The organism is Streptomyces sp. NPDC087422, assembly GCF_044744145.1.
Classification (GTDB): Bacteria; Actinomycetota; Actinomycetes; order Streptomycetales; family Streptomycetaceae; genus Actinacidiphila.
This window is the reverse complement of sequence record NZ_JBIUXT010000016.1, coordinates 57,672-114,343: the sequence shown is the minus strand read 5'-3', so window position 1 is coordinate 114,343 and position 56,672 is coordinate 57,672. Positions and strand designations below refer to the sequence as shown.

The window sequence follows — 56,672 nt, the reverse complement described above, 5'->3', positions numbered from 1 at the left end:
CGCGCACCGGCCGTATCCGACGGTCGAGGCGCTGCTCGCCGCGGCCGACGAGGCGGCGTACGACCTGACGTCGGGCGATCTTGCCGAGGCGCTGGCGGGCGAGGCCACCACCGCGCTGCCCGACCGCGGCGGCCTGACCGTGCACACCGCGCTGCGGGCCGCGAACGCGGCGTACGAGGCGAAGTTCGGCCACGCCTTCGTGATCGCGCTGACCGACCTGGACGACCCCGACGACCCGGCCGCCGCCCTCGACCTGACGCTGGCGAGCCTGCGCCAGCGCCTGGGGCACGACGAGGACGAGGAGTCGGTGGCGACGGCCGAGCAGCTGCGCCGGATCTGCCGCGCGCGGCTGCTGCGACTCGCGGACACCGGTGGGCATCTGGCCGAGTCCGGCCCGCGAAAGACCCCCGCCGGTTCACCCGACCGTGCGGGATCGATCACACCTGGCCTACCCCGCGGTCCGGAGCCGACATCGCGTCGCTACGATGGCCGGGGCCGGTGGACCGTACCCGGCCGGGCGTGACCGACACCGAAGCCGGCACCCCTCGCCCCGCTCCCGGAGGGTTTTTTCCGTGCCGGCTGGAACGCTGTACCGCGGCCGGGAAGGCATGTGGTCCTGGGTGGCTCATCGAGTCACCGGTGTCCTCATCTTCTTCTTCCTGTTCGTCCATGTCCTCGACACCGCCCTCGTGCGGGTCTCCCCCGAGGATTACGACAAGGTCGTCGCGACCTACAAGACCCCCATCGTCAGCCTGCTGGAGTACGGCCTCGTGGCCGCGATCCTCTTCCACGCGCTGAACGGCCTGCGGATCATCGCGGTCGACTACTGGACCAAGGGCCCGCGTTACCAGAAGCAGATGCTGTGGACGGTGCTCGGCCTGTGGGCTCTCCTGATGGTCGGCGCGATCTACCCCGTCCTCGGCCACGCCGCACGAGTCCTGTTCGGGAGCTGACCGCACATGTCCACCGAAATCACTCCCGCGGACGCGGTCGAGCTGACCGGCTCCAGCGTCACGTACAGCCCGGACAACCCGGCCCCGGTCATCGAGCCGCCGCGCGCCCGCACCAAGCGGACCCCGCGCAGCTCCCGCACCAACTTCGAGCTGTACGGCTGGCTGTTCATGCGGCTGTCCGGTGTGGTGCTGGTCGTCCTGGTCCTCGGCCACCTGCTGATCCAGCTCGTGCTCGACGGCGGTGTCACCAAGGTCGGCTTCGCGTTCGTCGCGGGCCGCTGGGCCTCGCCGTTCTGGCAGGGCTGGGACCTGGTGATGCTCTGGCTGGCCATGCTGCACGGCGGCAACGGCCTGCGGACCGTCATCAACGACTACGCCGAGCGGCCGAACACCCGCATCTGGCTGAAGACGCTGCTGTTCACCGCGACGGCGTTCACCATCGTGCTCGGTTCGCTGGTGATCTTCACCTTCGACCCGAACATCCGCTAACGCGGCCGACACGGCCATCACCGCCAAGCCGCGAAGCCGCTGACGCCAAGCGCTGAGCCAGGGCTGGAACAGGGAAGCGACCCCCATGCAGATCCACAAGTACGACACCGTCATCGTCGGCGCGGGCGGCGCCGGCATGCGCGCGGCCATCGAGGCCACCAAGCGCAGCCGCACCGCCGTTCTGACCAAGCTGTACCCGACCCGCTCCCACACCGGCGCCGCCCAGGGCGGCATGGCCGCCGCCCTCGCGAACGTCGAGGAGGACAACTGGGAGTGGCACACCTTCGACACGATCAAGGGCGGTGACTACCTGGTCGACCAGGACGCCGCCGAGATCCTGGCGAAGGAGGCCATCGACGCGGTCCTCGATCTGGAGAAGATGGGCCTGCCGTTCAACCGGACGCCCGAGGGCCGGATCGACCAGCGCCGCTTCGGCGGCCACACCCGCAACCACGGCGAGGCCGCGGTGCGCCGCGCCTGCTACGCCGCGGACCGCACCGGCCACATGATCCTCCAGACGCTGTACCAGAACTGCGTCAAGGAGGGCGTGGAGTTCTTCAACGAGTTCTACGTCCTGGACCAGCTCCTGGTCGAGGTCGACGGCGTCAAGCGCTCCGCGGGCGTGGTCGCGTACGAACTGGCCACCGGCGAGATCCACGTCTTCCAGGCGAAGGCCGTGATCTACGCGTCGGGCGGCACCGGCAAGTTCTTCAAGGTGACGTCGAACGCGCACACCCTGACCGGTGACGGCCAGGCCGCGGTGTACCGGCGCGGGCTGCCGCTGGAGGACATGGAGTTCTTCCAGTTCCACCCGACGGGCATCTGGCGGATGGGCATCCTGCTGACGGAGGGCGCCCGCGGTGAGGGCGGCATCCTCCGCAACAAGGACGGCGAGCGCTTCATGGAGAAGTACGCGCCGGTCATGAAGGACCTCGCCTCGCGTGACGTCGTCTCCCGCGCGATCTACACCGAGATCCGTGAGGGCCGCGGCTGCGGTCCCGAGGGCGACCACGTCTACCTCGACCTCACGCACCTGCCGCCGGAGCAGCTCGACGCGAAGCTGCCGGACATCACCGAGTTCGCGCGGACGTACCTGGGCATCGAGCCGTACACCGACCCGATCCCGATCCAGCCGACCGCGCACTACGCGATGGGCGGTATCCCGACCAACGTGCAGGGCGAGGTGCTGAGCGACAACAGCACCGTCGTGCCGGGCCTCTACGCGGCCGGTGAGGTCGCGTGCGTGTCGGTGCATGGCGCGAACCGGCTGGGCACCAACTCGCTGCTGGACATCAACGTCTTCGGCCGCCGTTCCGGCATCGCCGCCGCCGAGTACGCGCACGCGCACGACTACGTGCCGCTGCCCGACGACCCGGCGTCGCTGGTCGAGGCGCAGGTGGAGCGGCTGCGCGCGTCCACCGGCACCGAGCGGGTCTCGGTGATCCGCACGGAGTTGCAGGAGTGCATGGACGCCAACGTGATGGTGTTCCGCACCGAGCAGACCATCAAGACGGCCGTCGAGAAGATCGGCGAGCTGCGCGAGCGCTATCTGAACGTGGCGATCCAGGACAAGGGCAAGCGGTTCAACACCGACCTGCTGGAGGCCGTCGAGCTGGGCAATCTGCTCGACCTGGCCGAGGTCATGGCGGTCTCCGCGCTCGCCCGCAAGGAGTCGCGCGGCGGTCACTACCGCGAGGACTACCCGAACCGCGACGACGTCAACTTCATGCGGCACACGATGGCTTACCGCGAGGTGGACGCGACCGGCGTCGAGTCGATCCGCCTCGACTACAAGCCGGTCGTGCAGACCCGCTACCAGCCGATGGAGCGTAAGTACTGATGAGCACCCCGACGCTCGACAAGCACTCGGCGGCCCTCGACGCCGCCGAGGTGACCGACGCACACCTGATCACGATCACGCTGCGGATCCGCCGGTTCAACCCGGAGGTCGCGGCGGACGCGGAGTGGGTCGACTACCAGTTGGCCATCGACCCGAAGGAGCGCGTCCTGGACGCGCTGCACAAGGTCAAGTGGGAGATCGACGGCTCGCTGACCTTCCGCCGCTCGTGCGCGCACGGCATCTGCGGGTCCGACGCCATGCGGATCAACGGCAAGAACCGGCTGGCGTGCAAGACGCTGATCAAGGACATCAACCCGGACAAGCCGATCACGGTCGAGGCGATCAAGGGCCTGACCGTGCTGAAGGACCTCGTGGTCGACATGGACCCGTTCTTCCAGGCGTACCGCGATGTGATGCCCTTCCTGATCACCAAGGGCAACGAGCCGACGCGTGAGCGCCTTCAGTCCGCCGAGGACCGTGAGCGCTTCGACGACACCACCAAGTGCATCCTGTGCGCCGCGTGCACGTCGTCCTGCCCGGTCTTCTGGAACGACGGCCAGTACTTCGGCCCCGCGGCCATCGTCAACGCGCACCGTTTCATCTTCGACTCCCGCGACGAGGCGGGTGAGCAGCGCCTGGAGATCCTGAACGACAAGGACGGCGTCTGGCGCTGCCGCACCACCTTCAACTGCACCGACGCGTGCCCGCGCGGCATCGAGGTGACGAAGGCGATCCAGGAAGTCAAGCGCGCCCTGATCACCCGCCGCTTCTGACCCCTGCGCCCCCAAGGGCCCGCCCCGACCGGTCGTCTCCGGCCACGGGCGGGCCCTTTCGCGTGCCCGTACGCGGGTCCCTTCGCGGTCCCCTTCGCGCGCGCTAGCCCGCGGTCCCGGCCGCGTCGTGCTCGGTGAAGATCTCGCGGGCTGCCGTGACGCCGTTGAGGGCGGCGGGGAAACCGGCGTAGCCGGCCATTTGGGTGAGCGTTTCGACGACTTCGGTGCGGGTGCCGCCGAGGCGCAGGAAGGCGCGGATGTGGATGCGGAGTTGGGGGGCGGCGGTGCCGAGGGCGGTGCAGATGGCGATGGTGAGGAGTTCGCGGGTGACGAGGTCGAGGCCGGTGCGGCAGTAGATGTCGCCGAAGACGTGCTCGACGATGTAGCGGCCGAGGTCGGGGGCGATGTCGTCGAGGGTGGCCACGACGCGGACGCCGTCGGAGCCGTCGACGGTGCGCAGGGCGTCCAGGCCGCGTTCGTAACGGCCGCCGTCGACCGGTTCCTTGACGACCGGGTCGTCGTCGGCCGGGTGGTCCGCGAAGACCTCGCGGGCGGCGCCGAGAGCGTTGAGCGCGGCGGGGAAACCGGCGTAGACGGTGGTGTGGATGAAGGTCTCGACGATCTCGCGCCGGGTGCAGCCGACATTGAGCGCACCTGCGATGTGGAAGCGGAGCTGCGGGGCGGCGTTGCCGAGGGCGGCGAGCGCGGCGACGGTGGCGAGCTGCCGCTGCCGCGGGGTGAGGCCGGGGCGTGACCATATGTCGCCGTAGCCGAACTCGATGGTCATCCGGGCCAGGTCGGGGGCGATCTCCGCGACCGAGTCGAGCAGGGCCGGGCGCTCGTCGCCGGTGACCGTGCGGAGGGCGGCCAGGCCGCGCGCGTACCGGTCGTCGGCGGGAGCGGATTCGGCGCGGTCGGTGGGGTCGGAGCCGTCTGCGGGGGTCATGACGACGACGCTAGGGGTTGGAGTCGACTCCAGCGCAAGTCCCACGCCAGCTCAGCCCGTGCAGTCGCGTCTGCCGTCCCCGTTCCCCTCGGCCGCCAGCATCACCCGCCGCAGCAGGTCGGAGAGCGTGCGCCGTTCTGCCGGGGTCAGCACGCCCAGCAGCCGGCGCTCCTCCTGGCCCTGGAACTCCAGCGCCCCGAGCCACGCCTGCCGCCCCGCCTCGGTGAGTTCGACGTCGACCCGGCGGCGGTCGGCGGCCGACGGCGTACGGCGTACGTACCCGCGCCGCTCCAGGCCGTCGAGGCGGCCGGTGATGGAGGCGGGGGCCATCTTGAGGTCGGCGGCGAGTTCGGAGGGAACGGTACGGCCGCCGCGCCCGGCGAGCGTGTGCAGCGTCTCGTACTCGTGCTTGTGCAGGCCGTGGTCGACGAGCGAGCGCTGTTTGACCCTGCGGATGTGGTCGGTGAACAGCATGGCGCGGGTGGCGGCGCCCTCGACGTCGGGGTCGAGGTCGGGCAGCACGGGCTGCCAGCGGGCGACGTGGCCGTCGGTCCAGTCGTGCGGGGTGGGCATGGGCCGATCCTATGCCTACCCACCGGAGATACGTCGGTGCCGAAATATTCGTTGACGAAATGTTCGACGCCGAAATACCTTGTTCGCCGTGACCACCCCGCCCCCGCACGAAGACCGGCACGACGACCCCCGCGACGACCGGCACGACGCCTCCCGCGACGGCTCCCGCCAGGACCCCGTCGCCCCGCCCACCAAGCCCCGGCACCCGCTCCGGCACCGCTCGTTCCGCCTGCTCTTCTTCGGCCGGACGCTCTCCGCCCTCGGCGACGCCGTCGTCCCGGCCGCGCTCGCCATCGCCATCAGCCGCGCGACCGGCTCGGCGTCCGCGCTCGCGGTCGTGCTGGGCTGCGCGATGGTGCCGCGCCTCCTGCTGCTGCCGGTCGGCGGCGTGATCGCCGACCGGTTCGACGCGCGCAAGGTCGCGCTCACCACCGACCTCGTCCGCTGCGCCGCGCAGATCTTCGTCGGCCTCGAACTCGTCGGCGGCGACCCGAGCATCCTGGTCCTCGCGGTCGCCGAGACCGTCGGCGGGGCCGCCTCCGCCTTCGCCATCCCGACCTCCGCGCCGCTGGTCGCGGGCACCGTCGAGGAGGACGGCCTGCTCGGCGCCAACTCCCTGATGGCGTCCGCCGCGAGCGCGACCCGGCTCGGCGGCCCCGCGCTCGCCGGACTGCTGATCTTCACCGCGGGGCCCGGCTGGGCGTTCCTGCTGGACGCCGCGTCCTTCGCGGCGAGTGCGGCGCTGCTCACCCTCGTCCGGGTGCGCCGCACCCCCATCCCGCGCCGCTCGATGCGCGCCGACCTCGTCCAGGGCTGGACCGAGGTCCGCGCCCGCGACTGGTACTGGACGAGCCTGATCGCCCACGCGGTGTGGAACGGGGCCGCCGCCGTCCTGGCCACCCTCGGCCCGCTGATCGCGCACCACCGGCGCGGCGGCGACGGCATGTGGGTGCTGATGCTCGAAGCGGGCTCCGTCGGCCTGCTGACCGGCTCGCTGCTCGCCTCCCGCGCCCGGCTGCGCCGCCCCGTGCTCACCGGCAATCTGGCCCTGACCAGCTACGCGCTGCCGCTGGTCCTGCTCGCCGCCGACGCCCCCGCCGTGCCCTTGATCGTCTCCTACGGCCTCGCGCTCGGCGCGCTCGGCTTCTTCAACCCGGTCTGGGAGTCCTACGTGTTCAGCTCGGTGCCCGCCGGGGTGCTGGCCCGCGTGACCTCGTACGACTGGCTGCTCTCGCTCGCCGCGATGCCGGTCGGATACGCGCTCGCGCCGCTCGCCTGCGACGCCTTCGGACCCGCCGTGCCGCTGTACGTGGCGGCGGCGCTGGTCGCCGCCCTGTGCCTGGGGACGGCGGCCGTCCCCGGTGTGCGGCACGCGACGACGGTGACCGACGCCCCCAGGGAGCGGGCACCGGTCACCGTCTGATCACCCCGTGGGGGGAGCTGTCGGGAACCCGCGGACTACGCGGTACGGCGGCGGTTGCGCGCGGTGAACAGCACCGCGCCGCCGAACGCGACGGCGCCGACCGCGATCCCGCCGATCAGCCGGGTCGCGCCCGCGCCGGTGGCGGGCAGCGAGGCGTTGCCCGCGCCGCCGGACACCGCGCCGGAGGACCCGGCCGATCCGGTGGTCCCGTTGGAGCCGGAAGAACCGGAAGAACCGGCGGTGGCCGAGGCGTTCGAGGCCGACGTCTTGACCACGAGCGCGACCGTGTTGTTCGCCGCGTTGTGGTCGAAGGGCAGCTCGATCCGGTTCGGCCCGGTCGTCAGCAGCGCCGCCTCGCCCCGGTGCACGCCGGTGGACGTGACGCGCAGGGTGAGCGGGAAGTCGTACGACTTCCCGCTGTAGAGGGTGACCGGGCGCTCGACGTCGGACTCCGTGTCCGACGCGCAGCGCAGGTACCGCTTCGCGGTGTCGCGCGGCGCGCACGTCACGGGCCACTCCACGAGTGCGGTGCCGTCGGGCACGCGGACGTCGAAGCGGGTGACCGGCGTGAAGTACTCGAGCGGGTCGATCGAGGCGGGTCCGTGGTTGTCCACGTGCACGGTGAGCTTGACCTGCGCGCCGTTCGCACCGGTGACCTCGGGCGCGGAGATCCCGAAGTCCGCGGTGTTGGTGACCGTGAAGTCCGCGCCGCCGTACGAGGTGTCGTTACGGCCGTCCGCCCCCGGGGTCCCGCCGGGAACCGGCACCAGGTGCAGGGCGGGCCCGGTGCCCGGCTCGCCCGCGGGGTGCGCGGTGGCCTCCTTCGGGGTGAACGCCGTGACGTCCACGCTCTCCGCGTAGGCGTCCGCGTTCGCCTTCACCGAGACGGTGTCGCGCACGCCGTAGCTGGCGCCGGCGGCGAGCGGCTGGTCGATGGCGCAGCGCGCCACCGTACGGTCCACGCCCTGCCGCGGGTCGCGGGAGGTGTCGTACACGCAGTTGGAGAAGCGCTCGACCGGGGTGAGGCCGTGCGACCACCGCAGCTCCAGTTGGACCGAGGCGACGTCGGCGTTGCCCTCGTTGGTGACGGTGACCGGCACGTCGCCGTTCGCTCCGGGGGCGAGGGTCGTGGCCGCCGCCCGGCCGACGACGAGGGACGGGCCGTCGGCCAGCGTCACCGTCGGCTTGAACGTCTGCGTCTTGCCGTTGGTGTTGCGGTGGCTGACGCTGAACGACCCCTTGGCCCCGGCGGCCACGCCCGGCAGCGGCCGGATCTTCACCGCGACGTCGGGCAGGTCGAGCCGCCCGACCGGCGCGCCGGGCACGGTGCAGACGGCGTCGGCGCCGGTCACCGTACAGCCTTGCGGCCAGACGACCTCGGCGACGTTCTTCATGCCCGCCGCGGAGAAGGTCAGTCGCTGGGCGGGCACGGCCACGTTCGGGTCGTGGTGGAACATCGTGACCGCCATCGAGCGGGTGACCGGTTCGGCCCCGGCCGCCGTGGGCGCGAAGGTCACGTCGTAGGCGCGCAGGCCCAGGTCGATCGAATCGGCCGGCGCGGTGTCCGTCGGCGGCCCGTCGGCTCCGAAGGCCACGGCTCCGCCGCCGAGCGTCAACACCCCGGCCGCCCCAAGGGCCAGCGCCGTGGGGCGCAGCCGTCCGGTGAATGCGCGACCTCGCATGGTGTCTCCCCGTCACTTCGAGTGGTGGTTCGTTGTGGGGAGTTGGACGGCCGATGTCGCACAGGGGTTGTACGGGTTTCCGTTTGTTATAGATTTGGTCAAGTAGCGGCGGGGACAGTGGACTTCACACCGGTTACCACCGTCTCCTGGCCCCTCGCCGGGTCCTCGCCGACCGCCGGGTCCTCGCCGACCGCCGTCCCCGCGCCCACCGTCGGCAGCGTCACGCAGACCGTGAGGCCGCGGCCGGGTGCCGTCTCCAGCGCGACCGTGCCGTGGTGCGCCTGGACGACGGCCTGCACGATGGCCATGCCGAGGCCCGCGCCGCCGCTGTCGCGGGCGCGTCCGGCGTCGGCGCGGAAGAACCGGTCGAAGACGCGGGCCGCGTCCCGCTCGCTCATACCGGGACCCGAATCGGTGATCCGCAAGAGCAGTTTCTCGCCACGCGCGGCGACTTCGACGCTGGCCGGGGATCGGGCCGGGGTGTGCACCCGCACATTGCTCAGCAGATTGCCCACGACCTGCCGCAACGCGGCCTCGTCGCCGAGGACTTCGGGCAGCGGTCCGCCGTCGGCCCGGCAGTCGGGCACCATCAGCGTCAGCGGCCGTTCCGGCTGCTGCGCGGCCAGGTCGGCGGCGGCGTCGCGGACCAGCCGGGACAGGTCGACGGCGCCGTGCGGCAGCGCGGGCCGGTCGTCGAGCCTGGCCAGCGCGAGGAGTTCGTCGACCAGGCGGCTCATCCGCAGCGCCTCGGAGCTGACCCGGCTCAGCGCCCGCTCCTTCTCGTCGGCGTCGAGCATGCCCTTCTCGTAGAGCTGGAGGTAGCCGCGCACCGACGCCAGCGGGGTGCGCAGCTCGTGCGAGGCGTCGGCCAGAAATCGCCGCAACTGTGTGGTGGCGCGCTCGCTTTCGGTCACGGCGGTCTCGATCTGCTGGAGCATCGCGTTGAGCGCGCCACTGAGCTGTTCGACCTCGCTGGAGCCGTGCCGCGCGGTGCCGATCCGCCGCCCGAGGTCGCCCCCGGCGATGGCGGACGCGGTCTCCACCATGTCCTCCAGGGGGCTCAGCCGCCGTCTGGCCGCGGTCAGCGAGCCGGTGGCGAGCAGCGCGAGCAGCACCACGCCGACGACCGATTCGACGATCAGCAGATTGCCGATCGCGTGCTTGACGCCGCTGAGCCGTATGCCCTTGACCACGATGGTGCCGTCGGAGAGCCGGATCGCGACCACCCGGTACTCCATCGAGCCGGTCTTCACGGTCTTCGCGCCGCCGCTGCGGACCAGCCCGGCCGGGTCGGGGATCGCCTCGGCGAGCCGCCGCTGCTCGGAGCTGACCGGAATGGTGCCGTCCTGGCAGACGGCGGCGGGCTCGCCGCGCCGGTCGAGCATGACGAACAGATCCTGCTGGAACGCCACCGCGATCGCCGAACTCCCCTGCCCGCCGCCCCCGTTCTGCCCGCCCTGCCCGCTCTGCAGGAGGTCGGCGAGCTGGCAGAGCCGCCGCACCATGTCCGCGTCGATCGAGGTCTTGGCGAGCGAGGACTGCGAGCCCTTCAGCGAGTCGTCGATCTCGCCGACCAGCACCATGTACGTGGCGGCGATGCTCGCGCAGGCCGCGAGCAGCAGGCCGACCGCGAGGAAGGTCACGTTGGCGATCGTGAAGCGCCCGCGCAGCGAGTGCGGGCGGGGCCACAGGCCGCACTTGTTCACCTTCACACCGCTCCCCCGGCCGTGGCGGCGCCCGGTTCCGCCGCGCGCAGCCCGTATCCGATCCCCCGCCGGGTCTCGATCAGCGGCGGCCCGAGCCGGTCGAGCTTGCGCCGCAGATACGAGATGTACGTCTCGACGACCGTGGACGAGACGGCCGTGTCGTACTGCCAGACGTGCTGGAGCAGTTGCTCCTTGGTGACGATCCGCCCGGCGTTGCGCAGCAGGTGCCGCAGCAGGTTGTACTCGGTGGGCGTCAGCTCGACGGGCTGCCCGCACCTGCGGACGGTGTACGTGGCCTCGTCCATCTCCAGGTCGCCGTGGCGCAGGACGCGCCCGTCGGCGCCCTCGCGGCGCCGGGTGCGGCGCAGCACCGCGTGCACGCGGGCCACCACCTCGTCGACGCCGAACGGCTTGGTGATGTAGTCGTCGCCGCCGAGCGCGAGCCCGGCGACCACGTCGCGCGGGGCGTCCCGCGCGGTGACGAAGATGACGGCGAGGTCGTCGGCGTCGGTCTCGGCGGCGCGTTCCTGGCGCAGCGCGCGGCAGACCTCCCAGCCGCTGCCGTCCGGCAGCATCACGTCGAGCAGTACGAGGTCGGGCCGGTGTTCGCGCGCGGCGGCCAGCGCCTCGCGCCCGGTCGCGGCACTGTGCACCGTGAAGCCGTTGTATTTCAGGGTGATGCGCAGGATGTCCGCGATCCCCGGTTCGTCCTCCACGATGAGCACGGTGGCGTCCATGCCCACCAGTATCCGCACTCCCCCCGGGGCCCCGTCCCGGCCGGAACTTTGGAGTTCCTTGAGAGAAGCGGGATCGGCTTGGCGGTCGGCGCGACAGCCACGGAGGCTGAAGAGGCTCGTTGGTCAGTCCACGGGTCCGTCGGTCAGCGCGCGGGTCCCGTTGGTCAACTCGTCGGTCGTGGAACGCTCGTTGATGGGGGATGTGGTCGTGGCCGTTGTGGCTCGATGGTGTTTTCGGCACAAATGGCTGGTGATGTCGTTCTGGCTGGCGGCGCTGCTGTGCGTCGGCGCGGTGGGCAACGCGCTCGGCAGCGGCTACTCCAACGCGTTCTCGCTCAAGGGCACCGAGTCCACCAAGGTCCTGGACCTGATGGACCAGGTGGTGCCCGAGCGGTCCGGCGAGGCCGACACGGTGGTGTGGCACGTCGACTCCGGTACGGTGCGCGACGCTTCGGTACGGGCGCGGCTCGACCCGGCGCTGGCGGACATCGCCCGGCAGAAGGACGTCGGGCAGGTCGTCAGCCCGTACGACCCGGCGGGCGCGGCGCAGATCAGCAAGGACGGCCGTACGGCGTACGCGACGGTGACGTACACCAAGCTCGGCGGTGACCTCTCCGACGACCAGGCGCAGAAGCTGATCGACACCGCGCACCACGCGGCGGCCAAGGGCCTGAGGGTCGAGGTCGGCGGCAACAAGCCCGCGCAGGCGGAGCAGCCGCTGCCGGGCCTCGCCGAGGGCGTCGGCATCGCGGCGGCGGCCGTGGTGCTGTTCCTGGCACTGGGCTCGCTGTTCGGGATGCTGCTGCCGATCGTGACGGCGCTGTTCGGCATCGGCATCTCGTCGTCGGCGATCATCATCCTCAGCCACGGCATGGACGTGGCGGACTTCTCGCCGCAGCTCGCGACGCTGGTGGGTCTGGGCGTCGGCATCGACTACGCGCTGTTCATCGTGACCAGGCACCGCAAGGGAATCCTGCGCGGGAAGAGCCCCGAGGACGCGGCGGTCACCGCGCTCAACACCTCGGGCCGGGCCGTGCTGTTCGCGGGCGGCACGGTCTGCATCGCGCTGCTGGGCATGTTCACGCTGCGGCTGACCTTCCTCGACGGTGTGGCCGTCGCGGCGGCGCTGACCGTCGTCATCACGGTCGCCGCCGCGATGACGCTGCTGCCCGCGCTGCTCGGCCTGCTGGGCATGCGGGTGCTCAGCCGCGGGCAGCGCCGCGCGCTGGCGGCCGAGGGACCGCAGCCGGAGGTCGCGACGGGCGCGGCGGCGCGCTGGTCGTCGTTCCTCCAGCGGCACCCGCGGGTGCTCGCGGTGGCGGCGGTGGCCGTGATGGCCACCTTGGCGATCCCGGCGCTCGGCCTGCGCCTGGGCTCCTCCGACCAGGGCAACAACCCGACGACGACCACCACCCGCAAGGCGTACGACATGCTCGCGGACGGCTTCGGCCCCGGTTTCAACGGGCCGTTGACGATCCTCGCCGAGGTGCCGACCGGCGCGGACAGGACCGCGCTGAACGGCCTGGTCACGACGTTGAAGGACACCGACGGCATCGCGTACGCCGCCGCCCTGCCGATGAAGCCGGGCGACAAGGTGGCGTTCATCCAGGCGGTGCCGACCACCTCGCCGCAGGACAAGGCGACCTCCGACCTGATCGACCACCTGCGCGACGACGTCGTCCCGGCCGCCGAGCGGGGCAGCACGATGCGGGCGTACGTCGGCGGCCAGACGGCGATCTTCGAGGACTTCGCGACGGTCCTGTTCAACAAGCTGCCGCTGTTCATCGGCGTGATCATCGTGCTGGGCTTCCTGCTCCTGCTGGTCGCCTTCCGCAGCCTGGTGGTGCCGCTGACGGCCGCCGCGATGAACCTGATCGCGGCGGCGGCCTCCTTCGGGGTGCTGGTGGCCTGCTTCCAGTGGGGCTGGGGCGGTTCGCTGGCCGGGCGCGAGGGGCCGATCGACGCCTTCCTGCCGGTCATCATGCTCTCGCTGCTCTTCGGCCTGTCGATGGACTACCAGGTCTTCCTGGTCAGCCGGATGCACGAGGAGTGGGTGCACACCAAGGACAACGCGCGGGCGGTACGGGTCGGGCTCGCCGAGACCAGCCGGGTGATCAACTCGGCGGCGGTCATCATGATCTGCGTCTTCGGCGCCTTCGTGCTCAGCGGCGAGCGGGTGCTGGCGATGTTCGGCATCGGCCTGGCGGGCGCGGTCGCGCTGGACGCGTTCATCCTGCGGACGGTGCTGGTGCCGTCGCTGATGCACATGTTCGGCACCTCCAACTGGTGGCTGCCCGCGTGGCTGGACAAGCGGCTGCCGCACCTGGCGGTGGAGCCGGCCGAGGACGACGGCCCCGCGGCAGGCGCGCCGACGGGCACGCTGATGGCCGCCGGGGCCGGTGCGGACATCGTCTCCGGGCCCGCCGTACGCGGCCGGGTCACGGGCGCCGCCGGGCTGCCGGTGCCGCGCTCGGAGCTGACGCTGATCGCGGCGGACGGCCGCCAGGTGGGCCGCGCGGCGGCGGACGACGAGGGCGCCTTCGCTCTGCCGACACCGCGCGCGGGCTCGTACGTCCTGGTCGCCAACGCGCCGGGACACCACCCGCAGACGGCGAGCGTGCTGGCCTCCGACCGACCGGTGGAGTGTGATCTGCGCCTCACGGGGACGGGTGCGCTGACCGGTACGGTGCGGCGCGCGGACGGCCAGCCGGTCGAGGACGCGCGGGTCGTGCTGCACGACGCGGACGGCCACGAGGTGGCGGAGACGCGGACCGGCAAGGACGGGTCGTACGCCTTCGGCAATCTCTACTCCGGCCGGTACACGCTGCTGACCATGGGCTATCCGCCGTTCCCCGCCACCGTCCGGGTTCCGGACGACGGCGGCGAGGGGGACGGTGACGTCGATCTGGAGCTGAGTTATTCGCAGGACTGACCGCGGCCGGGCGCCGCCGCTCCCCCGGCGGCGCCTGTCGTCAGGGCCCGGTTCCGAACCTTCGGAGCCGGGCCCTTCCGTATGCCCGGAGCACCGACCTTGAACATGTTCAAAACCGGGTCTAGAGTCGTCGCGTCAGTAGGTTTGAACACGTTCAAACAAGGGGTGGACCCGCTATGGACCTGACCGTCCTCGCGTATGTGATCTATCTGGCCGTCAGCATCGGCCTGACCGTCTGGGTGGCCCGTACCCTCAGCAGCAACGGCCGGATCTTCCTCGCCGACGTGCTGCACGGCGACGAGAAGCTCGCCGACGCCGTCAACCACCTCTTGGTGGTCGGCTTCTATCTGGTGAACCTCGGCTTCGTCGCCCTCTACCTGAAGTCGGCCGACGCCGTCGACAACGCGCGCGGCCTGTTCGAGGCGCTGTCGGTCAAGCTCGGCGTCGTGCTGCTGGTGCTCGGCGTAATGCACCTCGGCAACGTCTACGTGCTCAACAAGATCCGGCGGCGCGGGCTGATGGAGCGCGAGCAGTACCCGCCGGTGGAAAGCGACGGCTGGACGAAGCCGAACGGCCCGACCCCGGCCGGGGTGTGACATGACGCGCCTCACGCAGAGCGCGGTGACCGCGCGGCCCGACCGGCCGACGGCGCGGCCCGTGGCGCGGACGCCCCGCCCGCCCGTACGGCGGCTCACCGTGCTGTACGACCCCGCCTGCCGGCTGTGCGCCTTCGTACGGGACTGGCTCGTCCGGCAGCGGCAGCTCGTCAGACTCGACATGGTGCCGGTCGGCTCCCCCGAGGCCATGCACCGCTTCCCCGGCCTCGACCACGCGGCGACCGGGCGCGAGATCACCGTCGTCGGCGACGCGGGCCAGCTCTACCGGGGCGACTCCGCCTGGGTGGTGTGCCTGTGGGCGCTCGCCGACCACCGCGCCTTCTCGCACACCCTGGCCACCCCCGCGGGCCGCAGGCTCGCCCGCGCGGCGGTGCTGACCGCGGCCAAGTACCGCGAGAGCAAGCAGCGTTCGGCCGCGGCCCCGACCTGGTTCCCCGGGCGCAACGCGGCGGGCGCGCCCGGCCCCGCGCCGGTCAGGTCCGTACCCGGCTGGATCTACGACAAGGCGACCGGCTGGACGCAGAGCGACCCGGGCGCCCCGTCGGCACCGCCGGCCGTACCGCCGGCCGACCCGCGGCGCGGCCGGGGCGAGGACTGCGCCGACGGCTGTGCGGGCGACGGATAGGCTCACCCGGGTGGAGCACGTGACAGACCAGCCGGAGCCCGCGGCCACGGGTCCGGCGGCGGAGCCGGGCCCCGGCCTGGGCGAGGAACTGCCCGGCGGCCGGGCCCGGCCCAAGACCGGCAAGAGCGAGCAGACCCGCGCGGTGATCCTGGAGACCGCGATGCGGCTGTTCCGCGAGCGCGGCTACGACAAGACCACGATGCGCGCCATCGCCCAGGAGGCGGGCGTCTCGGTCGGGAACGCCTACTACTACTTCCAGTCCAAGGAATTCCTGATCCAGGGGTTCTACGACCGGATGACGCACGACCACGCGGCCGACGCCCGGGTGCGCATGCGCGGGGTGACCGACTTCGCGGAGCGCCTGGAGATCACGCTCGCGTCCTGGCTGGACACCGCGGCCGAGTACCACGAATTCGCCGCCCAGTTCTTCCGCACGGCCGCCGACCCGGACAGCTCGCTCAGCCCGTTCTCGAACGAGTCGCACCCGGCCCGCGCCACCGCCGTCGAACTCTTCCGCGACGTGCTGTCCGGCTCCGACCTCGCCCCCAAGCTCGACTCCGAACTCGCCGAGCTGCTCCCCGAACTGCTCTGGCTGCACCTCATGGTCGTCGTCCTCTACTGGGTCTTCGACCGCACCCCCGACACCGCGCGGACCCGCGAGTTCGTGCACCGCTCCACCCCCGTGGCGGCCCGCGTCATCGGCCTGTCCCGCTACCGGGTCTTCCGCCCCGTCGTCCGCGACGCCAAGTCCCTCATCCAGGACTTCATCCTCCCGACGATCGGCCGCACCGCGGTCACACCGTCGAGTCGGCCGACTCCCGATCGGCCGGGGCAGCCGGGCTAGTCGTGGCGGTCGCTTCCGCCGGGTCGGCCGGACCGGCCTGCGCCGCCTCGCGGCGCAGCGCCCGCAGGCTCCGCGCGCCGAGGGCCGCGATGGCGGTGCCGAGGAGGAAGGAGACGATCGCGAGCGTGAGGTGGATCCAGAAGTAGGCGGTGGGCGATCCGTGGTCGCCGTCGTGGAAGGCCAGACCGCTGGTGTCCTTCCACAAATTCTTGACAAAGGTGACCCAGACGATCCACGACCACACACCGAAAGCGACCAGGAACCAGGACACGCGCCGACTGAGCTTCATGCGTCCCAGTATGTGCGGGCCCCCCGGTAGGAGGGCCGACGGGGGTGGCCGGTTCCCCGCGCGGGACGTGCGGATCGTCACGGCGGACGGCCCGCACCCGGGGGCGCGGCGGCCAGGAAAGGGCATGTACGTTTCCTCGGGTGCCCATGCCTACGACCGCCGCGCGCCGCACCGCGCCGCACCGTTCCGCCCTGGCCGTTCTCGCCGTGTCCGCCGTCGCCGCGCTGCTCGGCGGCACCGTCCTGACGGGGGCCGCGAGCGCGGCTCCGGCCGCCGGCACCAAGCCCGCGCCGAGACCGCCCGAGCACATGTCCACGGTGGGCGGCGACCGGCTGGGCGTGCCGGGCACGCAGGTGGACCCGGGACAGGGCGCGCCCGCGCTGCCCGCGAAGCTGACGGCGAAGTCCTGGATCGTGGCGGACGCCAAGACCGGTGAGATCTACGCCGCGCACAACGCGCACTGGCGGCTCCCCCCGGCCAGCACCCTGAAGATGCTGTTCGCCGACACGGTGCTGCCGAAGTTCCCGAAGAACACCGTGCGCAAGGTGCTGCCGAGCGACCTCCAGGGCATGGGCGAGGGCAGCAGCCTCGTCGGCATCAAGGAGAATCTGACCTACACCGTCCACGACCTGTGGCTCGGTGTCTTCCTGCGCTCGGGCAACGACGCGGTGCACGTGCTGTCCGCCATGAACGGCGGCGTCGCCAGGACCGTCGCGGACATGAACGCGCGGGCCAAGGAGTTGCAGGCGGCCGACACGCATGTGGTCACGCCCGACGGCTACGACGAGCGCGGGCAGGTCAGCAGCGCGTACGACCTCACGCTCTTCGCCCGCTCGGGGCTCCAGAACGCCGACTTCCGCGAGTACTGCTCGACGGTGAGCGCGCAGTTCCCCGGCGAGTGGAAGGTCGACAAGAACAAGAAGACCGGCAAGACCACCAAGAAGCGCGAGTCGTTCGGCATCCAGAACACCAACCGGCTGCTCAGCGGCGACTACGGCCTGTCCCCCTACCCCGGCATCGCGGGCGTCAAGAACGGCAACACCACCAACGCGGGCGCCACCTTCACCGGGGTCGCGCAGCGCGACGGCCGTACGCTGCTGGTCACCGTCATGACGCCGAAGGCCGAGCACGACCTGGTCTACCGCGAGGCCGCCTCGCTGCTGGACTGGGGCTTCAAGGCCGCCCCTACGGTCAAGCCGGTCGGCACGCTGGTCCCGCCGCTGAGCCAACTGCCGCCGCCGACCGCCACGACGAAGGCGCCCGAGGGCGACAAGGGACCGGCCACCGCCTCCGCCACGGCCGGTTCCTCCCACGACGGCCTGTGGACGGCGCTGGGCGTCGCCGCCGGTTCCCTGCTCGTCCTGGCCGTGGCGTTCATCGTGGTACGGAAGCTCCGCCCGCTGCCGTCCCCGGCCGGCGGTGGTCCTCATCCTGCCCCGCGTCCTGATCCCGCTCCGCGTCCCGGTGCTGACCCTGATCCTGGCCCTGATCCCGATCCCGATCCCGATCGGGCGTCCGGTCCGGCGTCCGGTCCCGACCGCCGCTCCCGGCGCCGGAAGGGCTGACGGACTCCGGGGCCCGCGTGGCCCCGTGGACCTCGATCACCTCGACGACCTCCACGGTCTCGACACCTTCCACCGGTTCCCCGGCGGCGTCGCCGTCACCACCGTCCCCACCGTCCCCGCCGTCCTTCTCGGGCGGCGGCGCGTGCCTGGGCGTCGCCGTCCACGCGGCGCAGTACAGCAGCAGCTTCGCCATGAAGTTGATCCAGAGCAGCAGGGCGACCGGCGTACCGAAGGCGCCGTACACGTTCTTGCCCGCGACGCCCTGGAGGTAGCCGCTGAGCAGCACCTTCAGCAGTTCGAAGCCGACCGCGCCGATGAACGCCGCCTGGACCACGGCGCGGCGCGACGGTTCGACGCCCGGCAGCAGCGTCAGCAGGTAGGTCAGGATCAGGAAGTCGGCCAGGACGGCGATGCAGAAGCCGAGGACGGTCAGCAGCGCGCGGCCGGGGCCGTGGTCGGCGAGCCCGGCCTTGTGGACGGTCCAGTCGACGGCCGCGGTCGCGAAGCCGGAGGCGGCGAGCGAGAGCAGGGCCGCCGCGCCGAGGCCGAGCAGGATGCCGCCGTCGACCAGTTTGGCGACGACGGGGTTGCGCTCCTCGTCGTCCTTGTCCCAGACGGCGCGCAGGCAGTCGCGCAGCGAGCCGACCCAGCCGATACCGGTGAAGAGCAGCGCGGCACCGGCGATCCCGCCGATGGTCCCGGCGTTGGCGACCAGGCCGTTGATGTCGAGCTGGTCGGCGATGCCGGGGATCTGGTCGGAGATCTTGTGCTGGAGGGTGTCGAGCTGATGCTGCGACAGCAGCGCGGCGCCGATCGCCGCGACGACCGCGAGCAGCGGGAAGAGCGAGAGGAAGCTGGTGAAGGTCATCGCGGCGGCCAGCCGCGTCCAGTGGACGGTCTGGAGGTGCGCGAAGGCGCGCCAGCCGTGTGTCCGCATCGCCGCGGCGATGCGCGGGCCGATCCAGGGCAACCTTGTCAACCAGTCCATACCGGGGGGCCTACCCTCCCCCGGCCCGCGCAGTCCCGCGGAACACGAAGATGCGGGTTCCCCAGAAGCGCAGCGCGGTCGCGAGAGCCATGCCGATGCCCGCGCCCGACACGACATCGGCGCGCGCACTGGCCAGCCCGAGCACGTAGTGGGATACGCCCAGACAGCCCAACTGCACGAGCGCGCCCGCCACGTTCACCGCGAAGAAGACCCCGTACTGCCGTGCCCTGCCGACCGCGGGGGTCCGGCCCCGGTAGGTCCCCAGCGCGTTGCCGAGATACGCCACCGTGCACCCGGCGAGGAACGACAGCGCCTTCGCACCGATCGGCCCGAACCCGCCGGGGCCGCGCAGCCAGACGAACAGCCCGAGGTCGGCGGCGTACGCGGCGCCGCCCGCGAGGGCGAAGCCGAGGACTTCCGAGCTGAGGCCCCGAGGGGAGCGCGCCCTCACCGGTTGACCGCCGCCAGGACGTAGAGGACGACCCAGGCCAGGGCGATGACGACCAGGGCGCGGTCGCGCAGGACGACGTCCTCGGGGGCGCCCGCGGAGCCCGCGTCGGCGAAGACGGCGTAGCGCAGGACGGAGAGGATGAAGGGGATCATCGAGAGCTGCCGCCAGGGGAGCCAGCCGTTGGGCGAGGCGCCGGTCTCCATCGACCACAGGCAGTAGGCGAGTACGGCGCCGCCCGCGGCGAGCTGCCAGACGAAGCGCAGGTAACCGGTGGTGTACGCGCCGAGGAGGGCGCGGGAGGCGCCGACCTCGGAGCCCTCCGAGTCCTCGGGCGGCGCGGGGGCCGCCGGGGCGGTGGCGTCCGGCTGGGGTCCGACCGTCGGGGCCGCCGGGGCCGCGGGGGCCGCCGCCGTGGCCCGTTCGGCGAGCCGCGACATCAGGACGAGTTCGGAGTAGCGCTTGGCGGCGACCATGAACAGCGCGCCGAAGCCCGAGGTGATCAGGAACCAGCGGGACAGGTCGATGCCGAGGGCGAGGCCGCCCGCCATGGCGCGCATCAGGAAGCCGGTGGTGACGATGACGAGGTCGACGACCAGCATGTGCTTGAGCCACACACAGTAGGCGAGCTGCATGACCACGTATCCGGCGAGCAGCCCGGCCGTGTCCGGGTTGCAGAGCACCCCGGCCGCCGCGGGCGCGAGGACCGCGAGGGCGCCGCCCGTGGCGTACGCGACCGGCACCGGGACCTGTCCGCAGGCCACCGGGCGGCGGCACTTGACGGGGTGGGCGCGGTCGGCGTCGGCGTCGCGGGCGTCGTTGATCAGATAGACGGCGGCGGAGCAGCCGGTGAAGAGCACGAAGACGACGGCGAGCTGGAGTACGGCGTGCGCGGACAGCAGGCGTCCGGCGGCCAGTGGCGCGGCCAGCACGAGGACGTTCTTGACCCACTGCCGGGGCCGGGCGGTCCGCACCAGACCGGCGGGCAGTCCCCGTACGGAGACCGGGGGCGGGAAGCGTCCGGCCGAGGGGACGGCGGACGCCGGTACGTCGTCGATGAGCGCGGCGGTGCGTTCCGTCATGACGGCCGCCCTCCGCGCAGGGCCCAGTTCCGGCCGAGCCGGGCGGTGACGGCGCCGAGCAGCGCGCCGCAGGCCACGTCGCTCGGGTAGTGGACGCCGACGACCATCCGGGACACGCACATGGCGGCGGCGAGCGGCGGGAGCGGCGCGGCGAACGGCGTACGGGGCATCAGTGCCCCGAAGGCGACGACGGCCGCGGCGGCCGAGGTGGCGTGCGAGCTGGGGAAGCTGTGCCGTCCGGCGGTGCGGACCAGCGGTTCGGCGTCCGGCAGCACCGGGCGGGGGCGGCGGACGACCCGTTTGACCCCCATGCTCGCCGCGTGGGCCGCGCCGACCAGTGTGGTGGCGCGCAGCCAGGCGCCGCGGCGGCCGGGGTCGGCGCAGGCGCCGGCGAGACCGGCGGCCAGCCAGACCGCGCCGTGCTCGCCCGCCCAGGACAGCGCGCGGGCCGCACCCGCGACGCGGGGGTCGGTGCCGCGGCGGCGCAGCGCGGCCAGCAGGTGGTGGTCCGCGCGTTCCGCGGCGGAGTCGGGGTAGCGCACTGGTCGGTACTCCCTCGCAGCGACGGCTCGTGACCCGGGGCCGCCGCAGCTGGGCGACCGGCCGCCCCACCTGGGCGAATTGTCAGGTCATCACACTTGGACCCCGAGTGCTTACCGTGCGCGACGGCTCCTCACGCACCACCACTCACCCTTTTCAGTGAGAAAAGCCGCATAACGCACTATTCGTGATCTTTTGCACCACTCAGAGCGCTACGGTCACGGACATGCCTGTACCCTCCGCGACGACCGTCCCCGTCACCGGCGAGGGCCGCACCGCCGCCGATGCCTCGGCCGACCCCACCGACGCCTCGACCGACCCCACCGCCGCCCCCCTCGATCGCGGCTCCGGCCCCGCCGACCTCCCCAGCCGCGTCGGCCCGGTCACCGGCTGGGGCCGCACCGCCCCCACCACCGCCCGCGTCCTGCGCCCCCTGACGTACGAGGCGGCCGTCGCGGCGGTCACCGGCAGCGACGGCCGCGGCGCCATCGCGCGGGGCCTGGGCCGGGCCTACGGGGACGCGGCGCAGAACGCGGGCGGCGCCGTCCTGGACATGACCGGACTCGACCGCGTCCACGAGATCGACGCCGTCAACGGCCTGGTCGTGTGCGACGCGGGCGTCTCGCTGCACCGCCTGATGGAGGTGCTGCTGCCGCTCGGCTGGTTCGTGCCCGTCACGCCCGGCACCCGCTATGTGACGGTCGGCGGCGCGATCGGCGCGGACATCCACGGCAAGAACCACCACGGCTCCGGGTCCTTCTCCCGCCATGTGCGCGCCATCGAACTGCTCACCGGTGACGGCGAGACCCGGCTGGTCACGCCCGAGGACGAGCCGGGCCTGTTCTGGGCGACGGCCGGCGGCATGGGCCTGACCGGCGTCATCCTGGCCGCGACCCTCCAGCTCCTGCCGGTCCAGACGTCGTTGATGACCGTGGACACCGAACGCGCCACCGACCTGGACGACCTGATGGCGCGGCTGACCGCGACCGACGACACGTACCGCTACTCGGTGGCCTGGATCGACCTGCTCGCGCGCGGCGCGAAGACCGGCCGCGCCGTCCTCACCCGCGGCGACCACGCCCCGCTCGACGCGCTGCCCGCCACGTCCCGCGCCCGCCGCGACCCGCTCGCCTTCCGCCCCGGACGGCTGCCCGCCGCCCCGCGCTTCGTCCCCGAGGGCCTGCTCGGCCGCACCAGCGTCGGCCTGTTCAACGAGTTCTGGTACCGCAGGGCCCCGCGCGAGCGGCGCGGCGAACTCCAGCGCCTGTCCGCCTTCTTCCACCCGCTGGACGGGCTGCCGCACTGGAACCGGATCTACGGCCGCAGCGGCTTCGTCCAGTACCAGTTCGTCGTCGGCCACGGCCAGGAGGAGGCGCTGCGGCGCATCGTCGGACGGATCGGCGCCCGCGGCTGCCCGTCCTTCCTCGCCGTGCTCAAGCGCTTCGGCGAGGGCGACCCCGGCTGGCTCTCCTTCCCGATGGCGGGCTGGACCCTCGCCCTCGACATCCCCGCCGCGCTCCCCGGCCTCGGCGCGTTCCTCGACGAGCTGGACGAGGAGGTCGCGGAGGCGGGCGGCCGGGTCTACCTCGCCAAGGACGCGCGGCTGCGGCCCGAACTCCTGGCCCGGATGTACCCGCGCCTCGACGACTTCCGCACCCTGCGCGCCACGTACGACCCGCGCGGCGTGATCACGTCCGACCTCGCCCGCCGCCTGGCCCTCTAGGGCCCGCCGCCACAGCCTCGAAGGAGCTTCCCGTGAAGGACGCGTTCGGCGCCCCCCAGTCCCTGCTGATCCTCGGCGGCACCTCCGAGATCGCGCTGGCCACCGCCCGCCGCCTCATCGCCCGCCGCACCCGTACCGTCTATCTCGCGGGCCGCCCCTCCGAGGCGCTGGACGCCGCCGCGACGCAGTTGCGCGCGCTCGGCGCCGACGTCCACGCGGTCGGCTTCGACGCCCTCGACCCCGCCTCGCACGAGGAGGTCCTCGGCAAGCTCTTCACCGAGGGCGACATCGACATGGTGCTGCTCGCCTTCGGCGTCCTCGGCGACCAGGCCCGCGACGAGCAGGAACCGCTCTCGGCCGTCCACGTCGCCCAGGTCAACTACACCGGCGCCGTCTCCGCCTCCCTGGTCTGCGCGGGCGCCCTCCAGTCCCAGGGCCACGGCTCGCTGGTCGTGCTGTCCTCCGTGGCCGGCGAGCGCGCCCGCCGCGCCAACTTCATCTACGGCAGCAGCAAGGCCGGGCTCGACGCCTTCGCCCAGGGCCTCGGCGACGCCCTGCACGGGGCCGGCGTGCACGTCATGATCGTCCGCCCCGGCTTCGTCCGCACCAAGATGACCGCGGGGCGCGAGGAGGCCCCGCTGGCCACCACCCCCGAGGCCGTCGCGGTCGCCATCGAGACCGGGCTGCGCCGCCGCAGCGAAACGGTCTGGGTGCCCGGCACCCTGCGCGTGGTCATGTCGGCCCTGCGGCACGTCCCGAGGCCGCTCTTCCGCCGCCTGCCGGTCTGACCCGGCACCGGCTCCGCCGCGCGCCGTCGGCGGCGGGCGGCCGTGTCGTACGCTCCACAGACGGTGACACCGCGTTCCGGAGGAGGGGGCCAATGGGGGCGACTCCCGCTGACGGGAGAGGACTTCGGGGTCGGCGGCTGCGGTGGCTGACCCCGCCGGTCGTGGCCTTCGCGGTCGTCGTCAGCTCCGTCTTCGTCGTCGCGGGGCTGTCCGGGACCGGCGCCAGGTCGGCCGTGCAGAGCGCGGCCCCGCCCAGGCCCGTGCTCACCCGGGTCGGCGCGTGGACGGCGGCCCTGGCGGGCGGCGGCCAGCGGGTCCACCACCGCACGGTCCGCATGGTCGTGCACCCGACGATCGGCGGGACGGGCGTACGCGTGCGGCTGTCGAACCGGTACGGGACCGGGCCGCTGCCGGTCGGGGCCGTGGACGTGGCCGTCCAGGCGCACGGCGGGGACGCCGTACCCGGCACGCATCACACCGCGACGTTCTCCGGGGCGGGCGCCACGACGATCCCGGCGGGGCGGGACGCGGCGACCGACCCCCTCGCGATGACCGTCAACGCGGACGAGAATCTGCTGGTCAGCGTCTACTTCCCCGGTGACGCGGGCGCGTCGGGGCGGCACTGGCTGGCCGCCGAGACCACGTACTACTCGGCGCCCGGCGACTTCGCCGCCGCCGACACCACCGCGCACTACCCCGTCTCGAACGGCGTCTGGTACTACCTCAGCGGTCTCGACGTGGAGTCCGCCACCGCCCGCGGCACCCTGGTCGCCTTCGGCGACTCCCTCACGGACGGCGCGGGTTCCAGCACGTCGGCCAACGCCCGCTGGCCCGACGTCCTCGCCCGGCGGCTGCGCGACCGGCCGGGCGGCCCGCTCCTCGGCGTCGTGGACGCGGGCCTGAGCGGCAACCGGGTGCTCACCGACACCGGCACCCGCTTCGGCACCAGCGCCCTGCACCGCTTCGCCCACGACGCCCTCGGCCAGCCCGGCGTCACGGCCGTGGTCCTGCTGGAGGGCATCAACGACATCAGCGTCGACCGCGGCCCGCACGGGCACCTCGCCGCGGCCGACCTCATCGACGCCTACCGCACCCTCATCCGCCAGGCGCACGCGGCGGGCGTACGGATCTACGGCGCGACCCTGCCGCCCTTCCAGGGCTCCCGCCCCTACACCCCCGCCGGTGAGCGGATCCGCGAGACCGTCAACCGCTGGATGCTCGGCGGCCACGCCTTCGACGCCGTCTTCGACCTGTCCGCCGCGCTGCGCGACCCCGCCCGGCCGCACCGCCTGTCCCCCGCCTACGACAGCGGCGACCACCTGCATCCCAACGACGCCGGTTACCGCGCGATGGCGAACGCGATCGATCTCCGTACGCTGACGGCTCCGCTGACTCCGCGCGCGGCGGGCTGAGCGGCCGTACCCCCGCTCACAGGCGGCTGGGGGTCGCCTCGTCCGTCGTGTTCTCCGCGTCCTCCCCGGGCGGGGCGACCTCGCCGAAGCGGGCCAGGGCCAGGGCGCCGACGACCGCGAGGGCGAAGCCCGCGACCGCGACCGGGGCCCAGCCGTGGCGGGTGCGGTCGCCGAGGGCCAGGACGCCGACGAGCGCGGGGCCGACGGTCTCGCCGATGACCATGCCCGCGGTGGCGGCCGTCACCGAGCCGCGCTGGAGGGCGGAGGTCAGCAGCAGGAAGGCGGCTCCGCCGCCGACGAGGAGGCCGTACACGGCCGGGTTGGTGAGCAGCGCCACCGGGGTCATGCCGTCGATGACGCGGACGGCGACCTCGACCACGCCGAAGCCGAGGCCCGCGCCGAGGCCCAGCGCCGCCGCGCGGGAGCGTTCGGGGAGGCGGCCGGCCGCCGTGCCCGCCGCGAGGACGGCGAGGGCCGTGGCCAGCGTGCCCCAGCGCAGCGCCGTGCCGCCGTGGTCCGCGCCGGCCCCCTCGCTGCCCGAGGCCATGCCCAGCAGCGCCAGGCCGCCGCACACCGCCGCGACCGCGCCCCACTCGCGCGGCGACAGCCGCGTGTCCAGCAGCCGCGCCGCCGCGACCGCCGTGACGGCCAGGCTCGCCGCCAGGGCCGCGCCCACCGCGTAGATCGGCAGCGACCTCAGCGCGACCAGTTCCAGCGCGAAGCCCACGCCGTCGAGGCCCAGGCCCGCCACGTAGCGCCACTCGCGCAGGGCCCTGCCCAGCAGCCGCGCGTCGACCGCCGAGCCCGAGCCTCCGCCCGGCTCCGCCGCCGCCCGCGCCGCCACCGCTTGCAGCACGGACGCCACCCCGAAACACACGGCCGCGCCCAGCGCACACACCATTCCCAGAAGCACGCCACTGACTCTAGGGCGTCCAGCACCCCGGGCCCCGCCCCGAGCGCTTCCTCCGCCGCGGACGGCGAGCCGCCCCTTCCCACCGGCCGGTGGCCGCAAGCCCCCCGAATCGCCCCTCCGGGCCCGGTGGTGACCTGCGGCAGCAATGTGGCTGAGCGCGCAGTTCCCCGCGCCCCTCAAAAGATCGGCCCACCCCGTCAGGGGCGCGGGGAACTGCGCGGCCGGCCCCCACCGGCCGGTGGTGCGGAGAGGAGGGAACCGCCCCCGCCGGCGGGAGGGGGGGAGGTCAGGCGGAGAGGACCGTGCGGAGTTGGGTGAGGCCCCAGTCGAGGTCGTCCTTGGAGATGGTGAGCGGCGGCGCCAGCCGAATGGTGCTGCCGTGGGTGTCCTTGGCGAGAACCCCGAGCGCCATGAGCCGCTCGGAGATCTCGCGGCCGGTCCCCACGGCGGGATCGATGTCGACCCCGGCCCACAGCCCGCGCCCGCGCACCTCGGTGACCTTGCCGGAGCCGGTGAGGAGGGCGAGCTCGCGGTGCAGGTGGTCACCGAGTTCGGCGGCGCGCTCCTGGTACTCCCCGGTGCGCAGCATGGCGAGGACTTCGAGCCCGACGGCGCAGGCCAGCGGGTTCCCGCCGAAGGTGGACCCGTGTTCGCCGGGCCGGTAGACGCCGAGGACGTCGCGGGAGGAGACCACGGCCGAGACGGGCACGACGCCGCCGCCGAGCGCCTTGCCGAGGACGTACATGTCGGGGACGACGTCCTCGTGCTCGCAGGCGAAGGTGCGGCCGGTCCTGCCGAGGCCGGACTGGATCTCGTCGGCGATGAAGAGCGCCCCGCGCTCGGCGGTGACCCGGCGCACCCCGGCGAGATAGCCGGGCGGCGGCACGAGGACGCCCGCCTCGCCCTGGATCGGCTCCAGCAGCACGGCGACGGTCTCGTCGTCCACGGCCGCTTCGAGCGCGGCGAGGTCGCCGTAGGGGACGGTCACGAAGCCGGGGGTGTACGGGCCGAAGTCCGCCCGCGCCTCGGGGTCGGTGGAGAAGCTGACGATCGTGGTGGTGCGCCCGTGGAAGTTCCCGGCCGCGACGACGATCCTGGCCCGGCCGTCCGGTACGCCCTTGACCCGGTAGCCCCACTTGCGCGCCGTTTTCACGGCGGTCTCCACCGCTTCGGCTCCGGTGTTCATCGGCAGCACCATCTCCATGCCGCACAGCTCGGCGAGCCGCGTACAGAAGTCCGCGAAGCGGTCGTGGTGGAAGGCGCGGGAGGTCAGCGTGACCCGGTCGAGCTGCGCCTTGGCCGCCGCGATCAGCCGGGGGTTGGCGTGGCCGAAGTTCAGCGCCGAGTAGCCCGCGAGCATGTCGAGGTAGCGGCGGCCCTCGACGTCGGTCATCCACGCGCCTTCGGCCGTGGCGACCACGACGGGGAGCGGGTGGTAATTGTGCGCGCTGTGCGCCTCGGCGGCGGCGATCCGCTCACCGGTGGTGCCGGTGGTACCTGCGGTGCCGGAAGGACCTGCGGTGGTGGTGGTCACGTGCGTTCTCCGTTCGTTGTACGTCGGAGGCCAGGGCGAAGGGGCGGGGTGACGCCCCTTTCTATCGTCGCTCGCCGCGATCACGGCGAAACCTCACCGACGGCGGCCAGTGGTGTCCACCAGGGGTATGGGAGCGGGGTCACCACCTGAGAGAATGATGGACATGGCAACAGATCGCCCGCGCGCGCTTTCCGGTATCCAGCCCACCGCCGGTTCGTTCCACCTGGGGAACTACCTGGGGGCGATCCGCCAGTACGTGGCGCTCCAGGAGACGCACGACGCCTTCTACATGGTGGTCGACCTGCACGCGATCACCGTGCCGCAGGACCCGGCCGAGCTGCGGGCGAACACGCGGCTGGCCGCCGCCCAGCTCCTGGCCGCCGGGCTCGACCCGGACCGCTGCACGCTGTTCATCCAGAGCCATGTGCCCGAGCACGCCCAGCTCGGCTGGGTGATGAACTGCCTGACCGGCTTCGGTGAGGCGTCCCGGATGACGCAGTTCAAGGACAAGTCGGCCAAGCAGGGCGCGGACCGCTCGACGGTCGGCCTGTTCACGTATCCGATCCTCCAGGTCGCGGACATCCTGCTGTACCAGGCGGACGCGGTGCCGGTCGGCGAGGACCAGCGGCAGCACATCGAGCTGACCCGCGACCTGGCGGAGCGGTTCAACACGCGCTTCGGCCCGACCTTCACCATCCCGGCGCCGCACATCGTGCGAGAGGTCGCGAAGATCTACGACCTCCAGGATCCGACGGCCAAGATGAGCAAGTCGGCGGCGTCGCCGAAGGGCCTGGTCAATCTGCTGGACGAGCCGAAGACGTCGGCGAAGAAGTTCCGCAGCGCGGTGACGGACACCGGCACGGTCGTCAAATATGACGAAAGAGACAAGCCGGGCATCAGCAATCTGCTCACGATTCACTCCGCGCTCACCGGTACCGGAATTCCGGAACTCGAGGAGCGGTACGAGGGCAAGGGCTACGGTGCGCTGAAGACCGACCTCGCGGAGATCTTCGTGGAGTGGGTCACACCGTTCCGTGAGCGTACGCAGGAGTATCTGGGGGACCCGGAGACGTTGGACGCGGTGCTGGCGAAGGGTGCCGAGAAGGCACGCGCCGTGGCGGCGGAGACGCTGGCCGGGGCGTACGACCGGGTCGGGTTCCTGCCCGCCAAGCACTGAGTACGGTACGGGGCGGTACCGAGGACGATTTTTCTGCTCTCGCATGATTGTCCCGCATGATGGCTGTATGACCATGCGGGGTCATCGCGCGGGGGTGACCACGCGGCCGGCTGAACGGGGAAAGGGGTGAGCGCAGTGGGGACCTCCACGACCACCACGATCGGCGTGTCCATCGCGGTCCCGGAGCCGTACGGGCGCCTGCTCCAGGAGCGGCGCGCCGGTTTCGGCGATCCGGCGGCGTACGCGATCCCCACCCACGTCACGCTGCTGCCGCCCACCGAGGTCGACTGCGGCGCGCTTCCGGCGCTGCGCCGCCACCTCGCGCAGGTCGCCGCCGACGGCCGCCCCTTCCTGATGCGGCTGCACGGCACGGACACCTTCCGGCCGCTCTCCCCCGTGGTCTACGTCCGCCTCGCCGACGGCGGCGACGCCTGCGCCCAGCTCCAGGAGCAGGTCCGCTCGGGACCCGTCTCCCGCGAGCTCCAGTTCCCGTACCACCCGCACGTCACGGTCGCCCACGGCATCCCCGACCCCGCCATGGACCTGGCCCAGTCCGAGCTCGCCACCTTCTCCGCCGCCTGGACCGCGATCAGCTTCGCCCTCTACGAGCAGGGCGAGGACGGCGTCTGGCGCAAGATGCGCGAGTACCCCTTCGGCCGTGAGGGCCTCTCGGCCGTCCCGCACCAGCAGTCCGCCAAGGCCGCGACGCGGCTGTAACGGCGCCGCGGGGGCGGCCCGGCCGCGACTCCTGCCGCGCTTCGACCGCGCTTCGGCCGTAAGCCGGGCCCCGTCGGTCACATTCGGCCGCTTCCGTGCGACACATCAGCGCACCGCCCACCCACGGGCGGTGCGCTGATTCGTCAGGTCGGGCAGAAAGCCGGGAGTGATCATGGGTACGCGGACATCGGCCGTCACGTTCACGGAAGCGGTGGCGGCGGAGCGGCTGGAGCGGGCGGCGGAGGCTCTGGTGCTGCACGGCTTCGACGCGGAGATCCTCGACGACGTGGCCGCCGCGCGGGTCCGGGTGGGCGAGCTGATCCCGCCGGGCGCGAGCGTGTTCACCGGGGCCAGCGAGACGCTGCGGCTGTCCGGGATCGAGGAGGACATCAACGGGAGCAGGCGGTACGAGGCGGTCAAGCCGCGCGTGCTGGCCATGGACCGGGCGAGCGAGGCGGACGCGATCCGGCGGGCGCTGGCCGGTCCGGACGTCAGCGTCGGGAGCGTCGCCGCCGTCACCGAGACGGGGTCGCTGGTGATCGCGTCGGGCAGCGGGAGCCAGTTGCCCGGGTACGCGGGCGGGGCGGGGCGCGCGATCTGGGTGGTGGGCGCGCAGAAGGTCGTGCCGGACCTGGAGACGGCGCTGCGCCGGGTGGAAGAGCACTGCCTGCCGCTGGAGAGCGCCAGGACCATGGAGGTGCACGGCTGGCCGAGCACCGTGAACCGGCTCCTGGTCCTCAACGCGGAGTACGTGCCGGGGCGCGGCACCGTACTGCTGCTCCGCGAGCCCATCGGCTTCTGAGGCACCGCCCGTTGACGGCCGCTCCACGGCCGGTTGACGGCCGGTCCCCTGTCGGTCCACTGGCGCGCGGTATTGCCGACAACGTGTGTGCAAAAGGAGGCGGCGGCCGGGTTTAGGGTGAAGCGGAAACGCTTGGAGGCATGGCCAATTGGCGAATGTGAAGCAGGGCCGTTGCATTGTCGGATCGCGCGGGAGCGACCTCGCCAGGGCGCAAGTGCGTGAATATCTGGCGCCGTTGAGGGAGCGGTTTCCCGAGGTGACCTTCACGCACCGGGTGATCGTGGAGGGCGGCGACCGCGACCGGCGCTCACCGCTGGCCAACGTGTCGGCGGTGAGCGGCGGTTCGGCGTTCAGCACCGAGCAGGAGGCCGCGCTGGCACGCGGTGACGTGGATGTGGTCGTCCACTCCCTCAAGGACCTGCCGACGTCGAATCCGCCGGGCCTGACGCTGTTGCCGCCGCCGGGGCGGGAGGACGTGGCCGACGCGCTGTGCGGGGCGACACTCGCCGGGCTGCCGGAGGGGGCCAGGGTCGGTACGGGGGCGGCCCGCCGGACCGGCCAGCTCCTCGCCGTACGCCCTGACGTGCGGATCGTGCCGATTCGCGGCAACGTACCGCCGCGCCTGGAGAAGCTGGCGACCGAGGGGCTGGACGCGGTCGTGCTGGCCCTGGCGGGCCTGCGCCGCCTCGGTCTCGACGGCGCTGTGAGCGAGGTGCTGCCGCTCGACCTCTTCCCGCCGAGTCCGGGCCAGGGCGCCCTCGGCATCCAGATCCGCGCGGACGACACCGCCGTACGCGACCTGCTCGCCTGCGCCGGTGACGCCTCCGTCGACGCGCGGGTCCGCGCCGAACGCGCCTTCCTCGCCGAATTGCACGGCGGGTGCAGCGTTCCGGTCGGGGGTTACGCCGAATTGGACCCGGCCGGAAATCTGCGACTGTTCGGACAGGTCACGTCTCTCGACGGCAGGACGCAGATTTCCGCCACCGTCAGCGGTCCGGCGCAGCGGCCGGAAAGGCTCGGAAGGGAATTGGCCGCGGAACTCGTCGCGCGGGGCGCGCATTCCCTGCTCGACACGGCGCGCCACCCCGACGCGTGACGCGACTGGCGGCCGAACCGCCGCCCGGCGCGCGACGCGACCCGCGGCCGTACCGCCGCCCGGCGCGTGACCTGACCGGCGGCCGTGCCGCGCCTTACGCGCGGACCGCCGGGGACATCCGGCAGGAGACGCCGATCCGGTTCCAGGCGTTCATGGTGACGCACATGGCCAGGAGGCGGGGGAATTCGTCGGCGTCGAAGAGCCGGGCCGCCTCGTCGAAGACGGCGTCGGGGACGCCGTGGTCACCGAGGTGGGTGACGGCCTCGGCCAGGGCGAGGGCGGCGCGCTCGCGGGCGGTGAAGAAGGGCGTCTCGCGCCAGACGGTGACGCCGTACAGCTTCTGCTCGGTGAGGCCGAGGGCGCGGGCGTCGGCGCTGTGCTTGTCGACGCAGTAGGCGCAGCCGTTGAGCTGGGAGACGCGGACGCGGACGAGTTCGCGGACGGCGGGGTCGAGGCCGCGGGCGGCGGCCTTGTCGAGGGCGGCCATGGCCGCGTAGAAGTCGGGGGCCTTGTCGGTGAGGTCGATCCGGCGCGTGGGCGCGGGAACGGTAGCGGTGTCGTCGGTCGTCGTCGTCATGCCTCCACCGTAGGAGGAAAGTGGCTCCATGCCGTGGTCCACTTGGAGCATGAACGACTGGGCCACTCGCGGTGAGCGCGCCGCCGACTACGACCTGCTGCTCGACCTCCCCGCCGCGCGGGCCGCGGCGGGCGGCGGCGCGCGGGCCGGTCTTGAGCGGGCCCTGCGCGAGGCCGTGCGCGACGGCCGCCTCTCCCCTGGTACCCGCCTGCCGTCCAGCCGGGTGCTGGCCGGGGATCTGGGCCTCGCGCGCAATACGGTCGCGGACGCGTACGCGCAGCTCGTCGCCGAGGGGTGGCTGACCGCGCGGCAGGGCTCGGGCACGACGGTGGCGCCGCGCCCGGCCGCGGTCCCCGGCCGGGCGGAGCGCGCCCCCGTGCGCCGTACGCCCGTCGCCCCGGTCGAGCTGGTGCCGGACAACGCGACCGGCCTCCCGTACAGCCTGTGGCCCGGCTCGCCCGACCTGTCGTCCTTTCCGCGCGCCGCGTGGTCGGCGGCGGCGCGGCGGGCGCTGGCGGCGGCGCCGAACGAGGCGTTCGGGTACACCGACCCGCGCGGGCGGCCGGAGTTGCGGGCGGCGCTGAGCACGTATCTCGCGCGGGTGCGCGGGGTGCGGACCGACCCGGAGCACCTGATGATCTGCACGGGGTACGTGCAGGGCGTCGGTCTGCTGGCCCGCGCGCTGTACGGCCGGGGCGCCCGCCGGATCGCCGTCGAGGCGCTGGGCTTCCCGGACACGCGAACGCTGCTGCGCACGGCGGGACTTGAGACGGTGCCGCTGGACGTGGACGGCGACGGGGCGCGGGTGGACCGCCTGGACGGCTCGGCGCAGGCGGTGCTGCTGACCCCCGCGCACCAGTTCCCGACCGGTGTGCCGCTGTCCCCCGGGCGCCGGACGGCCGTCACGGGGTGGGCGCGGAGCACCGGCGCGGTGATCCTGGAGGACGACTACGACGGGGAGTTCCGCTACGACCGGCAGCCCGTCGGCGCCCTCCAGGGCCTCGCGCCCGGACACGTCGTGTACGCGGGCACGGCCAGCAAGAGCCTCGCGCCGGGCCTGCGGCTGGCGTGGCTCGCGCTGCCGCCGCACCTGCTGGACGCGGTCGTGCGCGAGAAGCGGATGGCCGACCACCACTCGCCGGTGCTCGACCAGTTGACCCTCGCCGAATTCATCGGATCGGGCGCGTACGACCGCCACGTACGCCGCATGCGCCTGCACTACCGCGCCCGCCGCGACCGCCTGGTGGCGGCCCTGGCCGAACACGCCCCCCACGTCCGGGTCTCCGGCATCGCCGCGGGCCTGCACGCCGTACTCGAACTCCCCCCGGAGACCGGCCCGTTGCAAGCCCTCGTGGACCGCGCCCACGCCCTCGGCCTGGCCCTCAGCGGCCTCCCCGTCTACGGCGCCCCCACCGCCCACGCCCCCACTTCCCTCGTCATCGGCTACGCCACACCCCCCGACCACGCCTTCTCCGGCGCCCTCTCCCGCCTGTGCGAGGTCCTGTCGCCCGGGTAAGTGGGCCGGCGGAGACGGGAGTCGGGGTCAGGCGGGGAGGGTGAGGAGGACCTCGTCGATGTCCTCACCGCGGGCGTTCGCGAAGCCGCGGTCGGTGCCGGTGGGGTGGAAGCCGCATTTGCGCAGGACGCGGATCGAGCCGGGGTTGTCGGCGGCGGCGCGGGCGTGCAGGGGGCGTTCGGGGGCGACGGCGAGGAGTTGGCGGAGGGCGGCGGTGGCGGCGCCGCGACCCCAGAACTCGCGGCCGATCCAGTACGTGACCTCGCGCTCCTCGGGCGGGCCGTAGACGGCGGCGTGGCCGACGACCGTACCGTCGGAGGCGGCGACGACCGTGCGGTTGACGACGCCGGGGGTGGCACGGACGCGGGCCCAGTGGGCGTGGAAGCGGGCGCTGTCCGACGGGTCCTCGGCGGTGAACGCGGCCATCCGTACCGCCTCGGGGTCCTGCATCTGAACGAAGAAGACGGGCAGGTCCGAGTCGCGTACCTCGCGCAGGATGACGTCCATGGGGCAAACGTAAGGGGCCCCGCACCAGGGCGGGACCCCTTACCGGCGGAAAAGAGGCGGGACTCAGATGAGGCCCAGCTCGCGCACGGCGGCGCGCTCCTCTTCCAGCTCCTTCACGGACGCGTCGATGCGCGCGCGCGAGAACTCGTTGATCTCCAGGCCCTGGACGATGTCGAAGGCGCCGTTCTTCGTGGTGACCGGGAAGGACGAGATGAGACCGGCCGGGACGCCGTAGGAGCCGTCGGAGACGATGCCCATGGAGGTCCAGTTGCCCTCCGCGGTGCCGTTGACCCAGGTGTGGACGTGGTCGAGGGCGGCCGACGCGGCGGAGGCGGCGGAGGACGCGCCACGCGCCTCGATGATCGCGGCGCCGCGCTTGGCGACGGTCGGGATGAAGGTGTCGGCCAGCCACTGCTCGTCGTTGACGACCTCGGCGGCGTTCTTGCCCGCGACCTCGGCGTGGAAGATGTCGGGGTACTGGGTCGCCGAGTGGTTGCCCCAGATGGTGAGCCGCTTGATCTCCGAGACCGGCACGCCGGTCTTCTTCGCGAGCTGCGCGACCGCGCGGTTGTGGTCCAGGCGGGTCATCGCGGTGAAGCGCTCGGCCGGTACGTCGGGGGCGGCGGACTGCGCGATGAGCGCGTTGGTGTTCGCCGGGTTGCCGACGACCAGGACCTTGATGTCGTCGGCCGCGTGGTCGTTGATGGCCTTGCCCTGCGGCTTGAAGATGCCGCCGTTGGCCTCCAGCAGGTCGCCGCGCTCCATGCCCTTGGTGCGGGGGCGGGCGCCGACCAGCAGCGCGACGTTGGCGCCGTCGAAGGCCACGTTCGGGTCGTCGGTGATGTCGATGCCCTGGAGGAGCGGGAAGGCGGCGTCGTCCAGCTCCATCGCGGTCCCCTCCGCGGCCTTCAGGCCCTGGGGGATCTCCAGCAGACGGAGCCTCACCGGCACGTCCGCGCCGAGCAGGTGGCCCGAGGCGATGCGGAAGAGGAGGGCGTAGCCGATCTGGCCTGCCGCTCCGGTGACGGTGACGTTGACGGGGGTGCGAGTCATTGCCTTCTCCTGGCCTTTTCCTGCGGGTACCTGGCATTGCCGCCCCGGCAGTGGCCCGAGCGGCCCCGGAACGTGACTCTCTCGTCGTCAAGAGAGCCGTCTGTCAGGCTATCGCGCGGCGGCGCCGCCGGTGACGCGAGGGCGTGTGGCCCCGGTCACCGGGAAGGCCGCCGGGTGACGTTCCCGTGCCGCGCGGGACCCGCGTCCGCGGGTTTGCGCGGTGCGCCGCGGGTCCGCGCGGTGCGCCGCGGGTCCGCGCGTCTCAGCCCTGGCCGCCCACGCAGAGGTTGACGACGAGCAGGCCGAGGCACAGGCCGCCGCGGCCGGTGGCGGTCGCGGTCGGGGACGGCGGACCGGTGGGCGTATCCGTAGGAGAAACGGTTCCTCCGGAGGCGGGCGCCGAAGGGGACCCGGTATCGGTCGGTACGGTGCCGGGAACGCCGCCGCTCGGCGCGCTGCCGGGGCCCGCGCCGTGGGTGGCCGTGGCACCGGGTGTTCCCGGCGGACCGGCGGACGGGGAGCCGTCGCCCGTCATCACCGTCACCGAGGGCTCGGCCGTGGGGGCGGTTCTTCCCGGCGCGCCGCCCGTGCCGGGCGACGTACGTGGCGCCGCGCCCTTCGCTCCCGGCGTCAGCGGCGCGCCCGCCCGGTCGGTCACCGTCGGCGCCGCCTCGGGCGCCGGGGCCCGCCCGGTGCTCGGGCCAGCCGCGAGCAGCACCGTCACCGCCGCGCCGATCGCCAGCACCCCCGCCGTACCGAACAGCAGCGCCCTGCGACGGCGGTTGCCCGGCAGACCCTCCTCCGGGCCCAGCGGGTCCAGCGGATCGGGATGCGGTACGGGTTTGCCCCGGCCCCTGTCGCCGGTGCCGGTCGCGGCCTTCTCCGCCAGCTTCCACAGCGCGCCGACCCGGTCGTAGTCCGCGCCGCTCGCCTGCGCCAGCACCTCCACCGCGTCCAGCGGCGGCAGTTGCCTGCCGTTGAGGTACTTCTCCCACGACTCCGCGGACTGCGCCGTGCGCGCCGCCAGCGCCGGGACTGTCAGGCCGCCGCGGTCCTTCATCCGGCGTAACTGCACGGCCAGCCGCCGCACATCCACCGGAATCCGCTCCGCCAACGGCTCCCACTGCCCCATCGTGCCCCCTATCTCAACGAGTCCCCCGCCGGGGGCAACGCTAGAACGGGTGTCCCCTTGTCGGGGGGACTTTCCGGACAGCCTCCCCGAACTCGTCCGGACCTGCTATTGCCGGGTGCCGGGCCCCGGCCGCCTCCGAGGCCAGCTCTTCGTCCGCGCCACCGCTGTCGCGGCCCAGCGCCCGCCCCGGGGGATGCGCCCCGCCAGGGGCGCGGGGAACTGCGCGAGCAACCCACCACCGGCCGGTGGTCGGGAAACAACCGGGCTGCCCCGCCGGGACCGGTGGCGACCTGCGCGGAGCGCCGTGGCTGGCCGCGCAGTTCCCCGCGCCCCCAAAAAGACCGGCCCGCCCCCCATACGAAAGAGGGCCCGCCCCGCCAGGGGCGCGAGGAACTGCGCGCGCAACCCACCACCGGCCGGAGGCCGGGAAACAACCGCACTGCCCCGCCGGGACCGGTGGCGACCTGCGCGGAGCGCCCACGCGGCCGCGCCCCCAAAGAACCTGGCCCCGCGTCAGCCCACCGTTCCGGGCTACCGCACCGAGAAGTGGATGATGTCCTCCAGGAACGGAATCCTGATCAGCGGATCCGGCTGCGCCATCAGCGCCAGCAGCACGATCGCGAGACCGAACAGCCCGTACGTGATCACATCAGTGAACCGGCTGCGGACCGCGAGCATGCCGACCGCCGTCACGCCCCAGCGCAGCGCGGCGCCGACCAGCAGCGACGCCCCGATCACGATCGTGCCCGCGCGGAAGGCGCCGGCCGCCGTGACGATCAGCCCGATGGCCGCGCCGCAGATGACCAGCAGGATCGGCCACTGCCGGGCGGGCGCGGGGGCGTCCTTGCCCGCCGCCCGGCCGCCGCCCTCGGGACGCGCGGTGGTCCTGCCGGGCCCGGCCTCGTGCCTGCCGTGCTCCCCGGTGAATCCGGCCGCCTGTCCGAGGGAGTGCCCAGAAGAGTGCCCGGCGGACGAGGGCGCGGGCACCGGCGCCGACGCCGGGCCCGAGCCGTTCTCACGGCCCTCCCCCGGCGTCCGGCCGGTCCCCGGCCCCCCGGCGCCGAAGTCCGCGGCCCCTGCCGCGGGACCCGGATCAGCCGGCATCGCCCGCGGCCCGCTCGGACGCCTCCACCACGTTCTGGAGGAGCAGCGCCCGCGTCATCGGGCCGACGCCACCGGGGTTCGGCGAGATCCAGGCGGCCACCTCGGCCACGCCCGGATGCACGTCGCCGACGATCTTGCCGTTCTCGTCGCGGCTCACGCCGACGTCCAGGACGGCCGCGCCCGGCTTCACGTCCTCCGGCTTGATGATGTGCGGCACACCGGCGGCGGCCACGACGATGTCGGCCTGCCGCAGATGCGCGGAGAGGTCACGAGTGCCGGTGTGGCACAAGGTGACCGTCGCGTTCTCCGACTTACGGGTCAGCAGCAGGCCGATCGAGCGGCCCACGGTGATGCCGCGGCCGACCACGACCACGTCGGCGCCGTTGATCTCCACGCCGTGGCGGCGCAGCAGCTCCACGATGCCGTTGGGAGTGCAGGGCAGCGGCCCGGTCTCGTTGAGTACGAGGCGGCCGAGGCTCATCGGGTGCAGCCCGTCCGCGTCCTTGGCCGGGTCCATCAGCTCCAGCACCCGGTTGGTGTCGATGCCCTTGGGGAGCGGGAGCTGCACGATGTAGCCGGTGCAGGCCGGGTCCGCGTTCAGCTCGCGGACGACCGCCTCGATCTCCTCCTGCGTGGCGGTGTCCGGGAGTTCACGCTGGATGGAGCCGATGCCCACCTGCGCGCAGTCGCGGTGCTTGCCCGCGACGTACCACTTGCTGCCCGGGTCGTCGCCGACCAGCAGCGTGCCGAGGCCGGGGGTGATCCCGCGGGCCTTCAGCGCCTTGACGCGTTCGGCGAGTTCGGACTTGATCGCGGCGGCGGTGGCCTTGCCATCGAGAATCTGGGCGGTCATGCCCGCCATTCTCGCGGATCGGACCCGCGCCGGACCAATCCGCCCCCGGCGCGAACCCCGCCTGGGTGTCACCTGAGCGCCGCCTGCGCCGTGCCCGGCCCCCGCCGACGCCCGCCGACGCCCGCCGACGCCCGGACGGGTGCCTCGACCGCTGCCCGGACCGCCGCACCGTGGAGGCACCGTCCCGACCTCGGTCCGACACCTCTGGTCCCTTGCGCGCCGGGGCACGGGGGCCCCACGATGTGGCCTCGTCCCCCGATTGGGCCAGTACGACGGATATACGACGGATGCGGTCCGGCCGCCGCCGTCCCGACCGGCCCTGTCGTCCCAGCCGCGCGCGTAAGGAAGCAGCACGTGAGCCAACCCCCCGGCCCTCCCGGCCCCGGAAACCCGTACGGCGGACCGTCCCAGCCGCCGCAGCAGCCGCCCTACGCGCAGAACCCGTACGGCCAGGGCGTCCCGCAGCAGCCGGGCCCGTACCAGCAGCAGCCCGGCGGCTACCTCGGATACCCGCAGCAACAGCAGCAGCCCGGCGGCTACGGCTACCCCGGCGGCGGCTACCCGGGCCAGGCGCCGTACGGCTACCCGCAGGGGAACCTGCCGCCCGGCATGCCCCCGCTGGCCGGTTGGGGCGCCCGGCTCGGTGCCACGCTGCTCGACGCGCTGATGTTCAACCTCGTACCGGGCGGGCTGGTCATCGCGGGCTACACCCAGATGTCCGTCAAGCTCGCCGACCGCTGGCAGGACTGCGACGACGCGGGCATCCCCCGCGACGCGTGCCCCAATCCGCACGTCTCCGGCGGTTCCGTCGCGCTGATCCTCATCGGCGGCCTGCTCAGCCTCGTCGCCATGCTCTTCCTCTGCTACCGCGAGGGCAGCACCGGGCAGACCCCCGGCAAGAAGATCGTCGGCATCCGCCTCCTGCGCGAACACGACGGCTCCACCCTCGGCTTCGGCCTCGCCTTCGGCCGCCGCCTGCTCCACGTCCTGGACGGCCTGCCGTGCTACCTCGGGTTCCTCTGGCCGCTGTGGGACGCGAAGAAGCAGACCTTCGCCGACAAGATGGTCCACACCGTGGTCATCAAGGACCAGTCCTGACCGACCCCGCGCTGACGCGGGGCCGCGTGCGCGGGGGGCGCGGGGAACCGCGCGGCCGGCCCCACCGGCCGGTGGTCCGAAGACCACCGGTCCGCCCCGCCGGGGCCGGTGGTGACGTGCGAGCACGTCACGGCCGGGCGCGCGGTCCCCGCGCCCTGTGAAGGATCGGCGTACCGCCAGGGTCCTAGTGGAAGAAGTGCCGCGTCCCCGTCAGGTACATCGTGACTCCCGCCTTGGCCGCCGCCTCGATGACGGCTTCGTCGCGGATGGACCCGCCCGGCTGGACGACGGCGGCGACCCCGGCGGCGGTGAGGACCTCGAGCCCGTCGGGGAACGGGAAGAAGGCGTCGGAGGCGGCGTAGGAGCCGGCGGCGCGCTCGGCCCCGGCGCGCTCGACGGCGAGCCTGGCGGAGTCGACCCGGTTGACCTGCCCCATGCCGACGCCGACCGTGGCGCCGCCCTTCGCGAGAAGAATGGCGTTGGACTTGACGGCGCGGCAGGCGCGCCAGGCGAAGGCAAGTTCGGCGAGCTGGGCCGCCGTCAGCGCGTCCCCGGTGGCGAGGGTCCAGGTCTCGGGGTCGTCGCCCTCGGCCTGGAAGCGGTCCTTGGCCTGGACGAGGAGGCCGCCCTCGATGGGCTTGTACTCGGTGACGGTCTCGGGCCCGTCGGCGCAGCGCAGGACGCGGATGTTCTTCTTGCGCGCGAGGATCTCGACGGCGCCGTCCTCGTACCCGGGAGCGACGATCACCTCGGTGAAGATCTCGGCGACCTGCTCGGCCATGGCCACCGACACGGGCCGGTTGACGGCGATGACGCCGCCGTACGCGGAGACCGGGTCGCAGGCGTGCGCCTTGCGGTGGGCGTCGGCGACGTCCGTGCCGACCGCGATCCCGCACGGGTTGGCGTGCTTGATGATCGCGACGCAGACGCCCTCGTGGTCGTACGCGGCACGGCGGGCGGCGTCGGTGTCGACGTAGTTGTTGTACGACATCTCCTTGCCGTGCAACTGCTCCGCCCCGGCCAGCCCCTTTCCGCTGCCGTCGCTGTAGAGCGCGGCGCCCTGGTGCGGGTTCTCGCCGTAGCGCAGCGTCTGCTGGAGGTCGTACGTCTGCCCGCTGAACTCGGGGAACTCCTCGTTGGACGCATAGCCGTCCAGGAACCAGGAGGCGACGGCCACGTCGTACGCGGCGGTGTGCTGGAACGCCTCGGCGGCGAGCCGCTTGCGGGCAGCGAGGTCGAAGCCGCCGTCGCGGACGGCGGCCAGGACGTCGGCGTACCGGTTCGGGCTGACGACGACGGCGACCGACGGGTGGTTCTTGGCGGCGGCGCGGACCATCGAGGGGCCGCCGATGTCGATCTGCTCGACGCACTCGTCGGGGCTCGCGCCCGAGGCGACGGTCTCCTTGAACGGGTAGAGGTTGACGACGACCAGCTCGAACGGCTCGACACCGAGTTCGGCGAGCTGCCGCTGGTGGTCGGGCAGGCGCAGATCGGCGAGGATGCCCGCGTGGACGCGCGGGTGCAGCGTCTTGACCCGGCCGTCCAGGCACTCGGGGAAGCCGGTCAGCTCCTCGACCTTGGTGACGGGGACGCCCGCGGCGGCGATCTTCGCGGCGGTCGACCCGGTCGACACCAGTTCCACCCCCGCCTCGTGCAGACCGCGGGCCAGGTCTTCGAGACCCGTCTTGTCGTAGACACTGATCAGCGCGCGACGGATGGGCTTATTCACCGACATGAACCTTTCGTCCCTCAATGCGGTAGCCGTGGCGCGCCAGGCGCCCCACGGTCTCGACGAGCAGTCGTCGCTCGACTTCCTTGATGCGCTCGTGGAGCGCGTCCTCCGTGTCGTCCGGCCGGACCTCGACCACGCCCTGGGCGATGACCGGGCCGGTGTCGACGCCGTCGTCGACGAAGTGGACGGTGCACCCGGTCACCTTGGCGCCGTACGCGAGCGCGTCGCGTACGCCGTGGGCGCCGGGGAAACTCGGCAGCAGCGCGGGGTGGGTGTTGATGATCCGGCCGCCGAACCTGGCCAGGAACTCCTTGCCGACGATCTTCATGAAGCCCGCGGAGACGACGAGGTCGGGCGCGTACCGCGCCGTGGCCTCGGCGAGCGCGAGGTCCCAGGCGGCGCGGTCCTCGTGGTCCTTGACGCGGACGACGAAGGTGGGCAGGCCCGCGCGGACGGCGCGGTCCAGGCCCGCGATGCCGTCGCGGTCGGCGCCGACCGCGACCACACGGGCCCCGGCCCCGTACGAGGGATCGGCCTCGATGGCGTCGAGCAGCGCCTGGAGATTGGTCCCGGAACCGGAGACGAGGACGACGAGACGGGCGGGGGTGGAGGCGTGTGCGGGCGCGGCCACTGGCGGTGCTCTCTCGTTTAGAGGATCGTACGAGTCGGAGGCCGATCGGATGACGGGGAACCCTACGAGGCCGCCGACCGTCAGCAACGATACCGGCACTCCCGGCGGCCCCCACGGGACGGGGGAGCGCGCGGACGGTAGCGTCTGCCGGGAGAGCGGCACTTCGCGCGCCCCGCACGCGGGCGTAAGTGACGCATCTGACAGGGATGGCACATCGTCGTACGGTCGTTGCAAGACGTCAGTACACGTCGGTACAAGCCGAAGAAGGAGTCGAGCCCAAGGGGATGGCGCATCACATCATGAGCAGCGGCCGTATTCGTCTCGCGCTGCGCGCGCCCGAGGGCGATCAGCAGGACAATCCCTTCGCGCCGCCGCCGGAGGGCGCGCCCGACCGTCCGTGGCAGCCGCGAGAGCAGCCCTCGGACGGTTCGTCGAAGGAGGGCTCGTCGGAAGGCTCGTCGGAGGGCTCGTCGGAAGGCGGCTCCGGGGACAAGCCGGAGGGTCCGCCCCCGCCGCCGCACGGCGCGCCCACCGCGTGGGGCCACGGGTGGAGCAATCAGCAGCCCCAGGGCGGACGCCCTGACCCGTTCGGACGCAGGCCGGAGCAGGGCGGCGGTCCCACCGGACCCGCGGGCAGCGGCCCGCGCTTCGACCCCACCGACCCCGCACAGCGGCGGTCGCGCTATTCGCTGGTCTGCGGCGGCTGGGGACTGATCTTCGCCCTCCTGGGCTGGACCCCGGTGGGGCTCCTGCTCGGCGCGCTCGCCCTCTACTGGGGGATCTCCGCGCTCCGCATGAGCCCGCAGGACCGGGCCAAGGCCCGCGCCGAGGCGGCCTCCGCCCTGGCCGACGCCACCCAGACGCCCCGGCCCGCCCCGCCCGCGCCCGGGCCCGACGCCCAGCGCTCCTTCGTCACCGCGGCCTGGAGCGGCATCATCACCAGTGCCGTGACGCTCGCGCTGGTCGTCACCACGTACTCCTTGCAGTACGCCTACCGCGATTACTTCACCTGCAAGAGCGACGCCCTCACCACGCCCGCGTCGCACTCCTGCCAGAATCTCCTCCCCAGCCCCCTCCGCGACTTCCCCGGCCTCCGCTGACCCCCTCCGGGGGGGGTGGCGCGTGAATTCGGGTCCCGTATCCGCCGAGCGTCCGCACGGTGGGGGCTGGTCGCGCAGTTCCCCGCGCCCCTACGGGGCTCGACCGCTTCTGCCGGGCCAGACGAAGGGCCTGCTTTTCAGGGGCGTGGGGAACTGCGCGGCGAGCCCCCACCGGGGGCGCGGGGGAGAACCGGCCCCGGCGGGGCAGACGCTGTGGGTTCTCGGGCTGAAAGCCCGGCGGGGGGCCTACTCGGGCCCGGGGTCCGGCTCGGGCCGGGGGACGACGGGGGCCGGGGCGGCGACCGGAGCAGGCGGCAGCGTCGGCATGGGCGGAACGGCCGGAGGAGGCGGCTCCGCAGGAAGAGGCGGTGGAACCGCAGGCACCGGGACCTCGGCGGACGCCGAAACGGCGCGGGTCGGCCGCAAGGCGGCGACACGGCACCGCACCGCGGGGCCGCACCGCCCCCAGAGCCCGCGCGCGGCGCGCGCGGTGGCGGCAGGCCAGCCGAGGGGCCGCAGGGCCCGGACCCAACCGGCCCAGGTCCGGGGACGGAAGACCGCGGCCCCGTCCCGGTGCCAGCGCAGCGCCACGGCCCCGGGCGCACCGAGCAGCAGCGTCCAGGCGAGCGCGGCGAGGCCGGTGGCCCACCAGGAGGGGCCGAAGGCGGCGAGGGTGACGGTGCCGAGGGGCCCGCCCGAAACGGCGGCGAGCAGCGCGAAGGCGACCCCGGTGACGAGGGCCGCCGCGGAGGCCACCGAGGCCGTACGCCGCAGGCTCCACGCGTCGGCGGCGCGCCCCACGGACCGGGCGACGAGAACCCCCGCGCAAACGGGCACGACGAGGGTGGCCCACCCGACGAACCCCCCGCTCCCCTCGTCCGGCAACGCGGCGAGCAGCGGAAATCCGGGCAGCGTCGGATAGCCGGAGGCCCCGGCGGGAGCGACCGCGCTGCCGACGCCGACGGCGAACCCCGGCCCGAGCGCGTACGAGGCCCCCCAGACGGCGAGGTTGGGGACGAGCGCGACCGCGACGAGCAGGACGGCGAGCTGTCCGGCCGGTGGCGCGCTGAGCTGCGCGAAGGTCCGCCCGGCGGCCCCGGCGTGCCACGCGAGGGCGGCGGCGCCGATGAGCGCGCCGCCGCCGATGACGACGCCCACCGCCGTCCCGGCGGCCCGCAGCGCGACGACGGCCTCCCGGCCGTACGGCCCGACCCGCGCGAGTGACGGCCGCCCGCACCCCGACCACGCCCCGGCGGCGGTCACGGCGGTCGCGAAGAGCGGCACGTAGAGCAGCGCGGCGAGGACGTCGACGCGGAAGGACCCGCCCGCGGCGTACGCGACGGCGCCGGACGCGGCGGCCAGGTATCCGCCGAGCAGCCAGCCCGCGGTGGCGGCCACCGTACGGACGTCGGCCGCGGGCCGCGGGCCGTCCTCGCCCCCGGCCGCCGTGCGGACCGCGGAGGCCGCGGCGCGGAAGAGCAGCCAGCCCGGCAGGGCGGTGAGCAGCAGCGGGGTCACACCGATGGGCGCGGCGGCGCCGGAGAGCGTCTCCGTACGGACCAGGTCGGCGCCCTGGGCCAGCAGCCACAGGGCGGCGCCGACGTGCAGGGCGCCGCCGAGGCCGCTGTCGGGGAAGGGCGAGGCGATCCAGAGCAGGAGGACGACGGCGCCGAGGACGCCGAGGCCGAGCCCGGCGGCGACCGCTCCCCCGGCGAACGCGGTGGCGCGTGCCGCCGCGACCCGCCGGGCAGCGGCCTCGGCGGACAGTGCCGCGATGCGATCGGTCGTATGGGTCACGGCGACCCATGGTGCCAACAACACCCGTTTCGCCCCGGCAGCGGGCGAAAAGTCGTCGTGTCGCACATGATGGGCGCTATGTGTCCTTTTTTCACACTGTCACATGTACGGGTATCCGTACGAGCACGGGTACGGCGTGACGGCTCGGGGTCGCCGCGGTGAGCGCCCGCAGGCGCACCGGCGGGACACAGTCACCGCCCAAGCCCGTACCGGCCAAGCAGAAGCCGACGTCGCGGCAGCGGCAGAAACCGCCGTCGTCCGGCGCGCCCGCACCTGCCGCGGACCCGGCTCCGTCCCAGAGCCCCGCGGGTCCCGCGCCCAAGAGACCGGCGCCCGAGGGGCCGGCCGCGAAGAGCCCGCCGTCCAAGAGCCCCGCGGCGAAGACCCCTCCGCCCACGGCTCCGGCGCGCAAGAGGCACCCGCGCTCTCCCGCGCCCACCCGTGAGCCGGTCGGTCTGGGCCGCGTGGCGGTCGTCGCCGCGCCCGTCGTGGCACAGGCCCCGACGGTGCTGCCCGGCCCGAGCCCCGAGGCCGCCTTCGACGCGCTGTACGCGCACTGCGCGGACCCGCTCGTGCGTCAGGTCCTGGTCCTGACCGGCAGTCCGCGGCTCGCCGACGACGCCGTGGCCCGCGCCTTCGACCAGGCGTGGCAGCGGTGGCCGGAGGTGGCGCGGGACGCCGATCCGGTCGGCTGGCTGCGCGCGAACGCCTACGCGTTCGCCCTCGCGCCCTGGCAGCGCTGGGTCCCGGCCCACCGCCGCGAACCCGCCGCCCCGGCCGCCCCCGCCCCCTTGGCGGCGGCCCTGCTGCGGCTGCCACCCGAGCACCGCCGCGCCCTGCTCCTCTACGACGGCCTCGGCCTCGATCTGCCCGGCACCGCCGCCGAGACCGAGTCCAGTACGCCCATCACCGCGGCACGCATCACCCACGCGCGGGCCGCCCTGACCACGGCGCTGCCGGAACTCTCCGAGGACGGCCAGCCCCTGTCCGTGGAACTCGGCGCGCTGCTCGCCGACGAGCAGGACGACGCCGCGCCCGCGCGTACCCGGAAACCGGCCGCCGTACGGGACGCGAGCGAGCGCGGTGTACGGCGGCGTACGGTCGCGGCCTTCGCCCTGACCGCCCTGATCGTGACGGCCACCGTCGTGACCATGGCGGTCGCGCCCGACCACAGCAAGCCGGTGCCGCCCCGGCACGCCCGCGAGGCGGGCCAGAACCGCGCCGACACCCCCGGCGCCCCGGGCCACGCCCCCTCCGACGACCCGGCGCGCGCGGCAGCGGACGCACGCACCGACGTACCCCCGCCCGTCCCGCCGCGCGTCCCCCCGGCCGCACACCGCAACCCCCGCCCCGGCCTACGGGACGGGCACGGGGCGCGACTCCGCCCGGACACCGGCAAACCGCCGCTGCCCTGAGGACTCGGCCGTAGGCGCGGTCCCGGCGGGGACGGCAGTGGCGAACCGCCGCTGGGCCGAGCTCCGTCCGCGCGACGCGGAAACGGCGCGGGTCCGGCCCCTTCCGAGGAAGGGAACCGGACCCGCGCCGGGTTGCGTGCCGAACCGACCGCAGGTCAGCCGGCCAGGATCGACCGCGCGAGGCGCGCCGTCTCGGACGGCGTCTTGCCGACCTTGACGCCCGCGGCCTCCAGGGCCTCCTTCTTGGCCTGCGCCGTGCCGGAGGAGCCGGAGACGATGGCGCCCGCGTGGCCCATCGTCTTGCCCTCGGGCGCGGTGAAACCGGCGACGTAGCCGACGACCGGCTTCGTCACGTTCTTCTCGATGAAGGCCGCGGCCCGCTCCTCGGCGTCGCCGCCGATCTCGCCGATCATGACGATCAGGTCGGTGTCGGGGTCGGCCTCGAACGCGGCGAGCGCGTCGATGTGCGTGGTGCCGATGATCGGGTCACCGCCGATGCCGACGGCGGACGAGAAGCCGATGTCGCGCAGCTCGTACATCATCTGGTACGTCAGGGTGCCGGACTTGGAGACCAGGCCGATGCGGCCGGGCTTGGTGATGTCGCCCGGAATGATGCCCGCGTTGGACTGGCCGGGGGTGATCAGGCCGGGGCAGTTCGGGCCGATGATCCGGGTCTTGTTGCCCTTGGCCTGGGCGAGCGCCCAGAACGCGGCGGAGTCGTGCACCGCGACGCCCTCGGTGATCACCACGGCGAGCGGGATCTCGGCCTCGATGGCCTCGACCACGGCGTCCTTGGTGAACTTCTCCGGGACGAAGATGACCGTCACGTCCGCGCCGGTGGCCTCGATGGCCTCCTTGACGGAGCCGAAGACCGGGACCTCGCCCTGGTCGAAGGAGACGGTGGTGCCCGCCTTGCGCGGGTTGACGCCGCCGACGATGTTCGTGCCGTCGGCGAGCATGAGCGTGGTGTGCTTCATGCCGGTGGCGCCGGTCATGCCCTGGACGATGACCTTGCTGTCCTTGGTCAGGAAGATAGCCATGGTTGTCGGTGTCCTCGTCCCTTACTTCGCAGCCAGCTCGGCGGCCTTGTCGGCCGCTCCGTCCATGGTGTCCACGCGCTGTACCAGCGGGTGGTTCGCGTCGGACAGGATCTTGCGACCCAGCTCCGCGTTGTTGCCGTCCAGGCGTACGACCAGCGGCTTCGTGACGTTCTCACCCTTGGACTTGAGCAGCTCCAGGGCCTGCACGATGCCGTTGGCGACCTCGTCGCAGGCGGTGATGCCGCCGAAGACGTTGACGAAGACGGACTTGACGTCCGGGTCGCCGAGGATGATCTCCAGGCCGTTGGCCATCACCTCGGCGGACGCGCCGCCGCCGATGTCCAGGAAGTTGGCGGGCTTCACGCCGCCGTGCGCCTCACCGGCGTAGGCGACGACGTCGAGGGTGCTCATGACGAGCCCCGCGCCGTTGCCGATGATGCCGACCTCGCCTTCCAGCTTCACGTAGTTGAGGCCCTTGGCCTTGGCCTTCGCCTCCAGAGGGTTGGCGGCGGCCTTGTCCTCGAGCGCCTCGTGCTCCGGCTGCCGGAACGCGGCGTTCTCGTCGAGCGAGACCTTGCCGTCAAGCGCGACGATCTTGCCCTCGCCGGTCTTGACCAGCGGGTTGACCTCGACCAGCAGGGCGTCTTCCTTGACGAAGACGGTCCAGAGCTGCTGGAGGACGGAGGCGACCTGGTCGGCGATGTCGGCCGGGAACTTCGCGGCGGCGACGATCTCGGCGGCCTTCTCCGGGGTCACACCCTCCAGGGCGTCGACCGGGACCTTGGCCAGCGCGTCCGGGTTCTCCTCGGCGACGACCTCGATCTCGACACCGCCCTCGACGGAGGCCATGGCGAGGAAGGTGCGGTTGGTGCGGTCCAGCAGGAAGGAGACGTAGTACTCCTCCTTGATGTCCGCGGTCTCGGCGAGCATCACCTTGTGGACCGTGTGGCCCTTGATGTCCATGCCCAGGATCGCGTCGGCCTTGGCCACCGCGTCGGCCGGGTCGGCGGCCAGCTTCACGCCACCGGCCTTGCCGCGGCCGCCCACCTTGACCTGAGCCTTGACGACCGCACGGCCGCCCAGTCGCTCCGCCACCTCGCGCGCCGCCTCAGGCGTGTCGATGACTTCACCGGCCAGCACCGGTACACCGTGCTTGGCGAAGAGGTCCCTCGCCTGGTACTCGAACAGGTCCACGCGCGTCCGTCTCCCTTTTCCCTGGTTTCCAGGGTTCCTGGTTTCCCTGGAATTCAGCATTTCGCAAGCTGCTGCCGCCTGATGTGTGCGGCGCTGCGTGCGTTTCTGCCTGATCTGCCTGGGCGTGCCGCTACGGGCAGGGCGACTGCACTGTCACAAGGGAAGCGCACACGGTGACCGAGTACGCGGCATGTCCGTCTCGCAGGTTATCGCCGAGGGCGGTGACGGGCTAAATCGCAGATCACATGTGGGCGGTGAGAACGGTCACAGATCACCGTCCGAGTCCGTTCCCGATCGTCGTTCACGCCTCCGGTATCGGAATCGGGCGTTTCTCGATCGCCGCTGCCATCACATCGGGAAAGAGGTCGGGGGTGCAGGCGAACGCGGGAGCGCCGAGGGCGGCGAGCGCGGCGGCGTGGTCGTGGTCGTAGGCGGGCGCGCCCTCGTCGGACAGCGCGAGCAGCGCCACGAACTGGACGCCGGCCGCCTTCATGGCCGCCACCCGCTTCAGCATCTCGTCGCGGATACCGCCCTCGTAGAGATCGCTGATCAGTACGACGACGGTTTCGGCCGGACGGGTGATCAGGCCCTGGCAGTACGCGAGCGCCCGGTTGATGTCGGTGCCGCCGCCGAGCTGGGTGCCGAACAGCACGTCCACCGGGTCGTCCAGCTCGTCGGTGAGGTCGACCACGGCGGTGTCGAAGACGACGAGCTTGGTGGCGATCGAGCGCATCGAGGCCAGGACGGCGCCGAAGACGGACGCGTAGACGACGGAGGCGGCCATCGAACCCGACTGGTCGATGCAGAGGACGACGTCCTTCTTCACCGCCTGGTCGGCGCGGCCGTAACCGATCAGCCGCTCGGGCACGACGGTGCCGTGCTCGGGCAGGTAGTTCTTGAGGTTGGCGCGGATCGTGCGGTTCCAGTCGATGTCCCGGTGCCGGGGGCGGCTGACCCGCGCCGAGCGGTCGAGCGCGCCGGTGAGGGTGGCGCGGGTCCGGGTGGCGAGCCGCTTCTCCAGGTCGTCCACGACCTTGCGGACCACCATCCGCGCCGTCTCCTTGGTGGTGTCGGGCATCGCCTTGTTCAGCGACAGCAGCGTGCCGACCAGGTGCACGTCGGCCTCCACGGCCTCCAGCATCTCCGGCTCCAGCAGCAGCGCCGACAGCCCGAGCCGGTCGATCGCGTCCCGCTGCATCACCTGGACGACGGAGCTGGGGAAGTACGTACGGATGTCGCCGAGCCAGCGGGCCACTTGCGGCGCGGAGCCGCCGAGGCCCGCCGAACGGTCGGCCCCGCGCCCCGAGGCGCTGCCCGTGCCGCCGTACAGCGCGCCGAGAGTACGGTCCATCGCCGCGTCCCTGCCGGTCAGTTCGCACCCGGTGCCGTCGGCGCCCCCGCCGCCGAGCACGAGCCGCCAGCGGCGCAGCCGCTCATCGGTGTCAGTCATCTGCCTGGTCCCCCTCGTTGGTCAGCCTGGCGGCGAGATCGGTCGTGGTGGTCGTGCCCAGCAGCAGCCGGACGGTGTGCAGGACGGCGTCGGCGCGGGCCGCGTCGAGGCCGGTGCCGAAGCCGGGCAGGCCCGGGTCCGACGCGGTGGCCGGGCGGCGCGCCGCCGAGGGGCCGCGCCGCACCAACTCCCCCACGCTGCGCCGCACTCCGGTCTCGAAGTCCGCGAAGGTCCGCCGCAGCAGAGGCAGCACGTCGTTGAACGCCGTCGCCGGTACGGCCGCCAGCCAGCCGTCGACCAGCGCCAGCAGCCGCTCGTCGTGCACCAGCAGCATCCCGCCGCCGGACAGGAACCCCTCGATCCACGCGGCCCCCTCCGCGGGCCCCGTCCCCGGCGACAGCGCCAGCCCCATCAGCCGCGCCGCGTCCTCCGCCTCGATCCGCCCGTCGTCCATGAGCAGCCGCGTCGCGGCCCCCCGCAGCAGCCCGGGTATCGCCCCGTCCCGCTCGGCCAACCCCCGCAGCGTCCCCGCCCACCGCTCCCGAAGGTCCCCCCCAGAAGCATCCCGCCGCCCCTGCGGGCTGGCCCCGGAGACCAGCGCGCGCCCGGAGGCGGGTGCGGTGCCGGAGGCGGGTGCGGGGCCGGAGGCGGGTGCGCTGCCGGAGGCGGGTGCGGGTGCGGTGCCGGAGGCGGGTGCGGGTGCGGGTGCGGTGCCGGAGGCGGGCTCGGAGGCGGGTGCGGGTGCGTCCGTCTGCGCTGGGCCAACCGCCGGTCCTGGGCCGACCGCAGGGTGCGGGGCCGGGGAGGGGAGGAGGCCGATCGCGCGGTGGACCTCGTCCATGTGGGTGCGCAGCGCCGCCGCGCCGTCGGCGTCGAGGCCGACGCAGGCCGGGGGGAAGCCGACGCAGATACGGGAGGCCAGGCCCTCCGCGACCTCGCCGAGGGCGGCGGAGTCGGTGCCGCGGACGTCGCCGTACCGGACGGCACGGACCAGCGCGGGCAGCGCGGCGGCGAGGTGGGAGACGTCGGCGTCGAGCGCGGCGCGGTCGGCGAGGACGCGCATGACGACGGGGAGCGCGTCGGACAGCCCGGCGAGCAGGCACTGTTCGGCGACCGAGGTGACGGCGGCCAGCGCGTCGCTGTGCACGGCGGCGTCCTCGGCCTTGGCCGTGGCGGCCGACCCCACGGTGGTGCCCCAGATCCCGGCCTCGGCGATCCGTACCGCCAGCTCCGGCTCCCAGCGCAGCCGCCACGTCTCACGGAAGGTGCCCTTGCCGTGCCGGGCGGCGGCCGGTTCGCCCCAGCCGATGCCGAGCATCGTCAGCCGGTGCAGCAGGCGGCTGCGGCCCGCGTCCATCTCCTTGCGCAGGTCCAGCTCCAGCTCCTTCTCCAGCGCCTCGGGCTTGAGCCGGAGCCTGCGCTGCTCGCGGGCGAGGTCACGGGCGAGCGGCACCGCGGGCGCGTCCGGCGGGACTTCACCGAGCACGTCGCCGACGACCAGCCGGTCCTGGATCAGGGCGAGCGGCACGTCGGAGCCGTCGCACATCACCGCGCGGACCGCGTCGGTGGTCTCGCCGAGACCGGCCAGCGGGCGGCCCCGCATCGCGGCGAGCGTGTCGGCCAGCCGTACCGCCTCGATGACGTGGGCCGAGGAGACCGGCAGGTCCTCCTCCCTGAGCAGCCCCGCCACCTTCGTCATCCAGCGGGTCACCGGGCGGTCCCGCGCGGTGAACAGGTGCCGGTACCAGCCCGGCGAGTCGATGCCCGCGCCGTATCCGCTGGCCCTGGCCAGCCGCCGGTGGGTCCACGGCACCCAGGTCGTCTCGACCTTCGCCTTGGGCAGGCCCTTGAGGAGCTGCCGGTCGGCGGTGGCCGTCGTCCGCTCGGTGAGGGCGGGCACGTGCCAGGCGCCGCAGACCACCGCCGTCCGCTCGTACGCCTTGCGCGCCTCGCGGACCCGCAGCCGCATGTGGGCCTCGCGCAGCGGGTCCTGGGCGTGGCCGCCGTCGCCGTAGGTCTCGCGGATCGCCGCCATGGCCTCGGCGAGCGCCGCGAAGGGGACGAGCGGGTCGCCGTCGCCGTCCGCCGTGCCGCCGCGGTGCTCGACCGCGTCCTCCCACCAGCGCTCCGGGTCGTCGTACCCGGCTGCCCTGGCGAGGACGGCCAGCGGGTCGATCCGCGCGGCAGCCGCCGCCCCGCCGTCGTCCCTATCCCCTCCGGCCGCCTCCTCCTCGGCGGGCTGCTGCCCTTCCTCTCCTTCTCGCACCGGCCCCCGTACCGGCCCTTCCGGGTCCGGGCCGCCGGACGCGGCCTCCTCTTCCTCCGCGGCGGCGCGCAGCGCGAGGGTGTGCGCGGCCGGGAGGTCGATGAAGCGGACGTCGGCGCCCGCCTGCGCGGCCCACCGGATCGCCACCCACTCGGGCGAGAATTCGGCGAAGGGCCAGAACCCGGCCCGCGCCGGGTCGTCCACCACGTGCGCCAGCAGCGCGACGGGCGGGCGCATCGCGGGGTCGGCGGCCAGCGCGAGCAGCGCGTCGGCCTCCGGCGGCCCCTCGATGAGCACGGCCTGCGGCCGGTACGCGTCGAGCGCGGCCCGCACCGCCCGCGCGGACCCGGGCCCGTGGTGCCGGACCCCGAGCAGTACGAGGTCGTCGCCGTAGTGGCCGCCCGCACCGCCGCGGACGACGGCGGCGGGCACCGCCCCGGCCCGGAGTCCTTCCGCCGTGCGGTCCTCCGGCCCGCTTCCGGCCGCCGTCGCACCGTCCTCCGCGCGACCGGGCGCCGCCGTACTGTCAGCCGTCCGCGTGCCGCCCGCCGCGCGGTCACCCGTCGTCGTGCCGCCGATGGCGGCGTCCATGACCGTCATGCCGACACCTCACGGCAGGCGCGGTAGAAGTCCTTCCAGCCGTCCCGCTCGCGGACGACCGTCTCCAGATACTCGTGCCAGATCAGCCGGTCGGCGGCCGGGTCGCGGACGACCGCGCCGAGGATGCCCGCGGCGACGTCACCGGCCCGCAGCACGCCGTCCCCGAAGTGGGCCGCGAGCGCGAGGCCGTTGGTGACCACGGAGATCGCCTCGGCCGTGGAGAGCGTGCCCGAGGGGGACTTGAGCTTGGTGCGGCCGTCCTCGGTGACGCCGCCGCGCAGTTCGCGGAAGACGGTGACGACCCGGCGGATCTCGGTGGCGCCCTCCGGGGCGGCCGGGAGGTCGAGGCCGCGGCCGAGCTGGTCGACCCGGCGGGAGACGATGTCGATCTCGTCCTCGGCGGAGGCGGGCAGCGGCAGCACGACCGTGTTGAAGCGGCGGCGCAGCGCGCTGGAGAGGTCGTTGACCCCGCGGTCGCGGTCGTTGGCGGTCGCGATGAGGTTGAAGCCGCGTACGGCCTGTGTCTCGGCGCCCAACTCCGGTATCGGCAGGGTCTTCTCGGACAGGATCGTGATCAGCGAGTCCTGGACGTCCGCCGGGATGCGGGTCAGCTCCTCGACGCGCGCGAGCCGGCCCTCGGCCATCGCCCGCATGACGGGGCTGGGCACCAGCGCGTCCCTGCTGGGGCCGTTGGTGAGGAGCTGCGCGTAGTTCCACCCGTAGCGGATGGCCTCCTCGGGGGTGCCCGCGGTGCCCTGCACCAGCAGTGTCGAGTCGCCGCTGATCGCGGCGGCGAGGTGTTCCGACACCCAGGTCTTCGCGGTGCCCGGCACGCCGAGCAGCAGCAGCGCCCGGTCGGTGGCGAGCGTGGTCACGGCCACCTCGACGATCCGCCGCGGGCCCACGTACTTCGGTGTGACGACCGTGCCGTCGGGCAGTGTCCCGCCGAGCAGGTAGGTGGCCACGGCCCAGGGCGAGAGATTCCACCGGGCGGGGCGCGGCCGGTCGTCCGCCGCGGCGAGCGCCTTGAGCTCGTCCGCGAACGCGTCCTCCGCGTGCGGCCTCAGGGCCTGCTCGGCGCCGGTGCCGCTGTCGGTCTCGGCACCCGTCGTACCGGTCATGGCTCTCCCCCACTCATCCGTCGGACCCGCGTGGTCCGAGCTGTTCTCCACGATGCACCCGACCACTGACAATCGGTCACAGCGCGCGATCCGCGCAGGTCAGAGCGATTGTCAGTGGGGGGTTCTACCTTCGGGGGCATGGAGACGGAAGCACGGTGGACAGCGGATCAGGTCCTGGCGCTCGCGCCTGACGCCGCATCACGCAAGGCGGGCGCGCGGCTCGCCACACCCGCGCCGTGGTCCGGTGCGGGGACGGCCGGCGGCGCGGTGTGGGGGCTGTGCGCGGGCAGCGGCAGCAAGCCGTACCAGACGGTCGTGGATGTGAACGGGCCCGCGTACCGGTGCAGTTGCCCGAGCCGGAAATTCCCGTGCAAGCACGCGCTCGGACTGCTGCTGCTGTGGTCCGAGGGCGGGGCGGGGCCGGTCGGGGCGGGGGACGTGCCGGAGTGGGCCGAGCAGTGGATCGACGCCCGGCGGAAGAAGGCCGAGACGGTGGCCGAGACGGCCGCGGTCCGGGCGGAGTCGGGCCCCGCGGACCCGACGGCGGCGCGGCGGCGGGCCGAGCGGCGCGCGGTCCGCGTCGAGGGCGGGGCCGCCGAGCTGGAGCAGCGGCTCACCGACCTGCTGCGCGGCGGGCTCGCGGGCGCGGACCGCGCGGGCTATCAGCAGTGGGACGAGATCGCGGCCCGCATGGTCGACGCGCAGGCGCCGGGACTGGCCACGCGGGTGCGGGAGTTGGGGACGGTGGTCGCGGCGGGCGGCGACTGGCCGTCGCGGATGCTGGAGGAGACGGCGCTGCTGCATCTGCTGGCGCGCGGCTTCCTCGGCCGCCAGGGGCTGCCGGGGCCGCTGGCCGACACGGTCAGGTCGCGAGTCGGATTCACCGTCGACACGGCGGAGTTGCTGGCCGGGCCGACCGTCCGCGGCCACTGGCAGGTCCTCGCGCAGTACGACAGCGCGGACGAGCGGCTGACGACTCGGCGGATCTGGCTGTACGACCGGGGGCCCGGCCGTTTCGCGCTGCTCCTGTCCTTCGGGGCGGTCGGCCGCGCGCCCGAACTGGCCCTGCCGGTGGGCGCGGTGCTCGACGCGGAGCTGGCCTACCACCCGGCGGCGCTGCCGTTGCGGGCCGCGCTCGGCACCCGGCACGGCACGGTCGGCGCGGGCGGCGGCCCCTCCGGCGGCGGTACGGGGGGCGGTACGGGCGGCGGCCCCTCCGGCGGCGGTACGGGCGGCGCACCGGTCGGGACCGGGATCGACGCGGCGCTCGCGTCCTACGGCAGCGCGCTCGCGGACGACCCCTGGCTCGACGCGTGGCCCGTCGTCCTGTCGGGAGTCGTCCCCATACCGGGGCCGAACCGCTGGCAACTGGCGCACAGGGAAGGGCAGGACGCCGTCCCGCTCACCCCGGCCACCACCAGCCTGTGGCGCCTCGCCTCGGTCTCCGGCGGCCACCCGGTCACCGTCTTCGGTGAGTTGGGTCCGACGGGCCTGCGCGCGCTGGCGGTCTGGCCGGACGGCGGGGAGACGGTGCCGCTCTAACCGCGCCGGAAGCGCGGGGGGGGCTGAGAGCAGGGCCCGGCGTGGAACGCACGGTTTACGGGGGGACGGGTACGGGGGCGCGGGGCGGCCCGCCCGGGGGACGGTGCGCGACTGCGGAGGGGGCAGCCGCGCGCGGGAACCCGGCGGGCCGGACCCGGCCGGAGCAGCGGCATCAGGCATCAGGCAGCAGGCAGCAGGCAGCAGGCAGCAGCGGGATCAGCGCAGGGGAAGCGGACGACGCGGAGGAGATCCGCGAGGCGACGTCGTGGAGTGCGAAGGGGGAATGTGATGAGCATCGGTTGGGACGATCTGGTCGGCAGCGCGCTGCTGGGCACCGAGCGGCGGCGGCCCGCGATCGTGGCGGGCGACGCGGACGAGGCGGCGGCGGGGCTGCTGGACGCGGCGGCGGCCGGGGTGGTGCGGCGGCGTGCCGGTGTACGGCCGGGGGTGGCGCGGGAGCGGCCGGAATTGGCGCCGCCCGACACACGACGGCCGCTGCCCGAGGCCGCCCGGCAGCGGCTGGACCGGCTGCTGACGGACCGCACCGGCGGCGGTTCCGGCAACCGGCGGGGGTCGGCGCCGAATCTGGCCGAGCTGCTGCCGCAGTGGCTCGCGGAGGCCAACCTCCTCGGGTACGGGGCGCCGCCCGCGCTGCTGCCCGCACTGCTGGACGCCGCCAGGGCGCGGACGGACCTGCGGACGGACGCGGTGGCGCTGGCGGGACCGCGCGGGCTGTGGCTGGCCGGGCTGAATCCGGACTGGAAGTTCGTGCTGCGCTCGGGCCACCGGGGCCTGGCGGCGGCGCCCGAGGACCCGGACGCTGCCGAACGGCTGTGGGAGGAGGGCCTGTTCGCGGAGCGGGTCGCGCTGCTCACCCGGATCAGGCTGGCCGACCCGGCCCGCGCGCTGGCGCTGCTGGTGTCCACCTGGAGCGGCGAGCGGGCCGAGGACCGGCTGATGTTCCTGGACTCGCTGCGGGTGGGCCTGTCGGGGGCCGACGAGCCCTTCCTGGAACAGGCGTTGACCGACCGCAGCCGCAATGTCCGCTCGACGGCGGCCGAGTTGCTGGCCGCGCTGCCCGAGTCGGCGCTGGCCGGGCGGATGGCGGACCGGGCCAGGAGCTGTGTGTCGCTGGGCCCCGACGGCATCACGGTGGAGGCGCCGTACGAGTGCGACGCGGGGATGGAACGGGACGGGGTGGCGCCCAAGCCGCCGAGCGGGCGGGGTGAAAGGGCCTGGTGGCTGGGCCAGTTGGTGGACGCGGCGCCGCTGGCGACCTGGGGCGCGCGGTTCGGCGACCGCGACCCGGAACAGATCATCGCCCTCCCGGTCCTGGACGACTGGCAGGCCGATCTGCACGCCGCCTGGTGCCGGGCGGCGGTACGGCAGCACGACACGGGCTGGGCGCGGGCCCTGCTCGGCCCTCCCCCGGCGCCGTCCTCGCCGGTGGCGGCGGTCGGCGACCCGGCGAAGCTGCTGTCGATCCTGCCGGAGGACGAACGGGCCACGTGGGTGGCGGAGTTCATCGCCACGCACGGGCTGTCCGAGGCGTTCCAGATGCTGGGCGTGTGCGCGGTGCCGTGGTCGGAGCCGCTGGGCCGGGCCGTGGTGGACGCCCTGGACATCGCGCGGGACGCGGGCAGTTACCCGTGGAGCTTCAGCGGCGTGATGGGTCTGGCGGAGCGCTGTCTCGACCCGGCGGCGGCCGACCAGGTCGGGGTGCTCAGCGC

Annotated in this window: 49 protein-coding genes and 1 pseudogene (2 of these 50 cut by a window edge); 24 read left to right on the top strand and 26 right to left on the bottom strand. The window is 73.6% G+C overall.

Annotated elements, in window-relative coordinates; all coding sequences use genetic code 11:
* The 5 genes from ACIO6U_RS33740 to ACIO6U_RS33720 form a co-directional block, all read left to right on the top strand.
* On the top strand, positions 1–523 hold the 3' portion of the coding sequence (locus tag ACIO6U_RS33740) for a 2-oxo-4-hydroxy-4-carboxy-5-ureidoimidazoline decarboxylase (protein WP_355336875.1). The gene continues 161 nt to the left of window position 1, outside the view; only the last 523 of its 684 coding nucleotides appear in the window; the start codon falls outside the window, past its left edge; it ends in the stop codon at positions 521–523.
* A gap of 49 nt (positions 524–572) precedes the next feature.
* Positions 573–953 carry a succinate dehydrogenase, cytochrome b556 subunit gene (gene sdhC, locus ACIO6U_RS33735; protein ID WP_188279402.1) on the top strand — a complete coding sequence of 127 codons (381 nt, stop codon included), beginning with the start codon at positions 573–575 and terminating at the stop codon, positions 951–953.
* A 6-nt stretch (positions 954–959) separates the two neighbouring features.
* Complete coding sequence (locus tag ACIO6U_RS33730; protein WP_355336874.1) at positions 960–1,442, top strand: succinate dehydrogenase hydrophobic membrane anchor subunit; 483 nt, start codon at positions 960–962, stop codon at positions 1,440–1,442.
* 85 nt (positions 1,443–1,527) lie between these two features.
* The gene (gene sdhA, locus ACIO6U_RS33725; protein WP_391050500.1) at positions 1,528–3,282 is read left to right on the top strand and encodes a succinate dehydrogenase flavoprotein subunit; all 1,755 of its coding nucleotides are present in this window, start codon (positions 1,528–1,530) and stop codon (positions 3,280–3,282) included.
* Complete coding sequence (locus tag ACIO6U_RS33720) at positions 3,282–4,055, top strand: succinate dehydrogenase iron-sulfur subunit (RefSeq protein ID WP_355336872.1); 774 nt, start codon at positions 3,282–3,284, stop codon at positions 4,053–4,055. The genes sdhA and ACIO6U_RS33720 overlap by 1 nt, the downstream gene beginning before the upstream one ends.
* 103 nt (positions 4,056–4,158) lie before the next feature.
* Here ACIO6U_RS33720 and ACIO6U_RS33715 read toward each other — a convergent pair whose 3' ends face one another.
* The gene (locus ACIO6U_RS33715; protein WP_401724960.1) at positions 4,159–5,001 is read right to left on the bottom strand and encodes a carboxymuconolactone decarboxylase family protein; all 843 of its coding nucleotides are present in this window, start codon (positions 4,999–5,001) and stop codon (positions 4,159–4,161) included.
* A 51-nt stretch (positions 5,002–5,052) separates the two neighbouring features.
* Positions 5,053–5,574, bottom strand: coding sequence for a MarR family transcriptional regulator (locus tag ACIO6U_RS33710; RefSeq protein WP_391050496.1), 522 nt, complete (start codon positions 5,572–5,574; stop codon positions 5,053–5,055).
* Positions 5,575–5,662: 88 nt separating this feature from the next.
* On the opposite strand from ACIO6U_RS33710, the gene ACIO6U_RS33705 reads away from it, so the two are divergent.
* Positions 5,663–6,997 carry an MFS transporter gene (locus ACIO6U_RS33705; RefSeq protein ID WP_401724958.1) on the top strand — a complete coding sequence of 445 codons (1,335 nt, stop codon included), beginning with the start codon at positions 5,663–5,665 and terminating at the stop codon, positions 6,995–6,997.
* Between the two features lie 35 nt (positions 6,998–7,032).
* Here ACIO6U_RS33705 and ACIO6U_RS33700 read toward each other — a convergent pair whose 3' ends face one another.
* The 3 genes from ACIO6U_RS33700 to ACIO6U_RS33690 form a co-directional block, all read right to left on the bottom strand.
* Positions 7,033–8,679, bottom strand: coding sequence for a hypothetical protein (locus ACIO6U_RS33700; protein WP_401724956.1), 1,647 nt, complete (start codon positions 8,677–8,679; stop codon positions 7,033–7,035).
* Between the two features lie 98 nt (positions 8,680–8,777).
* Positions 8,778–10,391 carry an ATP-binding protein gene (locus ACIO6U_RS33695; protein WP_401724954.1) on the bottom strand — a complete coding sequence of 538 codons (1,614 nt, stop codon included), beginning with the start codon at positions 10,389–10,391 and terminating at the stop codon, positions 8,778–8,780.
* Complete coding sequence (locus ACIO6U_RS33690; RefSeq protein WP_401724952.1) at positions 10,388–11,122, bottom strand: response regulator transcription factor; 735 nt, start codon at positions 11,120–11,122, stop codon at positions 10,388–10,390. Before ACIO6U_RS33690 ends, ACIO6U_RS33695 begins: the two co-directional genes overlap by 4 nt.
* A 253-nt stretch (positions 11,123–11,375) precedes the next feature.
* Here ACIO6U_RS33690 and ACIO6U_RS33685 point away from each other — a divergent pair, with 253 nt between their 5' ends.
* The 4 genes from ACIO6U_RS33685 (at position 11,376) to ACIO6U_RS33670 (ending at position 16,140) form a co-directional block, all read left to right on the top strand.
* The gene (locus ACIO6U_RS33685; protein WP_401724951.1) at positions 11,376–14,054 is read left to right on the top strand and encodes an MMPL family transporter; all 2,679 of its coding nucleotides are present in this window, start codon (positions 11,376–11,378) and stop codon (positions 14,052–14,054) included.
* Between the two features lie 176 nt (positions 14,055–14,230).
* Positions 14,231–14,650, top strand: a complete 420-nt coding sequence (locus ACIO6U_RS33680) for a hypothetical protein (protein WP_401724948.1) — start codon at positions 14,231–14,233, stop codon at positions 14,648–14,650.
* A gap of 1 nt (position 14,651) precedes the next feature.
* Positions 14,652–15,296 (top strand): DCC1-like thiol-disulfide oxidoreductase family protein, encoded by a 645-nt coding sequence (locus ACIO6U_RS33675; RefSeq protein WP_355336865.1) that lies wholly within the window; start codon positions 14,652–14,654, stop codon positions 15,294–15,296.
* A gap of 10 nt (positions 15,297–15,306) precedes the next feature.
* Positions 15,307–16,140 carry a TetR family transcriptional regulator gene (locus tag ACIO6U_RS33670; RefSeq protein WP_401724945.1) on the top strand — a complete coding sequence of 278 codons (834 nt, stop codon included), beginning with the start codon at positions 15,307–15,309 and terminating at the stop codon, positions 16,138–16,140.
* On the opposite strand, the gene ACIO6U_RS33665 is transcribed toward ACIO6U_RS33670, so the two are convergent.
* Complete coding sequence (locus ACIO6U_RS33665) at positions 16,091–16,429, bottom strand: SCO4848 family membrane protein (RefSeq protein ID WP_401724943.1); 339 nt, start codon at positions 16,427–16,429, stop codon at positions 16,091–16,093. The two genes, ACIO6U_RS33670 and ACIO6U_RS33665, sit on opposite strands and share 50 nt — an antisense overlap.
* 146 nt (positions 16,430–16,575) lie before the next feature.
* Here ACIO6U_RS33665 and ACIO6U_RS33660 point away from each other — a divergent pair, with 146 nt between their 5' ends.
* Positions 16,576–17,994, top strand: a complete 1,419-nt coding sequence (locus ACIO6U_RS33660; protein ID WP_401725040.1) for a D-alanyl-D-alanine carboxypeptidase family protein — start codon at positions 16,576–16,578, stop codon at positions 17,992–17,994.
* A gap of 76 nt (positions 17,995–18,070) precedes the next feature.
* On the opposite strand, the pseudogene ACIO6U_RS33655 reads toward ACIO6U_RS33660, so the two are convergent.
* The 4 genes and pseudogenes from ACIO6U_RS33655 to ACIO6U_RS33640 form a co-directional block, all read right to left on the bottom strand.
* Positions 18,071–18,982: pseudogene (locus tag ACIO6U_RS33655) on the bottom strand (YihY/virulence factor BrkB family protein); the annotation flags it as partial.
* A gap of 10 nt (positions 18,983–18,992) precedes the next feature.
* The gene (locus tag ACIO6U_RS33650) at positions 18,993–19,433 is read right to left on the bottom strand and encodes a GtrA family protein (protein ID WP_401724941.1); all 441 of its coding nucleotides are present in this window, start codon (positions 19,431–19,433) and stop codon (positions 18,993–18,995) included.
* Positions 19,430–20,512 (bottom strand): decaprenyl-phosphate phosphoribosyltransferase, encoded by a 1,083-nt coding sequence (locus ACIO6U_RS33645; protein ID WP_401724938.1) that lies wholly within the window; start codon positions 20,510–20,512, stop codon positions 19,430–19,432. Before ACIO6U_RS33645 ends, ACIO6U_RS33650 begins: the two co-directional genes overlap by 4 nt.
* On the bottom strand, positions 20,509–21,054 hold the full coding sequence (locus ACIO6U_RS33640; RefSeq protein WP_355336859.1) for a phosphatase PAP2 family protein: 546 nt from the start codon (positions 21,052–21,054) through the stop codon (positions 20,509–20,511). The genes ACIO6U_RS33645 and ACIO6U_RS33640 overlap by 4 nt, the downstream gene beginning before the upstream one ends.
* A 224-nt stretch (positions 21,055–21,278) precedes the next feature.
* Here ACIO6U_RS33640 and ACIO6U_RS33635 point away from each other — a divergent pair, with 224 nt between their 5' ends.
* The 3 genes from ACIO6U_RS33635 (at position 21,279) to ACIO6U_RS33625 (ending at position 24,975) form a co-directional block, all read left to right on the top strand.
* Positions 21,279–22,775, top strand: a complete 1,497-nt coding sequence (locus tag ACIO6U_RS33635; RefSeq protein WP_401724935.1) for an FAD-binding protein — start codon at positions 21,279–21,281, stop codon at positions 22,773–22,775.
* A 32-nt stretch (positions 22,776–22,807) separates the two neighbouring features.
* On the top strand, positions 22,808–23,563 hold the full coding sequence (locus tag ACIO6U_RS33630; protein ID WP_355336857.1) for a decaprenylphospho-beta-D-erythro-pentofuranosid-2-ulose 2-reductase: 756 nt from the start codon (positions 22,808–22,810) through the stop codon (positions 23,561–23,563).
* Between the two features lie 92 nt (positions 23,564–23,655).
* Positions 23,656–24,975: an SGNH/GDSL hydrolase family protein gene (locus ACIO6U_RS33625; RefSeq protein WP_401724932.1), complete on the top strand. Its 1,320-nt coding sequence runs from the start codon at positions 23,656–23,658 to the stop codon at positions 24,973–24,975.
* A gap of 16 nt (positions 24,976–24,991) precedes the next feature.
* Here the strand turns inward: ACIO6U_RS33625 and ACIO6U_RS33620 are convergent, their stop codons facing one another.
* A complete protein-coding gene (locus tag ACIO6U_RS33620; protein ID WP_355337201.1) occupies positions 24,992–25,876 on the bottom strand; it encodes a hypothetical protein in 885 nt (294 codons plus the stop codon).
* A 298-nt stretch (positions 25,877–26,174) separates the two neighbouring features.
* On the bottom strand, positions 26,175–27,359 hold the full coding sequence (gene rocD / locus ACIO6U_RS33615) for an ornithine--oxo-acid transaminase (protein WP_355337199.1): 1,185 nt from the start codon (positions 27,357–27,359) through the stop codon (positions 26,175–26,177).
* A gap of 226 nt (positions 27,360–27,585) precedes the next feature.
* Between rocD and trpS the strand changes: the two genes are divergently transcribed.
* From trpS to hemC, 4 genes are all read left to right on the top strand, one after another.
* A complete protein-coding gene (gene trpS / locus ACIO6U_RS33610; protein ID WP_355336855.1) occupies positions 27,586–28,599 on the top strand; it encodes a tryptophan--tRNA ligase in 1,014 nt (337 codons plus the stop codon).
* A 135-nt stretch (positions 28,600–28,734) separates the two neighbouring features.
* Positions 28,735–29,316, top strand: coding sequence for a 2'-5' RNA ligase family protein (locus ACIO6U_RS33605; protein WP_355336854.1), 582 nt, complete (start codon positions 28,735–28,737; stop codon positions 29,314–29,316).
* A 172-nt stretch (positions 29,317–29,488) separates the two neighbouring features.
* A complete protein-coding gene (locus ACIO6U_RS33600; protein ID WP_401724930.1) occupies positions 29,489–30,118 on the top strand; it encodes an LUD domain-containing protein in 630 nt (209 codons plus the stop codon).
* 157 nt (positions 30,119–30,275) lie between these two features.
* Positions 30,276–31,214 carry a hydroxymethylbilane synthase gene (gene hemC, locus ACIO6U_RS33595; protein WP_401725036.1) on the top strand — a complete coding sequence of 313 codons (939 nt, stop codon included), beginning with the start codon at positions 30,276–30,278 and terminating at the stop codon, positions 31,212–31,214.
* 94 nt (positions 31,215–31,308) lie between these two features.
* On the opposite strand, the gene ACIO6U_RS33590 is transcribed toward hemC, so the two are convergent.
* Complete coding sequence (locus ACIO6U_RS33590; RefSeq protein ID WP_401724928.1) at positions 31,309–31,791, bottom strand: carboxymuconolactone decarboxylase family protein; 483 nt, start codon at positions 31,789–31,791, stop codon at positions 31,309–31,311.
* A gap of 28 nt (positions 31,792–31,819) precedes the next feature.
* Between ACIO6U_RS33590 and ACIO6U_RS33585 the strand changes: the two genes are divergently transcribed.
* Positions 31,820–33,307 (top strand): PLP-dependent aminotransferase family protein, encoded by a 1,488-nt coding sequence (locus ACIO6U_RS33585; protein WP_401724925.1) that lies wholly within the window; start codon positions 31,820–31,822, stop codon positions 33,305–33,307.
* A gap of 27 nt (positions 33,308–33,334) precedes the next feature.
* Here the strand turns inward: ACIO6U_RS33585 and ACIO6U_RS33580 are convergent, their stop codons facing one another.
* From ACIO6U_RS33580 to ACIO6U_RS33560, 5 genes are all read right to left on the bottom strand, one after another.
* Positions 33,335–33,814: a GNAT family N-acetyltransferase gene (locus ACIO6U_RS33580; protein WP_391050479.1), complete on the bottom strand. Its 480-nt coding sequence runs from the start codon at positions 33,812–33,814 to the stop codon at positions 33,335–33,337.
* Positions 33,815–33,877: 63 nt separating this feature from the next.
* A complete protein-coding gene (locus ACIO6U_RS33575; protein ID WP_401724921.1) occupies positions 33,878–34,867 on the bottom strand; it encodes a malate dehydrogenase in 990 nt (329 codons plus the stop codon).
* A 262-nt stretch (positions 34,868–35,129) separates the two neighbouring features.
* Positions 35,130–35,999, bottom strand: a complete 870-nt coding sequence (locus ACIO6U_RS33570) for a helix-turn-helix domain-containing protein (RefSeq protein ID WP_401724918.1) — start codon at positions 35,997–35,999, stop codon at positions 35,130–35,132.
* Between the two features lie 531 nt (positions 36,000–36,530).
* Complete coding sequence (locus ACIO6U_RS33565) at positions 36,531–37,103, bottom strand: DUF3017 domain-containing protein (protein ID WP_401724916.1); 573 nt, start codon at positions 37,101–37,103, stop codon at positions 36,531–36,533.
* Positions 37,093–37,956 (bottom strand): bifunctional methylenetetrahydrofolate dehydrogenase/methenyltetrahydrofolate cyclohydrolase, encoded by an 864-nt coding sequence (locus tag ACIO6U_RS33560; RefSeq protein ID WP_401724913.1) that lies wholly within the window; start codon positions 37,954–37,956, stop codon positions 37,093–37,095. The genes ACIO6U_RS33565 and ACIO6U_RS33560 overlap by 11 nt, the downstream gene beginning before the upstream one ends.
* A gap of 354 nt (positions 37,957–38,310) precedes the next feature.
* On the opposite strand from ACIO6U_RS33560, the gene ACIO6U_RS33555 reads away from it, so the two are divergent.
* On the top strand, positions 38,311–39,054 hold the full coding sequence (locus ACIO6U_RS33555; RefSeq protein ID WP_401724911.1) for an RDD family protein: 744 nt from the start codon (positions 38,311–38,313) through the stop codon (positions 39,052–39,054).
* A gap of 184 nt (positions 39,055–39,238) precedes the next feature.
* Here ACIO6U_RS33555 and purH read toward each other — a convergent pair whose 3' ends face one another.
* Both purH and purN read right to left on the bottom strand, forming a co-directional pair.
* Entirely contained in the window at positions 39,239–40,789 is a 1,551-nt protein-coding gene (gene purH / locus ACIO6U_RS33550) for a bifunctional phosphoribosylaminoimidazolecarboxamide formyltransferase/IMP cyclohydrolase (protein ID WP_401724908.1), read from the bottom strand.
* Positions 40,776–41,417, bottom strand: a complete 642-nt coding sequence (purN, locus tag ACIO6U_RS33545) for a phosphoribosylglycinamide formyltransferase (protein ID WP_355336844.1) — start codon at positions 41,415–41,417, stop codon at positions 40,776–40,778. Before purN ends, purH begins: the two co-directional genes overlap by 14 nt.
* Before the next feature lie 284 nt (positions 41,418–41,701).
* Between purN and ACIO6U_RS33540 the strand changes: the two genes are divergently transcribed.
* Entirely contained in the window at positions 41,702–42,517 is an 816-nt protein-coding gene (locus tag ACIO6U_RS33540; RefSeq protein ID WP_401724905.1) for a hypothetical protein, read from the top strand.
* Between the two features lie 246 nt (positions 42,518–42,763).
* Here ACIO6U_RS33540 and ACIO6U_RS33535 read toward each other — a convergent pair whose 3' ends face one another.
* Positions 42,764–44,314, bottom strand: coding sequence for a DUF6350 family protein (locus ACIO6U_RS33535; protein ID WP_401724902.1), 1,551 nt, complete (start codon positions 44,312–44,314; stop codon positions 42,764–42,766).
* Positions 44,315–44,472: 158 nt separating this feature from the next.
* Between ACIO6U_RS33535 and ACIO6U_RS33530 the strand changes: the two genes are divergently transcribed.
* The gene (locus ACIO6U_RS33530; RefSeq protein ID WP_401724901.1) at positions 44,473–45,729 is read left to right on the top strand and encodes a hypothetical protein; all 1,257 of its coding nucleotides are present in this window, start codon (positions 44,473–44,475) and stop codon (positions 45,727–45,729) included.
* 155 nt (positions 45,730–45,884) lie between these two features.
* Here ACIO6U_RS33530 and sucD read toward each other — a convergent pair whose 3' ends face one another.
* The 5 genes from sucD to ACIO6U_RS33505 form a co-directional block, all read right to left on the bottom strand.
* On the bottom strand, positions 45,885–46,769 hold the full coding sequence (sucD, locus tag ACIO6U_RS33525; protein WP_355336840.1) for a succinate--CoA ligase subunit alpha: 885 nt from the start codon (positions 46,767–46,769) through the stop codon (positions 45,885–45,887).
* 21 nt (positions 46,770–46,790) lie between these two features.
* Positions 46,791–47,963, bottom strand: a complete 1,173-nt coding sequence (gene sucC / locus ACIO6U_RS33520; RefSeq protein WP_355336839.1) for an ADP-forming succinate--CoA ligase subunit beta — start codon at positions 47,961–47,963, stop codon at positions 46,791–46,793.
* Between the two features lie 301 nt (positions 47,964–48,264).
* Positions 48,265–49,413, bottom strand: coding sequence for a VWA domain-containing protein (locus tag ACIO6U_RS33515; RefSeq protein ID WP_355336838.1), 1,149 nt, complete (start codon positions 49,411–49,413; stop codon positions 48,265–48,267).
* The gene (locus ACIO6U_RS33510; protein ID WP_401724896.1) at positions 49,406–52,279 is read right to left on the bottom strand and encodes a DUF5682 family protein; all 2,874 of its coding nucleotides are present in this window, start codon (positions 52,277–52,279) and stop codon (positions 49,406–49,408) included. The genes ACIO6U_RS33515 and ACIO6U_RS33510 overlap by 8 nt, the downstream gene beginning before the upstream one ends.
* Positions 52,276–53,400, bottom strand: a complete 1,125-nt coding sequence (locus ACIO6U_RS33505; RefSeq protein ID WP_355336836.1) for an AAA family ATPase — start codon at positions 53,398–53,400, stop codon at positions 52,276–52,278. Before ACIO6U_RS33505 ends, ACIO6U_RS33510 begins: the two co-directional genes overlap by 4 nt.
* A 138-nt stretch (positions 53,401–53,538) precedes the next feature.
* On the opposite strand from ACIO6U_RS33505, the gene ACIO6U_RS33500 reads away from it, so the two are divergent.
* Complete coding sequence (locus tag ACIO6U_RS33500) at positions 53,539–54,942, top strand: SWIM zinc finger family protein (RefSeq protein ID WP_401724893.1); 1,404 nt, start codon at positions 53,539–53,541, stop codon at positions 54,940–54,942.
* A 288-nt stretch (positions 54,943–55,230) separates the two neighbouring features.
* Positions 55,231–56,672 carry the 5' portion of a DUF5691 domain-containing protein gene (locus ACIO6U_RS33495; protein WP_401724890.1) on the top strand. 160 nt of this gene lie beyond the right edge of the window, so the window shows 1,442 of its 1,602 coding nt (coding positions 1–1,442); the start codon lies at positions 55,231–55,233; its stop codon lies off the right edge, out of view.

Excerpts from the sequence above, each read along its gene's own strand:
- ACIO6U_RS33515 (WP_355336838.1), bottom strand. The coding sequence starts at position 49,413 with ATGACTGACACCGATGAGCGGCTGCGCCGCTGGCGGCTCGTGCTCGGC.
- ACIO6U_RS33715 (WP_401724960.1), bottom strand. The coding sequence starts at position 5,001 with ATGACCCCCGCAGACGGCTCCGACCCCACCGACCGCGCCGAATCCGCT.
- trpS (WP_355336855.1), top strand. The coding sequence starts at position 27,586 with ATGGCAACAGATCGCCCGCGCGCGCTTTCCGGTATCCAGCCCACCGCC.
- ACIO6U_RS33570 (WP_401724918.1), bottom strand. The coding sequence starts at position 35,999 with ATGGGGCAGTGGGAGCCGTTGGCGGAGCGGATTCCGGTGGATGTGCGG.
- ACIO6U_RS33500 (WP_401724893.1), top strand. The coding sequence starts at position 53,539 with ATGGAGACGGAAGCACGGTGGACAGCGGATCAGGTCCTGGCGCTCGCG.
- ACIO6U_RS33700 (WP_401724956.1), bottom strand. The coding sequence starts at position 8,679 with ATGCGAGGTCGCGCATTCACCGGACGGCTGCGCCCCACGGCGCTGGCC.
- ACIO6U_RS33510 (WP_401724896.1), bottom strand. The coding sequence starts at position 52,279 with ATGACGGTCATGGACGCCGCCATCGGCGGCACGACGACGGGTGACCGC.
- ACIO6U_RS33575 (WP_401724921.1), bottom strand. The coding sequence starts at position 34,867 with ATGACTCGCACCCCCGTCAACGTCACCGTCACCGGAGCGGCAGGCCAG.
- ACIO6U_RS33590 (WP_401724928.1), bottom strand. The coding sequence starts at position 31,791 with ATGACGACGACGACCGACGACACCGCTACCGTTCCCGCGCCCACGCGC.
- sdhA (WP_391050500.1), top strand. The coding sequence starts at position 1,528 with ATGCAGATCCACAAGTACGACACCGTCATCGTCGGCGCGGGCGGCGCC.
- ACIO6U_RS33685 (WP_401724951.1), top strand. The coding sequence starts at position 11,376 with ATGTCGTTCTGGCTGGCGGCGCTGCTGTGCGTCGGCGCGGTGGGCAAC.
- sucD (WP_355336840.1), bottom strand. The coding sequence starts at position 46,769 with ATGGCTATCTTCCTGACCAAGGACAGCAAGGTCATCGTCCAGGGCATG.
- ACIO6U_RS33680 (WP_401724948.1), top strand. The coding sequence starts at position 14,231 with ATGGACCTGACCGTCCTCGCGTATGTGATCTATCTGGCCGTCAGCATC.
- ACIO6U_RS33665 (WP_401724943.1), bottom strand. The coding sequence starts at position 16,429 with ATGAAGCTCAGTCGGCGCGTGTCCTGGTTCCTGGTCGCTTTCGGTGTG.
- ACIO6U_RS33565 (WP_401724916.1), bottom strand. The coding sequence starts at position 37,103 with ATGCCGGCTGATCCGGGTCCCGCGGCAGGGGCCGCGGACTTCGGCGCC.
- ACIO6U_RS33690 (WP_401724952.1), bottom strand. The coding sequence starts at position 11,122 with ATGGACGCCACCGTGCTCATCGTGGAGGACGAACCGGGGATCGCGGAC.
- ACIO6U_RS33625 (WP_401724932.1), top strand. The coding sequence starts at position 23,656 with ATGGGGGCGACTCCCGCTGACGGGAGAGGACTTCGGGGTCGGCGGCTG.
- ACIO6U_RS33720 (WP_355336872.1), top strand. The coding sequence starts at position 3,282 with ATGAGCACCCCGACGCTCGACAAGCACTCGGCGGCCCTCGACGCCGCC.
- ACIO6U_RS33645 (WP_401724938.1), bottom strand. The coding sequence starts at position 20,512 with ATGACGGAACGCACCGCCGCGCTCATCGACGACGTACCGGCGTCCGCC.
- ACIO6U_RS33585 (WP_401724925.1), top strand. The coding sequence starts at position 31,820 with ATGCCGTGGTCCACTTGGAGCATGAACGACTGGGCCACTCGCGGTGAG.
- ACIO6U_RS33540 (WP_401724905.1), top strand. The coding sequence starts at position 41,702 with ATGGCGCATCACATCATGAGCAGCGGCCGTATTCGTCTCGCGCTGCGC.
- ACIO6U_RS33600 (WP_401724930.1), top strand. The coding sequence starts at position 29,489 with ATGGGTACGCGGACATCGGCCGTCACGTTCACGGAAGCGGTGGCGGCG.
- ACIO6U_RS33710 (WP_391050496.1), bottom strand. The coding sequence starts at position 5,574 with ATGCCCACCCCGCACGACTGGACCGACGGCCACGTCGCCCGCTGGCAG.
- ACIO6U_RS33505 (WP_355336836.1), bottom strand. The coding sequence starts at position 53,400 with ATGACCGGTACGACGGGTGCCGAGACCGACAGCGGCACCGGCGCCGAG.
- ACIO6U_RS33560 (WP_401724913.1), bottom strand. The coding sequence starts at position 37,956 with ATGACCGCCCAGATTCTCGATGGCAAGGCCACCGCCGCCGCGATCAAG.
- ACIO6U_RS33580 (WP_391050479.1), bottom strand. The coding sequence starts at position 33,814 with ATGGACGTCATCCTGCGCGAGGTACGCGACTCGGACCTGCCCGTCTTC.
- ACIO6U_RS33635 (WP_401724935.1), top strand. The coding sequence starts at position 21,279 with ATGCCTGTACCCTCCGCGACGACCGTCCCCGTCACCGGCGAGGGCCGC.
- ACIO6U_RS33730 (WP_355336874.1), top strand. The coding sequence starts at position 960 with ATGTCCACCGAAATCACTCCCGCGGACGCGGTCGAGCTGACCGGCTCC.
- ACIO6U_RS33620 (WP_355337201.1), bottom strand. The coding sequence starts at position 25,876 with ATGGTGTGTGCGCTGGGCGCGGCCGTGTGTTTCGGGGTGGCGTCCGTG.
- purH (WP_401724908.1), bottom strand. The coding sequence starts at position 40,789 with ATGTCGGTGAATAAGCCCATCCGTCGCGCGCTGATCAGTGTCTACGAC.
- ACIO6U_RS33660 (WP_401725040.1), top strand. The coding sequence starts at position 16,576 with ATGCCTACGACCGCCGCGCGCCGCACCGCGCCGCACCGTTCCGCCCTG.
- ACIO6U_RS33675 (WP_355336865.1), top strand. The coding sequence starts at position 14,652 with ATGACGCGCCTCACGCAGAGCGCGGTGACCGCGCGGCCCGACCGGCCG.